The sequence below is a fragment of the Asticcacaulis sp. AC460 genome (assembly GCF_000495795.1).
In the GTDB taxonomy this organism is placed as follows: Bacteria; Pseudomonadota; Alphaproteobacteria; order Caulobacterales; family Caulobacteraceae; genus Asticcacaulis.
On sequence record NZ_AWGD01000010.1, the window covers coordinates 55,684 to 113,354 of the forward strand.

The window sequence follows — 57,671 nt, forward strand, 5'->3', positions numbered from 1 at the left end:
CCATAGGCGAAGTCGGCCAGGCGGACCTCGCTGCGGGCACCGTGAATCACGCTGGCCAAAACGACACCGGTGTCACCGGCGGGCGTCTGTGCCATCGCCGTTTCCAGAGCGGTCAGCCGCGCGCGCGCTGCCTGGCGCCTTTCCTGGACGGATTCGACGCCGGCTGAGTTGGTGGGATCCTTTGCCAGGGCTTCCAGGTCCGGTGCCACGGCGGCGCGGGCAGTACCCGCCACCGCCAGGGCGGCAGCACCGGTCAGAACGGTTCGGCGATCAACGGGGCTCATCATGGAGTCTCTATACCACCGACGTCAGGCCGCCATCGATATAGATGATCTGGCCGTTGACAAAATCCGAGGCCGGCGACGCCAGGAAGACGGCGGCGCCGTGCAGGTCCTCCATCCTGCCCCACCGGCCGGCCGGTGTGCGTTTGCGCAGCCATTCGTCGAACACCGGATCCTCGTACAGGGCCTTGTTCAGCGGCGTGGCGTAATAGCCCGGACCGATGGCGTTGATCTGCAGGCCGTATTTCGCCCAGTCGGCGCACATGCCCCGTGTCAGGGTCAGCACGGCCCCCTTGGAGGCGGTGTAGGGCGCGATGGTCTGGCGGGCCAGGTGGGCATTGACGCTGGCGATATTGATGATCTTGCCGTGGCCGCGTTCGATCATGTGCCGGGCCACGGCCTGGCTGACATAGAAGACGCTGTCGAGATTGGCGCGCATGACCTCGTGCCAGGTTTCCACCGGAAACTCCTCCAGCGGCCGGCGGCGCTGGATGCCGGCATTGTTGACCACGATGTCGATGGCCGTGCCGTGGCTTTCCAGGTGGTCGATGGCGGTCCTGACCGCGTCGGCGTCGGTGACGTCGAAGGCCGACAGGACGACGTCGGCGCCGTGGCCGCGCAGGGTCGCGGCGGCGGCTTCCAGACGGGCCTCGGTGCGGCCGTTGAGGATGATCCGCGCCCCGGCATTGGCCAGGGCGGTGGCGATGGCCAGACCGATCCCCTGGCCTGAGCCGGTAATCAGGGCCGTGCGCCCGGAAAGGTCGAACAAGGCCATGGTGGTATCTCCTCCTGTTGTGCAGGTTGTCTTTCCTGGCAAGCCTACCCGATTCGCCGCGCGATGCCGCAAAAGGATGCGGTCTACTCCGACGCCACCGGCACCGCCTGCCCGCGCCGGGCATCCTGCCGGGCCTGACGCGCGGCGATGGTGCCGATCAGCAGGGCCAGAAGACCACCCCAGCCGAGCGCCGTAACCAATGACAGATAGATCCGGTTGCTCAGCCCCAGGTCCAGCAGCACCACACAGTGCAGACCAATGCTGACCACCTGGCACAGTATGGCCCATTTTGACCAGGGGTGCGGGGATTTCCAGGCAACGACGCATAGCCCTTGCAGGATCAGCGTGTCGGTGACCAGCATGTACAGGGCCGTATAGTTGCTGGAGATATATTTGGCCAGGTAAGGCAGATCGCTGTCCAGCGAGATCAGGCCGAAGCCGAGCGTCAGGGCATAGGCGGCGACATAGATGACCGCGCCGAAACGTTCGCGCCAGCTTCCGGCGATCAGGGCGTAACCGCAAATGACCAGCAGGGCCACGGCGCTGAGCTGCGTGATCCAGGATTGCAACATACCGGTCCGTCCCCTGATGCCCGACGATTCGATGCAGGCCGATAAAACAGGGAAAGGACCGGCATGGCAAGCCGACCGCCGTTATTTCAGGCGCCCGCCGTACCGGACGGGGCGTCAAGTCGCGAATTGGTCACACCGCCGCCGCCTCCACCGCCACCGCCACCACCGCCACCACCTTCCGGCTCCTTGTCGTAGGGGTGGACACCGGCCACCGGTTCCAGACGGAACTGTTTCTGAAGCCGGGTCAGCTCGCGATGGGCGTCGGCCATATGCGCCTGGGCGTCCTGAAGCGCCTGCATCGCCTTGATGGTGCTGTCATTGACCTTTGTACCGACCATGGTCGACATGCGGATCGTCCGGCGCGAGGTGATGCAGGTTTCAAGCAAGGTGGCGGCCTCGGTCAAAGCGCTGTCAATGGCCTCTTCGGTAATGTGGAGCTGGCTCGTCACCGTGCCGGTGACGTTAAGACGTGTCTCTCTGGACATACGGTATTCCTTATGGCTTTACACAAAAGTCCCGGAACGCTGGACCGTGGGCCAAGTGTTGCCAGCGAAATAATTGCAAACCGTGAAAATACACTCTTAACGTGATCTTAACCACAATGAAACACTTCCTGCTATTCTACGATTTCGTCGACGACTATCTGGAACGCCGGGCCGAGTTCCGCGGCGTACACCTGAACCTGGCCTGGGCGGCGGCCGATCGCGGCGAACTGGTGCTGGGCGGGGCGCTGGCCGGCCCGGCCGATGGCGGGGTTCTGCTGTTCCTGGGGGCCGATGCGTCGGTCGCCGAAAGCTTCGCGCAAGCCGATCCTTATGTGGTGAACGGCCTGGTCAAGAGCTGGAAGGTCCGCGAGTGGAGCACAGTGGTCGGCGACGGTGCCGCCACGCCGGTGCGGCCCTGACTGGGTTTTTATCGCGGGACTCGTCTTTTTGATCGGGACCGGACACAAACGCGCTTTTGTCCCACCGAAACCTTACGCGACAGAATTTATCATGCGTCTCACCTTGTTTCACGTGAGTGACTGCCATGATGTCCGCTTCTCAAACCTGGACCGATCAGGTCGATTTCCGTCCCGCTCCGTATGCGCCAGATCCGTTGCGCCACCTGATGAAGGCCAGCCTGATCACCGGGGGCATAAGCCTGGCCCTGGGCTTCTTCATCATCGGTGGCAAGCTGGCCAGCCTGCCCGATATCGATCCTATGGCCGATCCGGGCCTGGTCGTCGACTATGCCGCCCAGCCGCCGGCCGACCGCGGGCTTCTGGCGGTGAACCCGGACATGCCGGCCGATGCCCGCTATGCCCTGGCCAGCATGCCCGCGCCTGCAGTCCGGGTACGCCAGGTGAAGGCCGAGGTCTACATCCCCGACATGCCGGAAATGCCGGCCTATACCGCCGGCGATATCGCCGCGCCGGAGGTGGTGGCGGTGGCCATGCCGGAACCGGTCAAGGTCGAAAGCGGCCCGCGTCCGTACTACTCCCTGGCCAGAGGCGACTAACCGCGATAGTCGTGCGTGCCGATCTCGCGCAGCATCTTCAGCCCGCCATCGGCTTCGCGCCGCCATAGCCTTATGCCGCCACCGGTGACCGTGCCGCCGGCCGTCCCGGCCCGCCAGTCGACGTGGAAGCGAAAGTATTCCAGTACATAACCGTTTCCCAGGTCCTCAAACCCTTCGTTCCACACCTCGACCTTGTCGAAGGTCGCGCCTCGGCCGTTGTTAACGTATTCGGTCAGGAACGGCCGGATTTCCGCCATACCGGTTTTCGCCGCCATGCTGTGCGGCATGATCACCGCATCGTCGGTATAGAAGCTCAGGCGCTTTTCGAGATCGTGCTCACGCACACCTTCCGCATTGCCGGCGTTCAGGGCCGCCAGTTCGCGGCTGAGAACTGAGTCCGCCATCGCGGGCGCTTGCGCCTCCGGCATGGCGACAAAAAAATCTTCCGGTTTTTTCAGAGGCGCCGTCCAGTTGCGGACATCGGACTTCAGACGCAACGATCCATCCGGTTCGCGTCCCCAGACATGGAGATACTTGCCCTCGGCGGCATCCGTCTCCCAGGCGATCGAAAAGCCGCCGAATTCCATCACGGTGTCGCCGAAGTCGAAGACCTCACGGACCACCGGTTTATAGGCGGTCACCCGGCGGCGTTTCGTCACCTCTTTCTGCCACGTCCGGATCTGATCCTTGCCGATCAGGCGCGGCTGGCCGTCGGGCAGGCTGCGGGCATCGTCACGGTACAGTTCCAGTATACGCGAAGTGTCATTGGCCGTCATGGCTCGGGCCAGTTCGCCGTGGGCGCGGAGCACCGCGCCGCCGGACGGGTGCGCCCCTTCCCAAGACGTGTTGGGAGGCATCAGGACGCGAAGGGACGCCCCGTCCGGCAACGCTTCACCCGAAAAGGACATGGCCGGATATGCGGCCCACACACACAAAGCTCCGATCAGGCCGCGCCGGTTCATGCCCTTGTCCTCCGGGGTTGCGCAACGAACCTGACCTGACGTAAGCCCTTAGGCCAGCCGGTTTTCGCCGGACGGGAGGCGGTTACCGCCGAACGGGATGGGCCGGAGCGGTCCAATATGCTAATAGATACAGATACAACGGGGAGCCAGGATGCAGGAGACCAAGACGCGGCCGCTTTTGCGCGCCGCCACTATTTTCGGCATCTGGATGATCGTCGCCGCGCTGACCGCCGGCCAGTGGTACGTGTATGACCTGACCTATGGCTCGCTCAAGCCCTGGCACCACTATGTCGGCCCGGCCATTCTCGCCAATGTCCTCTGGTCCTGCCTGACCCCCGGCGTCGTCTTCATCGCCGGCCGCATCACCTTCGACCCGCGCCGCAAGGTCCGCTTCGTCCTGACCCATTTCGCCATCGGCCTGCTGGTCAGCGTCTGCCACAGCCTGATCTTTGTCCCCCTGCTGGGGCTGCTGGTCGGCAACTGGCAGAACATGCTGTGGCAAAAGCTGGCCGGCAGCCTGCAGGTCAATGTGCTGATCTATGCCGTGATGGTGGCCATCGTCACCGCCGGCCGCGCCTTGCGCCACCTGGGTGACCGCGAACTGCAGTCCGCCCAGCTCGAAACCCAACTGGCCGAGGCCGAAACCGCCTCCCTGCGCGCCCAGCTCCAGCCGCACTTCCTCTTCAACGCGCTCAACGCCATCTCGGCCCTGGTGCGCAGCGAGCCGGTCAAGGCCGAGCGCATGATCGCCCGGCTGGGCGAATTGCTGCGGCTGTCGATCGACGGCCATCGCGGCCAGGAAAGCAGCCTCGGCGACGAGCTCGACTTCACCGAGGCCTACCTGGCCATCGAAGAAGCGCGGCTGGGCGACCGGCTGACCGTGATCCGCAACATCGCCCCCGAAGCCCTGACCGCCACTGTGCCGTCCCTGCTGCTCCAGCCCCTGGTCGAAAACGCCATCCGCCACGGCATCGCCGGCCTGCCGCAAGGTGGCACAGTGACCATTACGGCCGCCATAACGGACGCCTGCCTGCATATCACCGTGTCCGATGACGGCGCCGGCGCCGCTTCGGTGACCGAAGGCGTCGGCATGGCCAATACCCGACGGCGGTTGACACGCCTCTATGGCGAACGCCAGTCGCTGACCATCGACACGGCGCCCGGCCAGGGCTTCCGCGTCAAGGTCAAGGTGCCGTTATGTACCGCACCCTGATCGTCGACGACGAGCCCCTGGCGCGATTGCGCCTGCGCACTCTTCTGGAACCGGAAGCCGATTTCGACCTGATCGGCGAGGCCCATCACGGCGAAATGGCGGTGGCCATGATCGAGGCCCAGCGGCCGGACGTGGTCTTCCTGGATGTCCAGATGCCGGCCATGACCGGGTTCGAGGTCATCGAGGCCATCGGCTTCCGCGCCATGCCGACCACGGTTTTCTGCACCGCCTATGACGAATTCGCCGTCAAGGCGTTTGAGGTCCAGGCCCTGGACTACCTGCTGAAACCGTTCGACGATATCCGCTTCGGCCAGGTGCTGGAACGGGTGCGCAAGGCCCAGCCCCAGGCCAAACGCCTGCAACAGGTGATGGAGATCATCCAGCCTCCGCCCCGGCTGATCGCCCGCTCGCGCGGCGTCGTCCGCATCATCGGCTATGACGATATCGACTGGGTGGCGGCGGCCGGCGACTATGCCGAGGTCCATACCGGCGGCCGCGCCTGGCTGGTCAACGATTCCATTACCGCCTTGACGGCCCGCCTGCCGGAGGCGGACTTCGCCCGCATCCATCGCGCCGCCATCGTGCGGCTGGACCGCATCGCCGAGATCCGCCCCGGCAGCCATGGCGACGGCGTGGTGCGATTGACGACCGGCAGCGAACTCCGGTTCAGCCGGCGCTACCGCGTAGCACTGGACGCCTGGCTCGTGCGTTGACAGCCGGGCCCGGGCAGGCCAAGTTACGGCACCCAATTGCGAGATCAGTATGAGACGTCATTTCCTCATCGGTTCCCTGGCCGCCACGGCGGCGACCCTGGTGGGTTGCGAAAAACCGCAACCGCCGGCGCCACCGCCTCCCCCGCCCGCACCGCCGCCTACCCCGCCTGAGGCTTCGGCCTCGGCGTCAGTCGACCCGGAGCGGATCGACTGGATGGCCAAGATCACGCCGGACAATATTCCGGCGACGTCACGGGTCAGCGTCAAGACCGACAAGGGCACCTTCATCCTGGAACTGAACGGCAAGGCGGCACCGATCACGGTCGCCAACTTCCTGCGCTATGTCGAGTCGGGCAAGCTGACGGGCGCCGACTTCTGGCGCTCGGCCAACTACAACGGCACCGGCTTCGTCCAGTGTTCCATGAGCGGCACACCGTTTCCGGCGATCCCGCACGAGCCCACCAGCAAGACGGGCCTGTCGCACACCGACGGCGCCATTTCGATGTCGCGCTTCGAGCCCGGTACGGCGCGGGCGGATTTCGTCATCTGCTGCGGCGACCAGACATCGATGGACGCCGGCCGCGAAGGTTCGAACGACAAGCTGGGCTATGCCGTTTTCGGCCGCGTGGTGAAAGGGATGTCTGTGGTTCGCGCCATCCTGAACGGGCGGATCAGCAAGGCGAAAGCGAAGCCCGGCCAATGGGACGGCCAGATGCTGGCCAACCCGGTGATCGTCACCGAAGGCAAGCTGGTCGGCTAAATTTACTCTTCGCTGAACAGCAGGTCGGCGATCGCGTCCATCAGAACCGCCGGGGTAAACGGCTTGGCGACGTGGCCGTCCATGCCGGCGCGGCCACACTGGGCGACTTCGGCCTTTGAGGCGTTCGCCGTCAGGGCCAGGATCGGCACATTGGCGCAGGGGCCTTCGGACAGGCGGATGCGACGTGTGGCTTCGAAACCGCTCATCACCGGCATGTTCATGTCCATCAGGATGATGTCGAATTCCTGGGTTTCCGCCATGGCCAGGGCCTGGGCGCCGTCGATCACCGTCGTCAGAACGACCTTTTCACGCGAGAGCAGGATGGTCAGCAGGTCGCGAACCATCTCGACGTCTTCGGCGACCAGAACGCGCAATCCCGCCAACGACGGACGGTGACGCTGGCGGGCCTGGCGCTTCGCCAGATCGTTTTGGCCTAAGGAATTCGGATTGGTCATCGAGGTACCACGAACAGATTAGGTTCGCAGCCTACCCCAAAATGGTTACATAGTGGTTTGCGAGTTCAACTGTCACGATCACGTTCGCGGCGCGCCTGTTCCTGGCGCTTCCAGAACTGCCAGTCGCGTTTGTGCTGCTGAGCGACCGCGACGCGCGGCGGCGGCCCCTGATAGTCGCGTTCACGCCATTGACGATACGCCCAAGAGGCCTGCTGACGGCGTTCGCGCTCGGCCCCCAGTTCGCGCCGGTGCTGCGCATCCTGGCGATCCTGATAGGCGCGCCAGGCGGCGACACGCTGACGATCCTGCACCCAGGCCTGACGGTCCTGCTCGATGCGCTGCTGGCGGCGGGCCCAGTTGGCGGCGGCAATCTGCTCGCGGTCGTCGCGCTTCGCCGCCTGTCTCAGCGCGCGGGCGCGGCTGTAATAGCGGCTGGCCCAGTCGGCGCGGCGCTCGGCTTCGTAATAGTCCAAAACCCGGCCGCTGCGGTCGAAGACATTGACCAGCCGGCCGTCGTCATAGGCGTAGGCAAAGTCACGGTCCCGGACCAGGTAAGGATCGTCCTGACCCGGTTCGTAGAAATAGTAGCGCTCACCGTAGGCGGTCGGCTCGACCATGCGCCAGGCGTCACCGGCGGTGCGCCACACCCAGGGCTGGACACCGCCATAGTCGAAGCCATAGTCGGGCGGGGCGTCGCCAAAGGCTTCGTCCATTTCATAGGCGTCCTCGACATAGCGATAGACCGGCTGGGACGGCGCGGCGTGGGTCACGGTCACGCGCTTCTGCGCTGTCGGAAGAGCCTCGACGGCCGGCGCCAGGGTCACGGACGCGGCTTCACCGGCGACGATCGGGGTGAAAGGCACCTCCGCCATCCGGGCGGAGTCGTCGCGACAGGCGGACACGCTGGTCACCGCCAGGGCGGCAAGGGTCAGCGCCGCGGCGGATCGGTAGAATCTATGGGCGGGCATTGGCGCACCTCCTTTGGCGCCTGTCCTCAGACGCCGCTGCAGTGAACCCCGTAAACAACCCGGATCAGGTCCCGAAACGCCATAAGACCACAATCACGATGAACCGGGCATGAAGCGAAAGGTCATAAAGACCTGACCTCGCACATGATTGGTTTGACCTCTCTCGTTATCGGCATTAACCTTTGCCAAAAAACAGAGAGAGGATACCCAATGATCGACCGCCGCCGCTTTTTGCTGGCCGCCGGGAGCCTGCCCCTGCTCGGTTCCGCCGCGAACGCTGCCACACCGCAGGCCGCCGGCCAGCCCCTGCTGGGCAACCCGAAACTGCCCCAGCCGGACAAGACTACGCGCTGGGCCATTGTCGGCCTCGGGACCTTCGCCACCGGCCAGATGATGCCGGCCTTCCGCAGCGCGTCCAACAGCCGCGTTACCGCGCTGGTTTCGGGCAATCCGCAGAAGGCGCGCGATCTCGGCGCCGCCTACGGCGTCTCCAAATTCTATGACTACGGCAATTTCGACACCATCGCCGCCAATAAGGACATCGACTGCGTCTACATCGCCCTGCCGCCGGGCCTGCACGCCGAATACACCATCCGCGCCCTGAAGGCCGGCAAGCATGTGCTGTGCGAAAAGCCCATGGCCTCGACGGTGGCCGAATGCGAGGCCATGATCGCCGCCGCGAAGGCCGCCGGCAAGCAGTTGGGTGTCGCCTATCGCTGCCATTTCGAGCCCAACAATGCCGACGCCGTCCGCCGCCTGCAGGCCGGCGAGATCGGCAAGCTGCGCCATGTCTCGGGCGATGCCGGCTTCGATCTGACGCCACAGCAGTGGCCGCCGCACAAGTGGCGCGCCGAACAGGCCCTGGCCGGCGGCGGCTCGATGTACGACATCGGCATCTACGCCCTGAACGCCGCCCTGTGGGCCGCCGGCGAGGATCCGGTATCGGTGACCGCCGTCTATTCCTACCCCAAGGACGATCCGCGTTTCGCCGAGGTCGAGGGCGGGGTCGAATGGCGCCTGCGTTTCGCCTCTGGCATCAGCGCCCAGGGCTCGTCCTCCTACTGCTACACCTACAGCAGCCGCCACCAGTTGTTCGGTAGCGAAGGCAATATCCTGCTGTCGCCGTCGATGGACTACGGCAATATCCCGATGACCCTGACGAAGAACTTCGTGTCGTCCAGCCCGCGCGCCGGCAGTGCCTCCAGCCAGTTCGCCAATCAGATCGAAGCCTTCTCCGAAGCCGTCCTGGCCAACCGCCCCCACGCCACCGGCGGCGAGATGGGGCTGCGCGACGTGAAGATCATCCAGGCCATGTACCAGAGCGCCGCCAATAACGGCGCCGAGGTGAAGCTATGAGGGCGCTTCTGGCGCTGGCCCTGCTGGCCGCCACGCCCGTCATGGCCGAGCCCACACGCCCGCCGATCACCGGGGTGTCGCATATCGCCGTCTATGCCGATGACCTCGCCAAGACCAACACCTTCTACACCCGCGACCTGGGCGGGGTGAAAAAGCCCGACGCCGAGAACCCGGCGGGGGCGCGCTACCACTTCGCGCCGGCCCAGTTCGTCGAGGTCCTGCCGCTACCCGCCGGCGAAGGCATCAACCGGCTGGACCATGTCGCCTTCGTGACCACAGACGCCGAAGCTTTACGCGCCTATCTGGCCTTCAAGAAGGTCACCGTGCCGGCCAAGGTCAGTACGGGCACGGACGGCAGCCTGTATTTCTCGGTCACCGATCCGGAAGGCAATGTCGTCGAGTTCGTCCAGCCGCCCAAGGCCCTGCCCGACATCCCGGTCAATCCGCTGTCGCACCGCATGATGCATGTCGGCTTCATCATCCATAACCGGGCGAAGCAGGACACGTTTTACCGCGATATCCTGGAGTTCAAGCCCTACTGGGCCGGCGGTTTCCAGGAGGATGTCCACACCTGGATCTCGATCCAGGTGCCGGAAGGCCGCGACTGGCTGGAATATATGCTGGTCAGCGGGCCGGAGACCGAAGGCATTCCGCCGAACATGAGCCAGAAGATCGCCGGCATCCTCAACCACTTCGCTTTGGGCGTACCCGATGTCCGCGACAGCTACACCCTGTTGTGGAACGAGAACCGGCTGACCGGCCAGGAGGAGCTGCCCAAGATCGGTCGCGACGCCAAGTGGCAGTTGAACCTGTTCGACCCCGACGGCACCCGCGCCGAGGTGATGGAGTTCAAGGCCATCGGGAAGCCGTGCTGTTCGCCGTTCACAGCCGAGGATCCGGAGCCCTAGACGGGTGCCAGTCCGGCCTGGACCTTTTTCGACAAAGCCGCCCGGATCAGCCGGTAGGACGCCAGGACCCTCTCGCGGATTTCATCTTCGGGCAGGTCCCACGACAGGTTGACCCATGACCGGTGCATATAGGCGGCCTTGCGCGCCGCCCCGGCCTCGATCAGCATCTCGGCGGTTTCGACGTCGGGCGTCTTGACCGAGACGCCCTCGGAGATGGCCCCCATGACGGCGAACATCTTGCCGCCGACCTTCCAGCAGTCGTGACCGCCGCCCCACGGGTCGGAGTTTTCCGCCCCCGGCAGGGCGCCACAGATGGCATTGACGGTTTCACGTGACATGACGGGAAGGGTACCAGCCCATTTCCGCCTTCACAAGTCCTACCACACCATGTGGGCCAGCACGTCCGCCTGGCTGGCGTTCAGCACTGTCACGGTATTCCCGCCGCCCAGATTGACCAGGACATTGGCCCCCGCCTGCGTCACCATGGCCGCATTGGCTGCGCCCGCTGTATAGGCGTTGACATTGATGGTGTCGTTCTGAACGCCTGAGAAGTCGCTGACGGTATCCTTGCCGCTGGCCGCTGTGAACAGGAAGATGTCCGCGCCCAGCCCGCCGGTCAGCATGTCGTTGCCGGTGCCACCGTCCAGAGTGTTGGCGCCAGCGTTGCCGGTCAGGACGTTGGCCAGCGAATTGCCGGTCGCGTTGAGATTGCCCGTTCCCGTCAGTACAAGGGTTTCCACCGCCCGGCCGAACAGCGAGTAACTGACCGATGAAATGACGGTGTCGTTGCCCTGCCAATGCGTTTCGGCGACATTGTCCTGGACGTGGTCAACATAATAGGTGTCGTCGCCGAGGCCACCGGTCATCTTGTCGGCGCCCGTCCCGCCATCCAGCAGGTTGTTGCCGCTGGTGCCGGTCAGGGTGTTGTTGAGCGAATTGCCGGTCGCATTCAGGTTCCCCCCGCCGGTCAGGATCAGGGTTTCCACCGCGCGGCCGAACAGCGAATAGCTGACGCTTGAACAGACGGTGTCATTGCCTTCGCCGTGCTTCTCCTCGACGCTGTCGCCGGCATTCTGGATGTAATAGGTGTCGTCGCCCAGGCCGCCGGACAGGATGTTGTTGCCGGCATTGCCTGTCAGGACGTTGTTGAGACCGTTGCCCGTGCCGCTCAGGTTCGCGCCGCCCAGCAGGACCAGGTTTTCGACGTTGGCCGCCAGCGTCAGGCTGACCACGGTCCGCACCGTATCAGTGCCTTCGCCGCTCAGTTCGTCGACGGTTTCGCCGGCCGAGTTGACCACGAAGGTGTCGTCGCCCAGGCCGCCGTGATAAGCGTCGATGCCGGAACCGCCGTCCAGCCAGTCATTGCCGTCATCGCCATACAGGGCATCGATGCCGCCGCTGCCGCTCAGGGTATCGGCGCCACTAAGGCCATGGATGGTGTCGGCGCCGCCCAGGCCGTCGATATTGTCGGCGTTCGCGTCGCCTTCCAGGTCGTTGGCATTCTCGTCCGGAAAGGGGACGGTGATCTGGAACTGGCGTGTCATGAGGGCCGGGTGGTCCGCAGCGTCACGATAGTTCCACACCACGAACAATGTGTCGCCATCCGAGGTGATCTTCGGGCCGGACTGGCTGCCTATGGTTTCGTCGGCAATTTGGATTTCGCCACCGATCAGGTGACCACTGCTGTCGATCAGTTGCAGGTAGGCGCCGTTGCCGTCGCCATCCTGAGGGTTGCTGGTCCACACCACGGCGAACTTGCCATTGTCGAGCGCCGTGATCTCGGGTGTGCTCTGCGATCCGGAAGTCGTGGTGTTGACACGGAATTCGCTGCCGACCTTTTGGCTGCTGCCGTCGAAAACCTGTCCGTAGACGCCCAGCAGGGAGCCGTCCTGGAGGGTGCTTTGCCAAACAACGATATAGCCACCCGTCTCCGTGGCGACGACCGAAGGCGAACTCTGGCTGCGTGTCGTATAGGTATTGACCTTGACGCGCCCGCCGACAGCCGCGCCGGAGGCGTCGAAGGCCTGGCTGAAAACGTCGAAGCTGGTGCGGCCGCCAACGCTGCTTTCCCAGTCCTGAGCGGCATACACCAGCACGACCTTGTCCCCGAGCGTAAGAATCTCCGGCTGGATCGCTTCCGCTACCGCATGGAAGACGGTGCCGGTGATCTCTCCGGCGTCATCGACGAAGGTCAGTTGAAACCCTTCGGAGCCATTGGAACTGGTTTGCCAGGCCAGGACGAAACTGCCGTCGTCCTTCATGGCGATCAGGGGTTCAAGCCCATCCGCCGACAGGACGACCTCGCCGGTATCGCCGTCCGGATCAGCCAGCAGGTTCACCCGCAGGCCGGCCGCATCGTAGCGTTGCGCCATGATGGTCGACGACTGGATGATGAACTCTTCGGAAACAATCGATTCCGGCACATAGGTAATGCTTGTCCACAGGATGACGAAACCACCGTCGCCCAGGGCAATCGCCCGCGGCTGGCCCTGGTCCTGTTCCGTGGTCGTATTGACCAGGAACTCGCCGCCCAACCTATTGCCGTCGGCGTCGAACATCTGGGCGTGAACATCTTCCCACCACTGACCGACGCCCTCGCCATAGTAGGTGCCGGCCCGCCAGGTCACGACATAGTTGCCGTTGGTGAGAAGGGTTATGGTCTGGCCCGTGATCAGGTCGCTGTTCTCGGTATTGACCTGCGATTCGGCTTCAGCTTCGACGTGCAACATTCCGGAAATCCCCCGCAATCCCTCCGGCGTGCCCCCTTGGCCACCGTCCGGTCACGCAGACCATAATGCGGCGGCCGCCGCCTGTACAGACCCTGTGCGGCGCAGGGGAAAAAGACGAAGGCGGGCGCCTGGAAAGGCGCCCGCCCCGGAGATTATCGCAGGACAATCCATCCGCCCCTCGAATTACCAGACCATGTGGGCCAGGACGTCGGCCTGGCCGGCGTTGAGTACGGTGACCGTGTTGCCGCCGCCAAGGTTGATCAGGACATTCGCCCCGGCCTGTGTGACCATGGCCGCATTGGCTGTGCCGGCCGTGTAGGCGTTGACATTGATGCTGTCGTTTTGGCTTCCGGAGAAGTCGGTGATCGTATCCTTGCCGCTGGCCGCCAGGAAGACGAAGACGTCCGCGCCCAGACCGCCGCTGAAGGTGTCGTTGCCCACGCCGGCTTCCAGACGGTTGGCGCCCGAGTTGCCGGTGAGGATGTTGTTCAGGCTGTTGCCCGTGGCGTTGAGGTTCTCCGTCCCCTGCAGGATCATGTTCTCCACCGCCCGCCCGAACAGGCTGTAGGTCACCGTCGAATAGATGACGTCCGTACCCTGGAAGTGCTGCTCCACGACGAAGTCGTTGACATTCTGGACATAGTAGGTGTCGTCGCCCAACCCACCCGTCAGGATGTTGTTGCCAATATTGCCTGTCAGCACATTGTTCAGGGCATTGCCGGTCAGGTTAAAGTGCTGGTTGCCGGTCAGGGTGGCGTTTTCGGTATTGTCGCCCAGGGTCCAGGTCACGGTCGTAACCACCGTGTCGATGCCCTCATTGGCGTTTTCGATCACGCTGTCGCCGGCATTCTGGACATAGTAGGTGTCGTTGCCGCCGGCGCCGCTCAGCACATTATTGCCGGTATTGCCGGTCAGGGCATTGGCCAGGCTGTTGCCGGTGGCATTGAGGTTGTCGGTTCCCATCAGGAACAGGTTCTCGATCGCCCGCCCGAACAGCGAATAGGCCACCGTCGTATAGACCGTGTCGGTGCCTTCCCAATGTTGTTCGACAACGAAGTCGTTGACGTTCTGGATGTAGTAGGTGTCGTCACCCAGCCCGCCGGTCAGGATGTTATTGCCGACATTGCCGATCAGCACATTGTTGCCAGCGTTACCGGTGGCGTTGACGTGGTTGTTGCCGATCAGGGTCAGGTTCTCAACATTGGCCCCCAGCGTAAAGGTGACGTTCGACAGCACGGCATCCGTGCCCTCGCCCACGCCCTCGGCCACAGTGTCCGTGGTGTTCTGGACATTGTAGGTGTCGTTACCCAGACCGCCGCTCAGGACGTTGACGCCTGAGTTGCCCGTCAGGATATTGTTCAGTTCGTTGCCGGTGCCGTTGTTCGCCGCGGTTCCGGTCAGCAGCAGGATCTCGACATTGGCGCCCAGGGTCCAGCTGACACTGGAGCGGACCGTATCCGTCCCGGCGCCTTCGGCTTCGGTGGTGACGTCGCCCGCGGCATCGACGACATAGGTGTCACTGCCCAGACCGCCCACAAGCGTATCATTCCCGGCCGCGCCGTCCAGCCAGTTGACCGCGTCATTGCCCGTCAGGGTGTTGTTGAGGGCATTGCCCGTCCCGGTGTTGGCGCCGGCACCGGTCAGGACCAGGTTCTCGATGCTATTGCCCAGGGTGTAGGTGCGGGCGGACAGAACTGTGTCCGTCCCCTGCCCGTCCAGTTCGGTGACGAGATCGCCGTCGGAATTGACGATGAAGGTGTCGTCGCCCAGTCCACCGGCCATGGTGTCGTTGCTGGCTCCGCCATCCAGCAGGTTATTGCCGTCGTTGCCCGTCAGGCGGTTGGCCGCGAGGTTACCCGTGCCGGTCAGGTTTTCCGACCCCGTAAGGGTGAGGTTTTCGAAATTGGTCAAGAGCGTGTAACTGAACGCCGTCACCACCGTATCCGTACCGCCGCCGGCCTGTTCGACCAACGTATCGCCCAGTTGATCGAGATAGTAGGTATCGTTGCCGGCAAGGCCGCTCAGGATATTGACACCCGCATTGCCCCGCAGCGCGTTGTTCAGCCCGTTGCCCGTGCCGTTGATCGCGGCCTCCCCGGTCAGGGTCAGGTTTTCAACATTGGCGGTCAGGGTGTAGGTCCGGCCGGACAGGACCGTGTCCGTACCCTGGCCGGCCTGTTCGCTGACCACATCGATCGCCGCCTCAACCACGAAAGTGTCGTCGCCCAGCCCGCCCATCATGGTGTCGAACCCGGCGCCGCCGTCGAGATAGTCGTTGCCGTCGCCGCCGGAAAGAAGGTCCTGGCCGACACCGCTCTTCAGCGTATCGTTGCCGCCACCCCCGCTCAGATTGCGCTGCAGCACCGTGGTCGTGGCGCTGGCGTCATAGCCGTCATCGTGGACGCCGCCCTTGAAGGCTTCGATATCGTCCTCGCCGCTCAACACCCACTTGATACCCACGCTGGCTTGGGTCATGTCGATGGTGTCATAGCCGGCGCCGCCATAGAGCTCGACGAGGTTGCCGTCCTGACGGCTCCAAATGACGAAGACGTCGTCGCCGTCCTCACCGAAGGCAAGATCGTTGCCGAAGATCTGGAAGGTGTCGTTGCCGATACCGCCGATCAGGGTATCGACGCCGCTGCCGCCGAAGCCGCTCAGGTTGTCGTCGCCGGCGCCGCCCTGGATGCGGTTGGCTTCGTAATTGCCGTGCAGGGTGTCGTTACCGGTGCCGCCGATCAGGTTTTCGATGCCGGAATAGGTAACAATGCCGGAACCGATGATATCCCAGGGCTGGTTCAGGATGATGTTCACGCCGTTGACCAACTTGGTGAAGTCCATGGTGTCGATGCCGTCGCCGCCCTGGATGGTGTCATTGCCGTCACCGATCACATCCACCGGCGCGGTCGACCCCCAGAAGAAGGTATCGTCGCCGGCGCCGCCGACCAGGGTCTCGTCCTGGAAGCTGGTGTTATAGATCACGTCATTGCCGTCGCCGCCGTCCATGTAGTTGGTGCCGCTGCCGCCGGACAGGAAGTCGTTACCGCCCATGCCGTAGAAGGTGTCACCGCCGCCGGCGCCATCGGCCGGAGCCAGGTCGAACAGACGGTCGCTGCCGGCCGTGCCGCTGATGCTGTCGGCATAGACCGAGCCGAAGACGCCGATTTCCTCGAAATTGGCGTAAGACCCGCCAGACGCCGCGGCCAGGGTAGCAAAGGCATCGCCCGTCGACAGATCCAGGTTCAGGGCAGAGCCGCGGCCGAAGAAGGACACGAAGATGCGGTCGATGACATTGACCGGCTGGCCACCGCCGTCGGCGCTGTCGCCCAGGCCGACATAGAAGGTGTCGCCGCCCATGCCACCGATGAGGGTGTCGGCGGCATTGTCTTCCACCGCCAGGCCGGCCGTCTCATTGGCCGCATGCCACACAACGCTGCCGCCCGTGCCGACATTGATGGTGTCCGCGCCGCTGCCGCCCCATACGCGGTCGAAACCGTTGCCGGTATTGATGACGTCATTGCCGTCCAGACCGTGGACAATATCGTTGTTGTTGCCCGTGGTGATCGTCAGTGCCTCGATGTTGGCGGCGGTCAGGCCCGCACCGGTCCAGGTGATGCTGTAACCGCCACCGGCGTTTTTGTCAGCGGTCACCACCGTCAGCTTGTCACTGAGATCGATCACCAGCCTGTCCGAACCCGCGCCGCCGTCGACGCTGTCGCCCTGACCGCCGTTCAGCACGTCGTCGCCGTCACCGCCGTTCAGCGTATCATTGCCGTCGCCACCGGTCAGGGTGTCGTTGCCGCCCAGGCCATCGATCGAGTCGTCACCGGCCAGGCCGTCAATGGTGTTGGGGGCGGCATCGCCTTGCAATGTGTCGCTACCGGCCGACGGGATGGCGGCATTGGACATTGTGAATTGACGGGTGAAGATACTGGGATGACCTTCAGCGTCCGGTCCGGACCAGGTAACGACGATGGTATCGCCATCGGACGCGACCTTAACGCCGCGTTGAGACCCCACCGTCTCGTCGGCGATGCGGATCTCCTCGCCAATCAGGTTGCCGAGGCTGTCGGTGATTTGCATATAGACGCCCCAGCTGGAGCCGTCCTGAGCGTTGCTTTGCCACACCACCGCGAAATAACCGCCATCCAGCGCGGTAACATCCGGAACGGTCTGCGAGCCGGTCGTATAGGTGTTGACCCTGAATTCGGACTGGACGCGGTTGCCATTTGAATCGAAGACCTGGCCATAGATTCCGTAGGACGACCCGTCCTGGTTCTGGCTGGCCCAGACCGCGACAAAACCGCCGTCGTCGGTCGCCGCAACATCCACCAGGTACTGATGCCCCGGCGTGTAGGTATTGATCAGGACAGGCGTCCCCACCGCCGTGCCCGTGGTATCGAACTTCTGGCCGTAAATATTCATACCGGCCCCGGCGACGAAGACGGCATAGAGCAGCATGGCGCCGCCCGCGCCCGCGTTGTCGAGGAAGGCGAGTTGCGGCGTTACGTCCTCATGGGCCACCGCGTGGAAGGTGCTGACGGCGACATCACCTGCCTCATCGACGTAGCTGAGCTGGAAACCCGCAACGCCTCCGATCTCCGTCTGCCAGGCCATCAGGAAGCCACCATCTTCCGCCACGGCCACTGTCGGCGCCCACCCGTTCGGTGCCAGGACCACTTCACCGACGTCGCCGCCGGCTTCGTTGTACAGGTTGACGCGGGCGCCGGAAGCGTCGAAGCGCTGCGCCAGGATCGACGTGCCGGTGACGATATAGGTCTTGTCCAGGATGCTGGCCGGATCGTAGAACGTCGTCTGGTAAAGGACGATAAAGCCGCCGTCGGCCATGGGGACGACGCTGGCCAGGGCCTGATCCTGGTCGGTCGCGGTATTGACCATGAACTGGCTTCCAACCTTGTTCCCTGCGGCATCGAAAATCTGGGCATGGATGTCGGCCCAGTACCACTCCGTGTTTTCCGGCGTAAGATTCCCGCCATTCCAGGTAATGACATAACCACCATCCGCCAGGTAGGTAACGGTTTCGGCGGACATCTGGTCGAAGTCGAGGCCGTTGACTTCGGATTCGACGCCGTTTTGGAGTTGCAGCATATGGAAAGTCCCCTGTAGGCGCGGCGCATACGTTTCGGCCGCCTGATGCGGCCGCCCCCACGGCGCCGCTTTTGTGACATTAGAAATCATCGATAGGGCTTCAAGCGCATACCCAATATTGGGTAGGAAACGGCGAAAAGACCGGTCGCAAAGCGTCCCAGGCGAATTCGAACGCAACCGGTACGCGATTTACAAGTAACTGAGTTATTTGAAGTTTCTTTACATGATGGCCGTTCCGTCATTAACTCTCCGCACGATGAGACCTCGCTGCACGAGGTTCAGGGGAATGACGTGTCAATCAGCGAAGCCGCGGTCGCGGCAACGATCGAGTCCTTCCAGTCCGCCGCCCTGGGCGGATCGTGGATGTCCGCGTTGGAAAACCTGGCAGCGGCCACGCATTCCCATGCCGGCCAATTGATCGGACTGGGCGACAACGCCGCCGTGCCGTTCAACTGGCTGAGCGGCCTGCCGCCGCAAGCCATCCCCGAATTCGTCCTGGCCGGTGGTGGCGATGTCCGCGTCAATTCGCGCGTCCGCATCGGCAGCCGGGCGGCGGAACTCCAGGTTCTCAACGAGGACGCCTTTACCACGGCCGAGGATTGCCGGCGCAACCCTGACTTTGGGGCGTGGATCAAGACGTACGAGGTCGAGATCACCTGCCTCAGCCCGTTGCTGCGTCAGGACGACATGCTGGTCGGCATGGCGGTCGGCCGCAGCGAAAGCCTGGGGCTCTACGACGATGAAGAAAAGCGCGCCTACGCCGCCATCGCCGCCCATGCACGCGCCGCCGTGCGCACTCAGATGGCGATCGAAGGACAGAGCTTGGGCCTAGTCCACAGCCTGCTGGACGCCATGGCGGCGGCGGCCTTTGTCTGCGACGCCTCGGGCCGCATCCGCGCCATGTCACCGCGCGGCGAGGCCTTGCTGGCCGCTGGCCGCTGGCTGAAGGTGGCGCGCGGGCGGCTGACCACGCGCAACGACGCCTATGGCCGCCGCTTCGACTACGCCCTGGCCAGTGTTTCAGGCATGGACCTGACGGCGCCGCACCGGCCGCCCGACGCCATGGTGCTGCGCGACGACACGGGTGGCGACTATCTCCATCTCGAATTCACCGCCATTCCGGGCGAGCACCGCCGCTTCGGTTTGTCGGCCATGGTTATCGCCCGCACCATGCGCCATGAGATCCGCCGCACGGCCGAACTGGCGCGGCAGTTGTTCAATCTGACTCCGGCCGAGGCCATGGTCGCCGCCCACCTGGCGGCCGGCCGCGGCCCCCAATCGATTGCCGACGAAACGGGCAAGTCGATCGGTACGATCCGGACGCAGATCCGCAGCATTTTCGACAAGGCCGGGGTGCAGTCACAGCTGGAACTGGTGGCAGCCTTGACGCTGGACTAGTTGCAATTGCAACACACTGTGTGGCGCCGATGTGTGACATGAAATTTTTCTGTTGCGTCATGCAACGATTTTAATTATCTCCCCCGCTTGTCGCGGCTTCGGCCGGGACGCGCCGCAGTGGCGCAGACAGCGATTACATCGTTAACCCATAGGTCGCCGGTTCGAATCCGGCCGGGGTCCGCCCCGTAGCTCAGACTGGTAGAGCAATGGAGAATATCGCTGCCGACCTATTCCCTGCGGCGAGCCTTCGGTGGCGCAGATATCGCTTACTTCGTCTTGAAAACGCCCAGTGCGATATCGTCTTTTCCCCGAATGCACATCCCGTGGGGGGATCAGTTTTCCGTGGTGGTGGCCGCGATTACTTCGTAGCACAAACCCAGACAGTCCTTGCCTTTGCAATGGTGGCAAAACGGCATGTGTGCAGCGATATGAACAATCGCCTTGGCTGTAAGAAGTGTGGCCGGGAGTTCCCGGAAGATTGAAAAAATTTGTTGCACTACGCAACAAGTTTCTGTAGTAACTTATAACTTCGGACAGGCCCGATCAGGGAACCATCCGGAAACCTTAAGATCCAGGTGGCGCAGGAGTCGGTTACTTCGCCTGTCACGCGGAAGAAGCGGGTTCAAATCCCGCCACGGTTTCGACCGTGTAGCTTAATCGGTTAAAGCGCCTTCCGTCTCCGTCCATACCCCTGGATCTGCCTAACCGGCAGCAGCGTGACGCGTTCCTAGTCACGCCCGGCGCCTTTATCTCCACTGCCCTGGCCGGAAAGTTCCGCCGCCAGCGCCCCAGCCCATATTTTCACGCGTGATGCCGCCGGACATGGGTCCGGGGACCGGATCGTCACGCCCAGATGCCAGAAGAGGTGCAACCATGCGGTTGAACATTTTCCAAAAACGCCCCGGCATCACGCATGAGGGCGCCCCCGCGCGGGAACTGACGGCGGCACAAAAGCTGCGCCGTTCGGTCCTGTCCTGCCTGTTGTGGGAAAACGAATTCTACGAAGACGGTCAGTCCATCGCCGACCGTATCCTGAGCCTGGCCGTCGAGGCCGGCCCCCAGACCGTTGCCGCCCTGGCCATCGAGGCGCGCGAACAGATGAAGCTGCGCCATGCGCCGCTTTTGCTGCTCGTCGCCCTGATCCAGGCCGGTGGCCTCCTGGTGGCGCCGACCATTGAACGCGTCATCCAGCGCGCCGACGAGCTGACCGAACTGGTCGCGCTCTATTGGCGTAACGGCAAGCGTCCGCTGTCGAAGCAGATGAAGCTGGGCCTGGCCCGCGCCTTCGTCAAGTTCGACGCCTACGCCCTGGCCAAGTATGACCGTGATGGCCCGGTACGTCTGCGCGACGTGCTGTTCCTCAGCCACGCCAAGCCGAAAGACGAGGCGCAGGCCGCGATCTGGAAGCAGCTGGCGGACCGCACCCTGGCGTCCCCGGACACCTGGGAGGTCGCGCTGTCGGGCGGGGCGGACAAAGGTGAAACCTTCACCCGCCTGTTGGCCGAGCGCAAGCTGGGTTACCTGGCCCTGTTGCGTAACCTGCGCAACATGGACCAGGCGGGTGTCGACGAAGCCCTGGTCACCGAAGCCATCCTGGCGCGTCGCGGCGCGGAACGGGTTCTGCCCTTCCGTTACGTGGCGGCGGCCCGGGCGGCGCCGCGCTTCGAACGCTGGCTGGACGAGGCCCTGATGGAAACCGTCCTGGAACAGCCGGTATTTGCCGGCCGGACCATCGTGCTGGTCGACGTCTCCCCGTCCATGAACGTGCCTTTATCGGCGCGTTCGGACCTGACGCGGATGGTGGCGGCCGCGACCCTGGGCGCGATCATACCGGGTGATCTGCGCGTCTTCTCCTTCTCGAACGAGGTGGTGGAAGTGCCGGCGCGCCGCGGCATGGCCGGTGTCGATGCGATCCTGCGGTCGCAGCCCTACAACGGTACGCTGCTGGGCAAGGCGATGACCAGGATCAACGCGATCCCCCACGATCGCCTGATCGTCATCACCGACGAACAGTCGCAGGACCCCGTGCCCGATCCGGTCGCGGCCAAGGCGTACATGATCAACGTCGCTTCCAATCGGAACGGCGTCGGTTATGGCCGCTGGACGCACATCGACGGTTTTTCCGAGAATGTGCTGAGCTATATTCGCGAACATGAGTCGTTTGATTGTGTGAACGAAGAAAGGGTCTGACGGCATGAGCGCCGAGGAACTGAGGCAGGCGGCCATCCTCTTGTTCGGCGAACGCGGCTGGATGTCGCGTTTGTCCGAAGCCTTGGGGGTGGACCGCTCCTCGGTGTCTCGGTGGTTCGCCGGGCTGCCGGTCCCCGGACCGGTGGCCGCCGCCGTCGCGGCCTGGCTCAAACTGTATGAACTTACGGGCGAAACTCCCTATGAGATCGAAGGTCTGATCGATCCGAAAGAATAGTATAGATCGATCATGCTCCTGACTCTCTCCACCACGCACCAACCGGCCACCGATCTCGGCTTCCTGCTGCACAAGCATCCCGAGCGCCTGCACAGCCAGGAATTTTCGTTCGGCGAAGGCCATGTCTTCTATCCCGACGTGCGCGACGACCTGTGCACGGCGGCGCTGGTGCTGGACATCGATCCGGTCGGCCTGATCCGCAAAAAGGGTCCGGCCAATGACGGCTTTGCGCTGGACCAGTATGTCAACGACCGACCCTATGCCGCCTCGTCCTTCCTGAGCGTCGCCATCGGCCAGTTCTTCCGTACCGCCATGACCGGCCGGTCGAAGGACCGTCAGGACCTGGCCGACGCCGAACTCCTTTACGAAGTCCGCATTCCCGTCCTGCCGTGCCGCGGCGGAGAAATCACCCTACGCCGGCTGTTCGAGCCGCTGGGCTACACGGTCGCGGCCACGCGCCTGGCGCGCGACGAAGCCTTTCCGGCCTGGGGCGACAGCGCCTATTACGACGTCACCCTGACCGTCACCGCCCGCCTGGCGATGGTGTTGAAGCACCTCTATGTCCTGATCCCGGTGCTGGACGACGACAAGCATTACTGGGTCGGCGACGACGAGGTCGACAAGCTGCTGCGCCAGGGCGAGGGCTGGCTGGACGGCCATCCCGACAAGGACCTGATCGCCCGGCGCTACCTCAAAAACATGAGGAGCCTGACCGAGCAGGCCCTGGAACGGCTGTCCGATGGCGAGCCCGAAGCCGAGCCGGCCGTCGAAGACCCGCAGGAGGAAAAGCTCGAAAAGAAGATCAACCTGAACCAGCAGCGCCTGGACTGGGTGGTCGCCACCCTGAAGGCGCGCGAGGCGAAAACCGTGGTCGATATGGGCTGCGGCGAAGGTCGCCTGGTCGGTATGCTGTCCAAGGACCTGGCGTTCGAAAAGATCACCGGCTGCGACGTGTCGCTGCGGGCGCTGGAGATCGCGCGGGCCCGGCTGAACTTCGGGCGCATGCCGGAGTTCCAGCTCAAGCGCATCCAGTTGCTGCAGACCTCGCTGGTCTATCGCGACAAGCGCCTGGCCGGCTACGACGCCGCCACCGTGATAGAGGTGATCGAGCATCTGGAGCCCGAACGGCTGGAGGCGTTTACGCGCTCGATCTTCAAGGATGCAGCACCCGGCCTGGTCATCCTGACCACGCCCAATGCCGAGTATAACGCCCTGTTCGAAAACCTGCCGCCGGGCAAGTTCCGCCACCACGACCACCGGTTCGAATGGACGCGGGCGGAATTCGAAACCTGGGCCCACACGACGGCGGGGCGTTACAGCTACACCGTCGAATTCGCCGCCATCGGCGATCACCATGAAACCCTCGGTGCTCCGACCCAGGCCGGGATTTTTTGGAAGTCATGAACACCTTACGCAAGGCGCTGTTTCGGGCGCTGGAAAAATCCGACCTGAACATGCTGCGCGCCGTCCTGGCGCAGGGTGTATCGCTGGCCTACGAGGCAGGTGACCCCGATCCCGTGTGTTTCGCCGCGGCGCATACGGTCTCGGACCTGGCGATGCTGCAATGCCTGCATGACGCCGGCGCCGACGTGAAGGCGCGCGAACCCCAGTACCAGGACAGCCTGCTGCACTGGGCGGTTAAAGCTGAGGACGACCGGATTCTGCCGTGGCTGATCGAACAGGGCCTGGATGTCAACGCCGTGAATGCGCGCAGCAGAACGCCGCTGTTCTTCGCTGTTCCAGCAATGGCGGTGTATGCAGAGCCCGATGAGCTGATCGTTTCGGTGCGTGATATCCAGGTACTGCTGGCGGCGGGCGCGTCGGTCAACGTCATCGACGCCGACACTTCGACACCGCTGCGGCAGGCGGCTATCGCCGGCGCTGCGGAGGTTGTCGCGGTGTTGCTTTCCCACGGCGCTGACGTTCATGCGCGCCGTGCCGACGGCTGTACCGCCCTCCACCTGATCGGGTTGCTGGCACCGGACGATATACGCGACAGTCACCTTGCCGTCATTGACCAACTGCTGGCGACCGGTGCCGACCTGGAAGCGCGGGACGAAGACGGCTGGACACCGCTGATCGCCGCCGCCGCCCACAACAATCTGCCTGTTTTCGAGCACCTGCTGCAACGCGGCGCCGATCCGGAGGCCGGCGATGGCAATGTGCTGCGCCTGCTGATGATTGAAGGGAGCGACCCATTGCTCGACAGATTGTTGGGAGAGGACGTTGCCATTGACAGGCCGTTCGGGGACGAAGTTCTGAGACCACTCGGCGTCGCAGCGCATAACGGTTATCTCTACGGCGTCCAGACATTGCTGGATCGTGGCGCCGACATCGAAGCCGAGACGATCGACGGCGAAACCGCCTTGCTGATGGCCGTGCGCAAGCGCGAGCACGACGTCGTGGCGCATCTCCTCAGCCGCGGCGCCAATCGTCATCACGCCGACCACTACAACAACACGCCCCTGAGTTGGGCCCAACGGCGCGGCGATGCCCGCCTGATCGAACTGTTATCCGCATGACCGATATTACCCTTCCCGACCTGTCCCTGGTGGTGCTGATCGGCGCCTCGGGCTCCGGCAAGTCGTCCTTTGCCCGCAAGCATTTCCTCCCGACCGAGGTCATCTCCTCGGACTATTGCCGCGGCCTGGTCAGCGACGACGAGAACAACCAGGCGGCCAGCAAGGACGCCTTCGAGGTGCTGCACTTCATCGCCGGCAAGCGCCTGGCCGCCGGCCGGCTGACGGTGGTCGACGCCACCAGCGTCCAGCCGGAGTCGCGTAAGGGGCTGGTCGACCTGGCACGGCGTTACCATGTCATCCCGGTGGCCATAGTGCTCAACCTGCCGCGCGAGGTCTGCCATGCCCGCAACCAGTCCCGGCCCGACCGCGACTTCGGCAAGGGCGTGGTCTGGGGTCAGACAGATTCGCTGCGCCGGTCGCTGAAGGGCCTGAAAAAGGAAGGCTTCAGCCAGGTGACCGTCCTCGATTCCGTCGAGGCGATCGACGCCGTGCGCATCGAGCGCCGCCCGCTGTGGCCCGACAAGAAGATCGAGACCGGCCCCTTCGATATCATCGGTGATGTCCATGGCTGCTTCGACGAACTGCACGCCCTGATGCTGAAGCTGGGCTATGTCGTCAAAGGCCGCGAACCCTACTGCGTGTCCCATCCCGAAGGCCGCCAGCTGATCCTGGCCGGCGACCTGGTCGATCGCGGGCCGAAAACGCCCGAGGTGCTGCGCATCGTCATGGACATGGTCGAATCCGGCGTGGCCTACTGCGTCAACGGCAACCACGACGAAAAGCTGAAAAAGGCGCTGAGCGGCCGCGACGTCAAGGTCGCCCATGGCCTGGCGGAATCCCTGGAACAGCTGGCGCTGGAAACCCCGGAGTTTCGCAAGCGGGTGGTCGATTTCCTCGACGGCGTGGTCAGCCACTATGTCTTCGATGGCGGGCGTCTGGCCGTATCCCACGCCGGTCTGAAGGAACATTATATCGGACGCGGATCGCCGCGCATCCGCAGCTTCGCCATGTTCGGCGAGACCACGGGCGAGACCGATGAGTTCGGCCTGCCGGTGCGCTACAACTGGGCGCGGGATTATCGCGGCTCTACCATGCTGGTCTATGGCCATACGCCGGTGCCCGAGCCCGAATGGCTGAACCGCACGATCAACATCGACACCGGCTGCGTTTTCGGCGGCAAGCTGACGGCGCTGCGCTATCCTGAAAAGGAGATCGTGCAGGTCGACGCGGCGCAGGTCTATTGCGAACCCGTGCGGCCGATCGGCCATGGCCGCGACGAACGCGAACCCGACATGATCGATATCGAGGATGTCACCGGCAAGCGCGTGGTCGAAACCGCGCTGACCCGCAACATCGTCATCCGCGACGAGAACGCCATGGCGGCGCTGGAAGTTATGAGCCGCTTCGCCGTCGATCCGCGCCTGCTTGTCTATCTGCCGCCGACCATGTCGCCGCCGGAGACCTCAAAGCTGGACGGCTGGCTGGAGCATCCGATCGAAGCCTTCGACTATTATCGCCAGAACGGCGTGACCCAGGTCATCGCCCAGGAAAAGCATATGGGTTCACGCGCCGTGGTGGTGCTGGGGCGCACGGCGGCGGCTGTCGAACAGCGGTTCGGCATTTCGGCCGGCCTGGGCACGGTCTATACACGGACGGGACGCGCCTTCTTCAACGATCGCGCGCTGGAACAGGCGTTTCTCGCCCGCCTTGGCGAGGCCGTGACCAAGGCCGGCCTGTGGGATGACCTGGCCAGCGACTGGCTGTGCCTGGACGCCGAGATCCTGCCATGGTCGGCCAAGGCCATGGCGCTGCTGGAGCAGCAATATGCTCCCGTCGGCGCCGCCGCGACCCATGTGTTGCCGGTGGCGGCGGAACTGCTGGCGCGCGCCGGTCAGGCCGAGCTGGCGGCGAAGATGACGGCCCGCGCCGATATGGCCGGCGCCTATCGCGAGGCCTACCGGCATTATTGCTGGGAGGTCGGGGGACTCGACGACTACCGCATCGCGCCCTTCCATGTCCTGGCGCATGAGGGGTCGTGCAATATGGACCGCGATCACCTGTGGCATATGGAGGTCATCGACCGGCTGTGCGCGGTTGATCCCTTCGTTAAGGCGACCGAGCGCAAGGTCATCGACCTGGCCGACGACGCCCAGGTGGCTGAAGCCACCGCCTGGTGGGAAGCGCAAACCGCGGCCGGCATGGAGGGCATGGTGGTCAAGCCTCTGGCCTTCACCGTGAAGGGGCCGAAGGGCCTGGTCCAGCCGGGCGTGAAGTGTCGCGGGCGGGAATATCTGCGCATCATCTACGGCCCGGAATATACGGCGCCGGAGCACCTCAAGCGGCTGAAGGCGCGCAATGTCGGCGGCAAGCGGGCTTTGGCCGGGCGCGAATATGCCCTGGGTTATGAGGCGCTGACCCGCTTCGTGGCAAGGGAGCCGCTGTATCGCGTCCACGAAGCGGTGTTCGGCGTACTGGCGCTGGAAAGCGAACCGGTCGATCCGCGGCTATGATGCAAGCGGGCCGTTCTTGACCGGCTCGCCGAAGTCGGGCGTGCCGTCGGCCTTGTACGTGACCAACTGCATCCGCGTATGGCGGTTGGGATCGTGCAGCGGCTCGCCGTCGATCTTCTGGTAATCGCGCGCATGATAGACCAACACGTCGCGGCCCTTTTCGTCGACCGTAAAGCTGTTGTGACCCGGGCCCCAGACATTGTTGGCGGGTGAACTTTTGAACACCGGCACCGGCGACTTGGTCCACGATGCCGGGTTCATCAGGTCGGCATCCTCCGATGCCGTCAGCATGCCCATGCAGTAGTTCTCGTCCGTGGCGCTGGCCGAATAGGTCAGGAAGATCCGGCCCGTATGAACCAGGAAGGCCGGGCCTTCATTGACCTTGTAGCCGATGATTTCCCAGTCGAGGGTCGGTACGGTCAGGCGCGCCGGCGCGGCGGCCAGCTTGATCGGCGAGGCCAGCGGCGCCAGGTAGATGTTGCTGTTGGTGTGGATGCCCGGCTCGGATTGCGCCCAGCACAAGTAGCGCGTGCCGCGGTGCTCGAACAGGGTGGCGTCCAGCGTAAAGGTGTCCCATGGCGTCTCGACCTTGCCCAGCAGGCTCCAGTTCAGGTTCAGCGGATTGGCGTCGGTATTGGTCAGGACGTAGGTGCGCACCCGGAAGACATCGCCCTTGTCGCCGGCGCCGAAATAGATGTGCCACTTACCGTCGAAATAATGGATTTCCGGCGCCCAGATATAGCCGCCCATCTTGCCTTCGGTCGGCCGGCGCCACAATACCACCTCTTCGGCATCCGCCAGACCCGCCAGGGTCTTGGAGCGGCGTCCGACCAGGCAGTCGAAGTCCGGCGCCGTCGCCATCAGATAGTAATAGCCGTCCGTGTGCTTGTAGACCTGCGGGTCGGCGCGCTGCAGCACCAGCGGATTGACGATCGCGTGGGCCTCTCCGGCCAAGGCAGAGGTGGCGGCCAAACTTGCTGAGGTAAGGCCGGCGGCGGCCGAGGCGGTCAGGACAGTACGGCGGGTCATGTGGGGCATAGCTGGCTCTTGGAGGGCAATTACACCCTATATATGTCGGACAAATAAAGAAGGCCAGCGCAAACTTGCGTGACCAATTGGTCACATAATTCGTCACATTTGCAACAGACTCTTTCCCCGCACCCACGCCTGTGTTATTGGCGCACTCGGCAAGAGCGGCGGCTTCCCCCTTCATCCTTAAGCAGTCTCCTCACCTGTCCTGTCGGACCGGACGGCGGTTTGCGGCCATCATTCAACATACAAAATATGAGAAACGAGGTTTTCCCATGGAAGCCGCGCACATCCTGACTCCGTCATCCCTGGCGCCGTTCCTGCTCAACATCGCTCCGGTCATGCCCGTCTTCATCTGGGGCCCGCCGGGCATCGGCAAGTCCGCCCTCGTCCGCCAGTTCGCCGACGACGTCGGGCTGCCGTGCGTGTCGCTGCTGGGATCGCAACTGGCGCCGGAAGACATTATCGGCGTGCCACAGATCGTCGACGGCCGCTCGCGTTTCTGCCCGCCGACCCTGATCGCGCGGGACGAACCCTACTGCCTGTTCCTCGACGAACTGAACGCCTGTTCTCATGAAGTCCAGAAAGCCTTCTATTCGCTGATCCTGGACCGCCGCGTCGGCGAGTTCGAGATGCCCAGGGGCAGCATCATCATCGGCGCCGGCAACCGCGCCGAGGACGCCGCCATCACCCGGCCCCTGTCGTCGGCCTTGATCAACCGGCTGATGCACATCCAGCTGAAGGCGTCGGCGCGCGACTGGATCGACTGGGCTGGCCAGGCCGGTATCCATGAACGCGTGCTGACCTATGTCATGCAGCGGTCGGATCACCTGTGGTCCAAGCCGCCCAAGCACGAGGAGCCGTTTTCGACGCCGCGCGCCTGGGACATGCTGTCGACCGCGCTGAAAGCCTATGGCGAGAAGGTCACGCTGGACGACATCACCGTCCTGGCGTCCGGATTGCTGACACCGGCCCATGCGCGCCAGTTCGTCGCCTTCTGCAAGCTGCAGGAACGCGCCCGCGACCTGGCCGCCATCCTGAAGGGCGACCGCGGCTGGCCCGACAAGCCGGAAGAGCGCGATATCCTGTACTTCCAGGTGCAGCAACTGCGCGACCGTTTGATCAAGGAACTGCCGGACGATCCGGACAAGGCCGGGCGCGATGCCAAGGCCTTGGCGGCGCGCGGCAAGGATTTGATTGTGTCGCTGGCGCGGATATCGACCGAACTGGCGCAGCTGGTGGTCACTGAAACGGAAAGCGGAGCAACCCTGCCGTCCTGGTACACGGTCGAACTGGCCAAGGCCTTGCCGCGCCTGGCGGCGCAACGGAAGTGATGTCATGGCCAAGAAGCTAAAAGGACCGCCGGACGACAACATGCGGGCGATCAGCGCCGGCTACGACCTGCTGTCCGGGCATCCTCTGTTCGCCCGGCTGGAGTGGGTCTATGTCATTCAGACCACCGGCGAGAGCCTGACGGGTGAAGCCTTCGCGCGCCTGCGCAGCGCCGCCGACAAGCACAGTTGGACCGCGTGGTCGGAAGGCGAGGTTTATTACACGGTCGAGGTCAATCCGTGGAAACGCCTGACGCCGGCGGAATGGGCCAATGTCATGGCCCAGGCCGTGCTGCACCACTATTTCTGTCACGCGGCTTCCTCGCGCACCGGTTCGGTGCACGACCTGGCCTGCGCGGTCATGGCCTACGATTTCCTGTGCGCCATCGGCGTCGGACAACGTCCCCAGGCCCTGACACCTCCGGAGGCGCCGCGCCTGGGGCACGACCTGACCACCGTGACGCAACGCCTACGTGACGGCGGAGCGGACCTGGTGGCGCGTTATGCTTGTCTCGGCATCAATGGCCGCGGCAACAGCCCGTTTTATTTTGTGGGCGCCGTTCCGGCCGTGACGGCCCAGGTGCGCAGGCAGCGCGAGGACGCCTTGGCGATCTCGATCCGCGCCAGCGTGGTCAAGGCCATCGACGACGCCGGGGAAACCGTCCGTGGGCCGGCGACGAAGACGCGCAACCCCAACTCGCTGGCCGAGCGCGCCCGGTCGTGGTTCGTCGCCAATTTTCCGCTGCTGGCGGCTCTCGCCTCGGGTTTCGAGATCGTCGAGGACGAAGAGCTGTGCCAGAGCCTGGACATCGCGATCGCCGCCGTCGATGCCGAACTGGGGCGGGTCTATATCAATCCGAAGCGGCCGTGGAGCTATGAGGGCATGAAGTTCGTCATCGCCCACGAACTGCTGCATGTCGGTCTGCGTCACGAACCGCGCCGCCAGGGCCGCGATCCCTGGCTGTGGAACGTGGCCTGCGACTATGTCATCAACGGCTGGCTGGTCGAGATGGGTGTCGGCGAGATGCCCGACGACGGCCTGCTGCTGGATCCAGAGCTGATGTTCGAAAAGGAGTCGGCCGAGGCCATCTACGACCGCATCACGCGCGACCTGCGCCTGGTGCGGCGGCTGGCCAAGACCGCCACCTTCCGTGGCCGTGGCGTGCCGGACATGATCGGGTCGCGGCCGCCAGCGTGGTGGAACGGGCCGGGCTGCGACCTGGACGACTTTTACCGCCGTGCGTTAAGCCAGGGGCTGGATCTGCACCTGGCCCATGGTGAGCGCGGCCTGTTGCCCGGCGATATGGTCGAAGAAATCCGCGCCCTGCAACAGAAGCCGATTCCTTGGGATGTGCGCCTGGGCCAGTGGCTGGATGCCTTCTTTCCGCCGCCGGAAGCCAGGCGGTCGTTTGCCCGGGCTAGTCGCCGCCAGGCTTCGACGCCCGATATCGCCCGGCCGGTATGGATGCGGCCGGACGACCTGATGGCGTCGCGAACCTTTGGTGTTGTGCTCGATACGTCGGGGTCAATGTCGGCGCGGGTGTTGGCCAAGGCGCTGGGGGCGATCGCCAGCTATGCCCTGAGCCGCGAAGTATTGCGGGTGCGGGTAATTGAGTGCGACGGCGGTATCCACGACATGGGCTATGTCGCCCCGGAAAGCCTGCTGGGCCGAGTCGAGGTGCGTGGCCGCGGCGGCACGGTGCTGCAGCCGGGGATTACGCGACTGGAAATGGATCGGGATTTCCCGAAGGATGCGCCTGTGCTGGTCATCACGGATGGCTATTGCGATGCCTTAAGCCTCAAGCGCGAACACGCCTTCCTGATGCCGGAAGGCGCGCGAGTGCCGTTCAGCAACCGCGCGCCCCGGTTTGCGTTTGAGAGGGAGTAGGGTTTACCGCCGCCACGCCAGGCCGACATAAAAACGCCGGCCGGCGTCGTATTGCACTGTGCCATCGCCACCGCGGGCGATCTGGATGTCGCTGTCGAAGGCATTAGCCACCCGCCCCGACAGGGTCAGATGGTCGTTCAGGGCATAGTCGGCGCGCAGATCCAGCCGTTGGGACGGTTCCAGAACGAGGGAATTGAGGTCGTCCTCGAAGGCTTCGCCGTCGAACACGATATCGGCGATCAGCCGCAGGCGCGCGAAGTCGGCGTCCATGCCGATGGCGGCGCTATATTCGGGGGCTTGAGCCGGGCGGCGGCCATCGTCCGTGCGGGTATGGGTCCAGGTGGCCGAACCGGTCAGCGATACGTGCTCGGTGACGGGATAATCGCCGCGCAGTTCGGCGCCATAGGCGGTGATCTCGCCGCCGTTACGGCGCTGGCGCAGGACACCGCCCGCCGGGATAAAGCCCGCCGCTGGAAAAACCCCGGGACCGACGCCGATCGTGACGTTGGTCACCGGGTCTTTCAGGATATTGTAAAACAGGCCGAGATCGACATGGTAGCCGCGCACCCCGACCTCGACGCCGCTGAGGGTTTCGGGCTTCAGTTCGGCATTGGCCTCGGTGACGTCATTGCCGACACGGAACGGCCGGTACAGTTCGTTCAGCGACGGCGGCCGGAAGCCGTTATAGGCAGCAGCGCGCAAGCCCCGGCCTTCAGCGATCTGCCAGGTCGCGCCAAGGCGGGCCGAGACCACGGTGTAGGTGCGACTGTCGGGACGCAGGTTCAGCACCGACGCGCCATTGCTCAGGTCGGTTTCGCTACGGTGGCCGTCATGGCTTTGCCACTGGTCCAGGCGGACGGCGCCGGTCAGGCTGATGGCGCCGTAGTCTTTGGTGGCCTCGCCGTAGAGGCCGGCCAGGGAGGTTTCGCCGCCGGCCACGCGGAACCGCGTCGGCGCGCCGCCCATGTAGCGGTAATATTCCTCCGACTGGCCGTCATTGAGGCGGGCATCGAGGCCGATCTCCCATTCCAGATCCGGGCTTTGGTGGCGTATGGCGGCCAGGACCCCGGTGCCCGAGGCCGGGGTCGCCACCTGGTCGTTGGCCAGGGCGGTGGTCGCCCTGCCCGCCCCGACCGAGACCGAGCGGTTGGCGAGGTCGGAGGTGCGGCGCCAGACCTGGAGGCGGAAACCGTTGTGCTCGGCGGTGGCCGGGCGGGTGAAGCTGGCCGACAGGCTGTTGCCTTCCGAATTGGCGATGGCGCCGTCCAGGCCGGTGTCACGGCGGCTGTCGTAATGGCCGGCCAGCAGGTCGAGTTGGCCACAGACGCCTGGGCAGATTTCGCGGCGATAGTTGGCGAGATATGCTGTATCCTCGCCAAAGGTCGGCCGATCAGCGGCGCCACGTTGCGGTGCGTGCACCGCCGGATCGCCGTTCAGGATCCGGGTGACGTAATGCAGGCTGAGGTCACTGATGGCGCCGCCCAGGGCGACTTCATGACTGCCGCGTTCGCCGGCTTCGAGGCGGACATAGTCGTTTTGACCGCGCGGTGAGGTCAGGCCCAGATCGATGACACCGGTGAGCGCTCCGGCGCCATAGGCGCCGCCGCCGGCCCCGCGCACGACATGGGCGCCGTTGAGCGCGTCCTGCGGCAGGCCGGCCCAGATCACCCAGCCGCCGAACGGGTCGTTCTGCGGAATGCCGTCCAATGTCACCAACGCCCGGCCGGCGCCGGACGGGGCAATCGCACGCAGGCCGATACCCTGCACGGTCGGATTGGCGGTCAGCGAGGACGAACGGCGGAACAGGGCCGCCTGGGCTGTGCGTTTCAGGCTGAGATCGATCGCCGGCGACCGCGCGACATCGTCACGGTTCAGATCAATGGCGGAAAAGGCAGCGTCACCGCGAAAGACAGCGAAGCGGTTGGCCTGGATGACGACTTCGGGCGGTTCCGGTGCGGTTTGGGCCTGGGCCGCCATCGGAAACAGGGCTGTGGTCAGCAGCAGGTAACGCATGGACGGCTCCAACGGAATTTGTTGGATTGCGTGCACGGAAAGCCGTAGGATTTCAAGCGTGATTCCGGGGTCTCGCATGGCAACTATTCAAGATGTGGCAACAATGGCAGGGGTATCGACCGCGACCGTGTCGCGCGTGCTCTCCGGCTATGCCCACGTCTCGCCCTCGGTGCGCGACCGCGTCACCGGCGCCGTCGAAAAGCTGGGCTATGAGCCCAACTATGCCGCCAAGTCGCTGCGGACCTTGAAGACCTCGCGGCTGATCGTGACCGTGCCGGATATCACCAACATCTTCTTCGCCAACATTATCCGCGGCGCCGAGGAAGCCGCCCATGCCGCCGGCTATGCGGTGCTGCTGGGCGACACCGGTACCAATACCGACAGCGAAGAAGCCTATGCCGGCATGCTCAAGCGCAAGGAGGCCGACGGGCTGATCTTCCTGGGCGAGGCCCTGCCGCCGGCCCTGGCCGGATTGGTGGAACGTCCGGGCGCGCCGGTCGTCAATGGCTGCGAATTTAGCGAGGATCTGACGGTCAGTTCCGTCCATATCGATAACCGCGCCGCTGCAGCCGAGGCGATGGATCACCTGTATGGGTTGGGCCATCGCCGGATTACGGTTATCACCGGCGCGGTCGACCGGCCGATCAGCCGCCAACGCCTGGAGGGAGTTTTTGCTTCGGCGGAACGGCATGGGGCAGAGGTCCAGGTGCTGACCGGGGACTTCTCTATCGAAAGCGGCGTAGCGGCGACGGTCAAGGCCTTGAAAGGCGCGCGGCCGACGGCCTTCTTCTGTTTCAGCGACGAGATGGCGATCGGGGCGTTGTCGGCTTTACGCCAGGCGGGTTTGCGTTGCCCGGAGGATGTGTCCGTCGTGGGGTTCGACGACATCCATATGGCGCCCTACACGTCGCCGGCTTTGACGACCGTGCGCCAGCCGATGCACGAGATCGGCCAGCAAACGGTGGACCTTTTGATCGGGATCATTGAAGGGCGGGTGAGCGAGCGGGTCAACCTGACCCTGCCGCATCAACTGGTGGTGCGCGATAGCACGGCGGCGCCAAAGTAGGTTACTTCCCGTCGAAGTCGCCGACATAGAGGTAAGCCGCCGTCTCTATCACGACATAGCGCAACAGACGCTTGGACGAAGCCGAGCTGAACGAGAACTGGATGAAGTCGGGGTTGCCCGCGGCATCCATATAGACGTCCTTGATTCGGAACTTGCTGGTGTCAGCGCCCTCGCCGCCATAGGTCCCCGTCAGCGCCACAGGACCGGTCAAGGGCGAATCTGCTTCCCCCGTAATGGCGCAGGTCGCTGCGTCGATCGTGAGCGACCAGTTGCCGCTGACATAGTCCGGCCGGCCGCTGTTGGCGGCGTCCTCACGCTTGTCGACATTGAAGCGGCCACCATGTTTGCCCGCGACTTTTTCACAGGCGGCAAAGGCGGGTGTGGCAAGGCAGAGGGCAAGAGCGACGCCCAGTGTGTTGAGTAAAGGTCTCATGTTTCCATCTCCGAATTTTCGGAGACGATGCCATGCGCTCAATTCCGCGACAACGCAGCCCGGCCTAATGGTAACGTATTCATTTTATACGGATATATTCAGCACGCGACCGGGCTCTACCGCTTGGGCGGAGGTCGCCGACGCGGCGGACGATGCACCTTCGAGGCCGCTTAGCCTGCCGCCGAACCTCACAGCCTGGTTGCGCGTCGGATCGGTGTCGGCATTGACGTCGAATGGGCCGGACTTCGGATGCGCGGGATCGATATGCTTCTTGGCATTCTCGACGTCGGTGCAGTTCTTGCAACTGAACCCGTTGACGTAGACCGGTTGAGGATAGTCGCCGCTGATGGCCATGCTGTTCGCCCGTATTGCCCATAGGGTAATACGTCAGTGTCAACAAAACGGTTACAGCGTTACGGCAGACTGTAGACGATAATCTCGCCGCCCGGCTTGACCTTGGGGTTCTTGCCGCCGCCGGCCGCGACCGCGACATACTGCTTGCCGCCGACAGAATAAGTCGCCGGCGTCGCGATGCTCGAGGTCGGCATGACGGTCTCCCACAACAGCTTACCCGTCTTCTTGTCGAAGGCACGGAATTTGTTGTCGTAGATGGTCGCGCCGATGAACAACAACCCACCCCGGGTCACCACGGCGCCACCGTAGTTTTCGCTGCCGGTCGTCTTGTCGGCCAGTTCGGGATATTCGCCGAACGGAATCCGCCACAGGTAATTGCCTGTGTTCAGGTCCAGCGCGTTCAAGGTGCCCCACGGCGGGGCGACCGCCGGATAGCCGTCCGGATCGAGGAAGCGGTGATAGCCGTCGAAGGCATAGTCATCCGCGGCCGTCGACGGATACTCCGGCGCCGGTTTCGCCGAGTCGTCGCTGATATAGGCAACCACGGCTTTCAGTTCGTCCGGGCTCAAGGCGGCGCCAAAGGCCGGCATCCGACCGGCGCCGTCACGCACCTGTTTGGTGATCTGATCGGCGCTCAGGCGCTTCGATACGCCGAACAGAGCCGGGAATTCCGGCGGACTGCCCTTACGGTCGTCGCCATGGCAGGAGGCGCAGACATTGGCATAGACCGCCGCACCCGAGACCTGGCCGTCCGCCGTTTTCACGCGCGGTTTCAGCTTCATGGTCCAGGCCATTTCGTTGGCGTTGATGTACAGCACGCCGGTGTCCGGATCCCAGGCTGCGCCGCCATATTCGCCGCCGCCATCCATGCCCGGAAACAGGATCGTCCCCTGGAGCGAAGGCGGATCGAACGGACCACGATTGCTGGATTTTGCCAGGTGAGCCCGCGCCGCAGCATTGGCCGCCGGGGTTCGTTGGGTCAGCATGTCTTCAGTCAGGCGTTGCCGCGCGAACGGTTCCGGCGCGGCCGGCAGACGTTGGGTCGTGGAAATCTGCTCTCCGGGCACGGTCGACGCGAAGACCGGCACCTCGGTCACGGGGAACAGGCTTTCGCCCGTCGTGCGGTCCAGCACCCAGACGACGCCGGCCTTGGTGATCTGGGCGAGGGCCGGGATATCCTTGCCGTCGCGGCGGACGGTGACCAGGGTGGGTGGGGTCGGCGGATCGCGGTCCCAAAGGTCGTGCTTGACCAGCTGGAAATGCCACAGCCGCTTGCCGGTTTTCGCATCCAGCGCGACGATCGAGGTGCCGAACAGGTTGTCGCCATGACGGTCGGCGCCGTAGAAGTCCTTGTCGCCCATGCCGGCCGAGGCCAGGGGCAGATAGACGATGCCGCGCTCCGGATCCAATGTGAAACCCGACCAGGCATTGGCGCCCATGGCGGTCTTCCAGGCGTCTTCCGGCCAGGTGTCGTAGCCATACTCGCCCGGATGCGGGATGGTGCGGAAGGTCCACTTCAGCTTGCCGGTGCGCACGTCATAGGCGCGGACATGGCCCGGCGTATTGCCGGTGCTGCCGATGATGATCGTGTCCTTGTAGACCACGCCCGGCGAAACCACATTGACCGAAACGCTGCTGGGATCACGGTCCAGGTCTTGGCGCAGGTCGACGGCGCCCTTGTCGCCGAAACCGGCGATCGTCTTCCCCGTAGCGGCATCGACGGCGATCAGTTGGTTGCGGAAGGTGAAGAGGATGCGTTCCTGGCGGCCGTCGCTCCAGTAGGCCAGGCCGCGCAGGCGGGCGCGGGTGACGGGTTCGCCATAGGCGGGGTTGAACACCCAGGTTTGTTTCCCCGTCGCAGCATCCAGGCAGAACAGGCGGCCCTTGGGCGAGACGAAATATAGCCGCCCGCCCACGATCATCGGGTTGCCTTCCATGTCGCCGCCCTGAAAGCCGTCACCGGAATCAAAGCGCCACGCGACCTTCAGATCCTTGACGTTCTCGGCGTTGATCTGGTCCAGGGTCGAATAGTGGGTGCCGTGGGGATTGCCATGATAGAACGGCCAGTCGGCACCGGAACGATCCGCCGACAGGTCCAGTTTTGGCGACTGGCACGACACCAGGGCCGCGCAGACAAGTAAGGCGGCCAGCTTTTTCATCCTGACTTTCCTTCGCCACTTAGGCCTTCGCGGCGCAGGAAAGCCGCCAGAAGCTGCGGCCACAGGTGCCAAGGCTGGTCCAGTTCCGGCTTCATGCCGAAGCCGTGGCCGCCGCGGGCGAACAGGTGGGTTTCGACCGGGATGTTCTTCGCCTTAAGGGCGTCGCGGAACACGATGCTGTTGCCCACGGGGACGGTCGTGTCGTCTTCGGCATGGCACAGGAAGGTCGGTGGCGTGCGTGCATCGACGTTCAGTTCCGGGCTGTGACGAGCGACCTGTTCGGGGGGTGCGGGACCGCCAAACAGCGAACCGAACACACCTTCATAAGCGACCTTGGGATCCAGGGTCAGCACCGGATAGATGGGCGCCGATGCGAATGGGCGGGCGTCGAGGTTATCGGCGGCATCGACGGCGGGATAGAGATTCTGGGCATGGCGTGTGGCCAGGGAAGCGGTGATGAAGCCGCCGGCGCTGAAGCCCGCAACGCCAACACGGACCGGGTCCAGTTTGAATGTCGTGGCATGATGGCGGATGACCCGCATAGCGCGTTGGGCATCGATCAGGCCGACCTCGGCGCGATTATCCCAGCCGTCATTGGCCAGGCGGTAGAACAGCACGAAGCAGGTGAAACCCTGGCCGTTGAGATAGTCGGCGAGTTGATAGCCTTCGTGGTCGAAATAGTTCCACGAAAAGCCGCCGCCCGGGATGATCAGCATGGCGCCGCCGTTGGGCTTTTTCGCCGGAAAGACAGCCAGGCGCGGGGTCGAGATGCCCTGGACCCGGCGCAGGCGGATATTGGGGTCTGTGGAGACCTCTTCGACGGTTTCCGTGAGCTTCGGGCCTTTCGGCGGGGTGGGCCACAGGTCGAGGGTCAGGGTCGGCGTCGGCCAGGCCACTGTCTTGGGTTGGGCGACTTCGGGCGCGGCGGTCTGGGCCCTGGCCGCATCGGCGGTCAGGATCAGGGGCGACAAAAGCAGGGAACGGCGCAAAGTGTCCATGGGCAACCTCTTATCCTCCACCGCTTGCGGGGGAGGTGGCGAGCAAGCGAGGCCCCCTATGGGCCGAAGTGTTGCCTGCCGGCGAGGCTCGAGACGGAGGGGGCGTTCCGAGCTCCCGGCTCCCCCTCCGCCGCCATGCGGCGGCACCTCCCCCGCACGCGGGGGAGGATAAGTGAGTCTACTCCTTCAACCCCAGCACACGCAGGTTGAAGTCTCCCGACTTCTTGCCACCGGCGAAGTCGTCGAAAGCCTTTTCGGTGACGTGGATAATGTGATCGCGGATAAAGGACGCGCCTTCACGCGCGCCGTCTTCCGGATGCTTCAAACAGCATTCCCACTCCAGCACCGCCCAGCCGTCATAGCCATAGCCCGCCAGCTTGGAGAAGATCTCCTTGAACTTCACCTGGCCGTCGCCCAGCGAACGGAACCGGCCGGGACGTTCGACCCAGCCCTGGTAGCCGCCATAGACGCCCGAACGGCCGTTCGGTGTGAACTCGGCATCCTTGACGTGGAACATCTTGATGCGGTCGTGATAGATGTCGATGTAGCTCAGGTAATCGAGCTGCTGCAGCACGAAGTGGCTGGGATCGAACAGGATATTGGCGCGTGGGTGGTTGCTGACCTCGGCCAGGAAGCGCTCGAAGGTCGCCCCGTCGTGCAGGTCTTCGCCCGGATGGATTTCATAGCAGCAGTCGACGCCGGCGGCATCGAACGCATTCAGGATCGGGCGCCAGCGCCGGCCAAGTTCGGCAAAGGCTTCCTCGACCAGGCCCGCCGGGCGTTGCGGCCACGGATAAAAATACGGCCAGGCCAGGGCGCCCGAGAACGTCGCGTGGGCCTTCAGACCCAGGCGCTGCGAAGCCTTGGCTGCCAGTTTCAGCTGCTCGACCGCCCAGGCCTGGCGCTCCTTCGGCTTGCCCTGGTAGGCCAGGGGCGCGAACCCGTCGAACAAAAGGTCATAGGCCGGGTGAACCGCCACCAACTGGCCTTGCAGGTGGGTCGACAGCTCGGTCGGCTCCAGGCCGTACGAAGCCAGCATGCCCTTGACGTCGTCGCAATAGGTCTGCGACACCGCCGCCTGTTCCAGGTCGAAGATGTGCGGCGTCGAGGTCGGGATCTGCAGGCCTTTATAGCCATAGGCGGAGGCCCACTTGGCCATGCCTTCCAGGCTGTTGAACGGGGCAGCATCGCCGATGAACTGGGCCAGGAAGATGGCCGGTCCCTTGAGGTTGGTCAGCTTGGTCATATCAGGTCTTTCAGGGCCAGCCATTGCCGGCGGTCGCTCGATTGCACCGCGGCGGTGACGAAGGCCATGCCGCGGACGCCGTCCTCGATGCCCGGGACCAGGGTGCCCTGGCCGGTTTCGATCTGATCGGCGAAATCCTTGTAGAGATTGGCGAAGGCTTCGACATAGCCTTCGGGATGACCGGCCGGCAGGCGGGTGCCCGCCTGCGCCACCGGCAGCAGATAAGAAGAGCCGGCATGACGGACCTCGGTGGGTCCGTCATGCCGGTTAAGCGTCAGGGTGTTGGGCAGCTCCTGACGCCAATCGAGACCGCCTTTTTCGCCGTAGACACGCAGGCGCAAGCCATTACGGTCGCCGGCGGCGATCTGGGAGGCAATAAGCACCCCGCGTGCGCCGTTGTCGTAGCGCAGCAGGATGTTGCAATCATCGTCGAGCGCCCGGCCCGGCACGACACGGCCAAGGTCGGCATAGAGCTCAGTGGCGGTCAGGCCCGAGACGAACTCGGCCAGTTGAAAAGCATGGGTGCCGATATCGCCGGAACAGCCGCCCAGGCCCGACCGCGACGGATCGGTGCGCCAGTCGGCCTGTTTGTTCGACACGGCTTCGGTCAGCCAGCCCTGGCTGTATTCGACCACGATCTTGCGGACCTTGCCCAGCACACCGTCGGCGACCAGTTGGCGCGCCTCGCGGACCAGCGGATAGCCGGTATAGGTGTGGGTCAGGCCGTATTGTTTGCCGGTGGCGCGCACGACGTCGCGCAACGACTTGGCCTCGGCTAGGGTCAGGGTCGCCGGCTTGTCGCTCATGACGTGGACGCCCGACGTCAAGGCCTTCTGGGCGATGGCGAAGTGCGAATCGTTGGGCGTGGCGACGCAGACAAAGTCGACCTCGCCCGAACTGAGCATGGCGTCGATACTGGTCCAGGCCTTGACACCGTAATGGGCTCCGCCCTCGGCCGACTTCACCGGATCGCGACTGAACACGCCGCCCGCCAGGACGATACGGCGGTCCAACTGCGCCGCCATGACATGGACAGCGCCGATGAACGAGCCGGGACCGCCCCCGGCAAGACCCATTCTGAGTGGCTTAGTCATTCTTGCCCTTGCCTTCAGTCGTCTCTTGGCCCAGCACGACGGGACGATAACCGCCGCGGCTGCGGAACCAGAAGATCAGGCCCAGATAGACCAGCAGGGTGATGACCGGCAGCAGGGCCATTTCCTTCAGCGCATCCTTCTTGGCGGTGACCGCCAGCTCGGTGAACACGGCCTTGTCGGCCTCCGGCGCAGCAGCGACGGCGGCCTCGTCCAGAGCGGGGTAGCGGCCGAAGATGCTGACCTTTTCCTGGGTCAGGTAGGTCGCGGTCAGGGCCGTGCCCTGGGCTTCGTCGTGGCGCTTCAGGCCTTCGCGGGTCGAGGCGTCCTGGGTGGCGCCCAGCAGGACGGTGCCCAGGATACCGGCGGCCAGCATGCCGGCGCCGCCGAACATGTTGATGCCGATGGCGCCGGCTTTCGGGAACTGTTCCGAAGCGACCGCCATGGAGGTGCCCCAGAAGAAGCTCTTGCCGATACCGTAAAGGGTGGCGGCGGCCAGGATGGCCGGACCGGCCGCGCCGGCCATCAGGAAGATGCCGACGGCGGCCACGCCTGACGCCATAGCCAGCACGCCCAGAGGCTTGAACTTTTCGATCAGCGTGCCGGCGAAGATGCGGATCACGAAGACGATCAGGTTGGTGTAGATCAGCACCCAGCCTGCCGCTAGGCCGATCTTCTGCATTTCCGGCCCCATCAGCTCGGAGATCCAGCTGTCGGTGGCCAGTTCGGTGACAGCCAGAGGCATCATCAGCACCAGCAGGAGGATGTACAGTGGGCGCCCGGGCGAACCGGCGAAGAAGGCATAGACCACGGCGGCCACGGCGGCGATCGTCAGGGCGACGGCCGGCAGGGACATGCCCATGAAGGCGACGGTCGGCAGGGAGAAGACCCGGCCGATTTCCAGCATGATCAGGGCCGCCAGGATGAAGGCCGAGATGAAGCCGGCTTCGCCCAGCATGGTCTTGTACGACACGCCGTGAGCGACGCGTTCGGAGACCGGGAACTTCTGCTTCAGCAGCAGGAAGGTGTAGACCAGGACCGGGATAATCATCAGGCCGACGGTGACACGCCAGCCGGCTTCCGGGGCGAAATAGCCCAGGCCCATGGCCAGCAGGCCGCCCAGGATCATGCCGCCCGGCCAGCCGGCATGCAGCCGGTTCAGCCATTTCGGCTTGTCGTGGCTGTAGGCCGTGGCGATCAGCGGGTTGGCGGCGGCTTCGACCGCGCCATTGCCGAGCGCCATGATGAAGGTGCCGATATAGAGCATCCAGTAGCCATTGGCCATGAACAGCAGGGCCAGACCGACAACATGGCAGATGGCGGCGAACCAGTAGGTCAGCTTGAAGCCGACCTTGTCGATGACCAGCGAGATCAGGACGATGGAGATGGCGAAGGGCCACAGGCCGACCCCGGCCAGCTCGCCCTTTTGCGTTTCGCTGAGGGCGAATTCGGTGCCCCAGTGGCCGATGACCAGGGCCCGCAGGATAAAGCAGAAGGACGTCGCCGTGATGGCAGCGAAGGACATGGCGAATAAACCGCCATTACCTTTGGTTTCAGATGTCATGGTTCCCTCCCGAGGAGCCGCCGCTTGTGCGGATTTGACTCGGGAGGTAAGCATAAAGTGTAATCGATTACAAATGGAAATGCTGACAAAACAAGCGTTTCGGCGGTGCGGCAGAAAAGACAGAGGCCACGATCTATCCACTTACCCAGCGTTCGGCGATGGGTTTCCATGCCGGCAAAAAATAGATCCAGGCGGACAATATCTGGACAGCCGTCATGAAAGCGGCGCCCCATACAAGGGCCGGCACAAGACGGCGCAGATGGATCAGATCGCGCACGCCGATCACAAGGGTCAGCACGATCGGTGCCGCATTGAAGGCCATCCAGAACGTCAGGAAATTCAGCGACAAACCGGCATCTTCCATCACGCCGAGGATCGGACGGGTCAGCCATCGGCCATAGCCGGCCGTCGTGATCGAAATCAACGCCAACATCATAAGGCGTTTGTGCGCCTCGGCCTGGTTGCGCAACAGGATACTGGCCGAGGCCAGGGCACCGAACATGACCACACCCGCCATGGCGATCACCATGAAGGCCGTCTTGGCGTCGGCTGTGCCCAGGGTGCGGCGCTCGAAATCTAATTCCGCCCATGGTCCGACAATCAGCATGAAGATCAGCAGCAGGACGCCGAAAGCGCCCAGGCGTTTATGCAGGCTGTTGTTTCCGGCGCGAATCAGCAGGATCTGGAGTGTCTGCAACACCATCCACCCGACATAGGCGGCGGCATGGACATGGACGATCACCGGGTAGTGAAGCCCCTGCATTTTTTCGTATTTTTTGGCGATGTCCCCGCCGAAGCCGGCGAACATGCCGATCCAGATGACGACCATGAGGAACAGAAAAAAGTAACTGTCCCGGCTTTTTGGGGGTGCCGACATGTCCGAACCTTTGCGACGATTGATCGACGCAGCTTACACGGGGCCGGCCTCTGCCCGGTGGTACAGAACGGACAGAACTAATCTTCTCGAAAGCCGAATTGCCGTTCTGGTGACGCGGCTTCGACGGTGCGAAAATCGTTCGGCGCCATGTCACAGAATTCGCGAAAGTCGCGCCGCAGATGGTGATAATCATAATAGCCGGCCTCAATGGCCAAACTGAGCCAGTCATGCGTCGGATGGCGGTTGCTGAGCCGGACCAGCGTGTCGAAGCGGGCGATGCGGGCAAACAGCTTGGGCGATACGCCGATGCGTTCTTGGAAGGCGCGGCGCAATTGTCGTACGCCGATGTCGTGGCGACGGGCCAGCCGATCAATCTCCATTGACGGCTGTTGCAGCAGGCGGTCCGCTATGGCCTCCGCGGCCGCTGTCGGACGTTGCCTGCGTTGATAGTGGCGTTGAAGCCAGGTTTCGCAAGCCCGAATCCTGTGCCCGGAGTCCTCGGTATCTTCGACCTCCCGGATCAGGCAGGCGAAGTCCGGCGGAAAGACGGCCTCGGCGTCGATATCACCGTCGGTCAATTCGCTCAAGGCGAGGCCGGTGAGTGCGTACAGAGCGCCAGGCTGAAACTCGACCTGGTAAACGCTGAAATCCCGACCGCCCTCACGCAGAGTGGTCCGCGTGGGCTGGCCGATCAAGACCGCCCGCGGCTTTCGCCTTGACTGGGAGGCGCCGAGAGGCCGGATCCATTCCGGATCACGGCTGTAAAAGGCCAGAGACGACGACGGGCGTGGCCAATAGGGCTTAAGCGGGACGCAGTCCGACGCCGCAAAGCTAAGTCGGATAATCTGATGTTGACGGATGAGGTGAGCCAGGGCGGGACTGGGTGGCAGAAACTCAAACCGGACGGACATGTCGAAGCCCAAAAAAACTGCGTCGTCCATCCTAAACCGGATTACGCATCAATGGGTGAGAAAAGATTACCCCCGCCCCGGCGCGTAGGGGAAGACGCGCTTGCGGTATTGCTCGACGGTGATGCCCGGGAGCGTATAGCCCGCCGGCAAGGGGCGTTTCGACACCGACTGGAAATATGTCAGGCAGGCGTCGCGCCACCATTGCGCTTCGCGTTCCTGGATGGCCAGGTTGGCGGCCACCGCGTTGAAGCGCTCCGAATCGATATCGCCTTCAAGAGTGGCCCAGGTTTTCCGCATGGCCGAGACCTCGTCGACACCCTGGCTGTAGGTGACGACCAGTTCGTCCCACAGGGGGCGACCGGACTTCATCTTGAAGTCCCACGGCACGTGGTGGAACCACAATAGGAAACGCTCATCGGTCTTTTTGGCCTCGAGCCATGGTTTGGCGGCCTGGGGCGTATATTGACCCAGGGCGTTGGAGCCGGTCTTGGTCCGGTCGAAGCCGATGCCGTTCAGATCGGCCTTGTGGTAATAGGCCGGGTTCCATTCCGGCCGGCCCAACTCCGACACCCAAGGCCCTGGGCCGTAATGGTGGCCGGTATCCATCAGGTGGGCCAGGCCCAGCGGCGTCATATAGTGCACCACGGCTTCGCGTGAGCCCATCATCATCGGAACGATGGTCGAGACAACCTTGGGGTCGTTGCTCCAGGTCATGCGCGTCCAGTCCTCGGCGATCTCGGCTGATTTCGTGTCAGGATTCCAGGCAAAGCGGCCGAAGGCGTACCAGTTGGCCTGGTCGAAGTCCGAACCCGACCAGTTGCGGTCATCACCGATATTGGCCACCCCGGCCATGCCCGTCAGCGTATGGCCGTCGAGGCTGCCGTCGATAACCTTGGCCACGGTCGAGCCCTTGCCCTTGGCGAAGGTATCGGCTTGCAGGACCTCCTCCCACATCGGGGCCAAGTAGGCGAGATGGGTGGAAAAGCCGAGATATTCCTTGGTGATCTGGAACTCCATCATCTGCTGGGTCCTCGGCATGGCGCCGAACAGCGGATGAAAGGGCTCGCGCGGCTGGAAGTCGATGGCGCCGTTCTTGATCTGGACCAGAACATTGTCGGCAAACTGGCCGTCAGTCGGCTGGAACTCCAGGTAGGCTTGCTTGGCGCGGTCGGTGGCGTCATGTTCGGAGTAGACAAAGGCCCGCCACATGACGATGCCACCGTGGGGTTTCAACGCCTTGGCCAACATATTGGCGCCCTGGGCGTGGGTGCGTTTGTAGTCGCCGGGGCCGGGCTGGCCTTCGGAATTGGCCTTGACCAGGAAGCCGCCGAAGTCGGGGATAATGGTATAGATTTCGTCAGCCTTGGCCTGCCACCAGGCGGCGACGTCCGGATCTTCCGGGTCGGCGGTCTTGAGCCCGCCCAGGTCGATCGGGGCCGAAAACCGCGCCGACAGATAGACCTTGATGCCGTAGGGCCGCAGGACATTTGCGATGGCAGCCGCCTTGCGCAGGTAGGGCTCGGTCAGCGAATCGGCCTTGGCGTTGACATTGTTGAGCACGGCACCATTGATGCCGATCGAGGCATTTGCGGCGGCATAGTCGTCATAGCGCGCATCGACCCGGTCGGGCAGCCGCCACCAGTCCCACAGCGACGTACCGGCATAGCCGCGCTCGACATGGCCGTCGAGATTGTCCCAGTGATCGAGCACACGCAGGTCCAGTTTCGGGGCGTCCTGAATGTCGAGGCCGGCGGTCGATTTCTGCGTCTGGATCAGGCTGAGATAGCGGAAGGCGCCGTAGAGGACGCCGATATCGCTGCCGCCGGCAATGACGGTGACGGGATGGCCGTCCAGGGTGGTGGACCGGATGACGAAGCCTTCGCGATCGAGGCCTACGGGGATGGCGAAGCCACGGCTGTCAGCGGGCGTGGCCAGGACGATAGCGCCGTCTGCGATGGTGTTGCTGGTCATCGGCGCGGCCGCGAGGAGGCCACCTAAGCCACGCTGCAGTTCGCGTTTGGCGACATCCAGGGTCGGGGTGCTGCCCGTGACGATGGCCGTGGCGCGGGTTTTGTAATCAGCGCCCTGCGAGGCTTCGACCGGCTTGTAACGCAGCCAGAGGTCATAGCCATCTTCGGCATTGGCAGCGGTCGCGGCTGAAAACAGCAGGCAGAAGGCAATCAGCAGTCGGCGAAGCATCGGCATTTCCTCAATCTGCGGAGTTGACCTCCGACGTTCGTATTGCCCCACCACCCCACTTCGCCTTCGCTTTGCTACGGCTTCGTGCGGTCCCCCTCCCCAACACGTGGGGAGGAGAAGGTAAGAACGACTTATCTTTTCTTTTCCTCCCCACGTGTTGGGGAGGGGGACCGCGCTAGCGAAGGCCAAAGGCCGTAGCGACGCGTGGTGGTGGGGTTTCTTTCTTGAACCCTACCAGTCGAACATCGTCCCGTCACGCAGGCGATTCACCGGCAGGTAGGCGCGTTTATAGGGATACCTGGCCGCCTTGGCCTCGTCGATGTCCACGCCCAGGCCCGGCGCGTCGCTGACATCCATATAGCCCTGGCTTAAACTATAGCCGTGCGGGAAGACCTCGTAGGTCGCATCCGTATGCCGCATGAATTCCTGAATGCCGAAGTTCGGAATCGACAGGTCGAAATGCAGCGCCGCCGCCATGGTCACCGGCGACAGGTCCGTCGCACCGTGACAGCCCGTCTTGACCCCGAAGACATCGGCGAACTGAGCAATCTTGCGCAGGTGACTGATTCCGCCAGCATGAACCACCGTCGCCCGGATATAATCGATCAACTGGTTCTGGATCAGGTCCTTGCAGTCCCAAAGGGTATTGAAGATTTCCCCCACGGCCAGGGGGGTCGTCGTATGCTGGCGGATCAGACGGAAGGCCTCCTGGTTCTCGGCCGGCGTCGCGTCTTCGATCCAGAACGGGCGGTACGGCTCCAGGTCCCGACCCAACCGGCCGGCCTCGATCGGCGTCAGGCGATGATGGACGTCGTGCAATAGGTGAACATCCCAGCCCAGGGCCTCGCGTCCCGCCTTGAACAACTCGGGCACGATGCGCAGATAGGCCGCCGTATCCCACAGATTTTCCGTTGGCAACTCGTTGTCGGCGGGCTCATAGAACAGCTTGTCCTTCGACACGCCATAGGTCGAGGCCAGGCCCGGCACGCCGCACTGCAGCCGGATCGCCTTGTAGCCGGCGGCCTTGTAGTCCTGGGCCACCTCCAGCGTATCCTCGATCGAGGTGCCGTTGGCATGGCAATAGACCATGACGCCATCGCGGCAGCGGCCGCCCAGAAGCTGATAAACCGGCAAGCCGGCCAGCTTGCCCTTGATGTCCCACAGCGCCGTATCGACCGCAGCAATGGCCGACATGGTCACCGGACCGCGGCGCCAATAGGCGCCCTTGTACAGATATTGCCAGATGTCCTCGATGCGGTGAGCGTCACGGCCGATCAGGACCGGAATGACGTGCTCTTCCAGATAGGCAACGACGGCCTTTTCGCGGCCGTTCAGGGTGGCGTCACCCAGACCATAGACGCCCTGGTCGGTTTCGATCTTCAGGGTGACCAGGTTGCGGCCGGGACAAGTGACAATCACCCGCGCCGAGCGGATGGTCACCGGGCCGAAGGTGTCACGCGCCACCTCGGGGCTGGACACCGCTACGGTCTTTTCGGGGGCACGGCTGGAATCCGGCATGCACGCTTACCTCGTCTTTCCGCCCTCGAACCCTGCTGCGGCGCCCCTTCCAAGGCCCCCCGACACGCCCCGAACACAGATATTCAGGAACGCACACCAGCATTGGTCTTACCAATATCTCACTTTGATCCGATCCAGCCGTCAATTGCAAGCTTTTTTGTCGGACATCGCGCTTTTGGATGACGGAATACATGTAAACGCTTACGCACGCTCATAAATTTGGTCTGCACATGGTCAGATCAAATTCCGCAGATGCGAAGGCTTTCCGGCACAGAACATCGTTTCAAAAATGACACATCAGACCATTAATTCTTCCCACGATCAGACAAACAAAAAGGTCAAGCCATGAATTTATTATTCATTTAATTCAATTATTTATCACCTATAAAAATACACACCTCAGCGCTTTTGCAACGCGTTTGAACGGAAAGCGCTGTCAATCTCCGACCATCATCCCGCATATTGGTCAGGCCTTTATTGACAAAACAGGACAGGCCAACTACCACTGCGCCCATGAGAACCGGCGCCAAAGCCGGCTCCTATAAGAACACGACACCGTGCACACCCTGAACAGGGAGAGGAAAATCATGGCTTTCACATCGGGGAACTCCCGTAATTTCAAACTGGCGCTGCTGGGCGCCACGCTGCTGACCGGCCTGTCGGGCCTCGGTGTATCCGCAGCCAACGCCCAGACCGCCGCCCCGGCCGGCGAAGACTCCGTCGTCGTCGTTACGGGCTACCGCGGCTCGCTGCAGAACTCGACGGCCGCCAAGAAGCGTGCGGTCGGTTTCGAAGACGCCATCTACGCCGAAGACATGGGCAAGTTCCCGGACACCAACCTGGCGGAATCGTTCAACCGCATCCCGGGCATCACTATCGCCCGCGAAATCACCGGTGAAGGCACCACCATCGCCATCCGCGGCCTGGGCTCGTCCTTCACCCGCGTGCTGCTGAACGGCGCACCGGTGTCGGTGGCCTCGACCGGCGACGTCAATACCAGCAACTCCAACCGCGAAGTCGACCTCGACATCTTCCCGCCGGAGCTGTTCACCCAACTGACCGTCACCAAGTCGCCCAGCGCCAGCCTGGTCGAAGGCGGCGCCACCGGCGCGGTCAATATGCGCCAGGCCCGTCCGTTCGACGTCAAGGGCGACAAGATCCAGTATTCCTTCTCGGGCATCAAGAACAGCCTGGCCGACGACATGGGCTACAAGGGTTCGTTCCTCGTCTCCAAGAAGTGGGGCAATTTCGGCGTCCTGGCCGGTATCGCCCACCAGAAGACCCAGATCTCGGTCGAGGGTTATGAATCGATCGGCTGGACCAATGCCAACCTGAACGCGGCCATGAACCCGGCTTCGAGCCGCAACAATACCGGCGGCGGCAACTGGACCATCCCGGCCACGGTTCCAGCGAATGCCGGCAACGGCCTGATCACCGGCACCACCATCGACCAGGCCCTCCTGCTCGCCAAAAACCCCGGCCTGACCATCCAGCAGATCGACAACGGCCTGATTCCGCGCCTGTCGCGTCCGATGCACTATTACGGCACGCGCGAACGGACCTCGGCTGTCCTCAGCTTCGAATGGCGTCCGAACGAAGACATGCGCTTCTGGCTGGACACCATGGCCACGGAAAAGAAGAACGACCAGGAACGCACCGACATGAACCTGGTCGGCCGTAACGGCTCGGCCATTCCGCTGAACATGATGGTCGACCGCAGCGACTGCAGCAACGGCTGTATCGTCACCGAAGCGACCCTGGCCAATGCCCAGTTCTTCCTGGAATACCGGCCGTTCGACGAAAAGAACACCTTCCAGTCGTTCAATCCCGGCTTCACCTGGCAGATCGCCGACGACCTGAAGTGGACGTTCGACGCCAACTACACCAAGGGCGAATTCCGCCGCGACTCGCCGACCTTCCTGGTCGTGACCCCGGCGTCGTCGGGCGTGACGGCGACCCTGAAGAACACCGACGGCCATCCGACGGTCACCGCCAATATCGACCTGAACGATCCGAAGAACTTCACCTGGAACGGCGGGCGCGTGAACCTGCAGTCGGAAGAACGCGAAACCCAGACCCGCGGCTTCCACACCGACCTGATGTGGGGTACGCCGGACTTCAATATCCGCTTCGGCTATGCCTATGACGACATGCAGCGCAAGATCACGCCGTATGACAATTCCCAGGCGTGGCAGAACGCGGCCTGCGGCAACAACCCCAGCCTCTTCCTGCCCGGTCCCAACTCGCAGCCGGCCTGTAAGGGCGAAGTCATCACCGACCGCACGGCCGCCCTGGCCGCCGGCTATCCGGCCTATCCCGGTTACGGCACCTTCTACACCGCCGGCGCCACCGGCACGGTCAATTACCGCGGCTCGCTGATCCCGCAAACCGCCCTGGCCAGCTACATGATGCCCGGACCGTTCGGCTATGTGAACGTCGACTGGGACCGCTTCGCCAAGGATTCGAAGTATTATGAATTCCTGGCCAGTGCCCCGGCCGCCGGCGGCTCGAACATCAGCTCGCCGCGCTCCTTCATCAAGGAAAAGGTCGAAGGTGCCTACATCCAGGTGACCGGCGACCGTGACATCTTTGGTCACCGCCTGCGCTACGACTTCGGTATCCGCGCCGTGACGACCGACCAGACCATTGCCGGACAGCTGTCCTTCGCCGATCCGCGCAATACCCCGGTCACAGGTCCCGCCCCGGCGGACGGCGGCCGTTATCCGGCGATCGTCAACTTCGTCTACACCACGGCCAAGTACAAGAACTACCTGCCGTCGGTGAACCTGGCCTTCAACGTGAAGGACAATCTGCTCGCCCGCTTCGCGATGTCGCAGACCATGACGCGTCCGAACCCCAGCAGCATGCTGCCGGGCCTGAGCTTCGGCAGCCCGTCGGCCGATATCGGCTCGGTCGGCAATCCGTCGCTGACGCCCTACCTGGCCGACAACCTGGACTTCGGCCTGGAATGGTACACCGGTGCGGAAGGCTATGTCTCCGTGACCGCCTTCAACAAGAAGGTCACCGGCTTTACCGCCAACCAGAACAACACCTATGCCTTCTCGTACCTGAACAACTACGGCGTCAACTACGATACGCTGAACCCGACCCAGCAGCAGGCCCTGCGCACGCGCTGCGGCTGTACCGACCTGGCGACCATCAACAACCTCCCGATCATCCTGACCCAACAGGTCAATGCTTCGGGTGAACTGACCATCGACGGCCTGGAATTCGCCTGGGTGCAGCCGCTGGATCAGTGGTTCGAGTCGCTGGATGGCTTCGGCTACAGCGCCAACTACACCTCCATCAAGCAGAAGGGTACAGGCGCCGCGCCGGCCATCGCCCTGGGCGTGCCGGAAACGACCTGGAACTTCACGGCGTTCTACGAAAAGCACGGCTACTCCGTGCGCCTGTCGAACACCTATCGTGACGGTTCCCAGGCTTCAGGCGCCAACCAGAACGGCATCACCAACGCCGCCCTGTTCAACGAAAGCTACGAGCAGTTGGACCTGTCGGCCAGCGTCAACCTGAAGGAAGCCTTCGGCCTGGGCGTCGACCTGGACCTGACCCTGGACGCGACCAACCTGACCGACTCGACCCTGACGCAGAACTTCCAATATGACGGCGCGCCCATGTGGTACTACACCCCGGGCAAGACGGTCATGTTCGGTGTTCGCGGCCGGTTCTAAAAAACAGCTGTAAAAAGTGTAACCTGGTCTTCCCTGAGCAACGGCCAGCCTTCCATGGCTGGCCGATTTTTTCGTTGAAAGCGAAGGTGATAAAGGTCATACCTTTTTAAGAATCACCGTTACAGCGCCGATGTCCGAAACCAAGAAACTCTATCGTCAAATCGCCGATTCCATAGCTGCCGAAATCGAGTCCGGACGTTACAAGCCCGGCGACCGGCTTCCGACCGAGCGTGACCTGGCGGTTCAGTTCGGCGTCTCGCGCCCCACCCTGCGTGAAGCTTTGATCGCCCTGGAAATCCTGGGCATGATCGAGGCCAAACACGGCCACGGCATTCTGGTCGTCGAAAACAAGGGCAAGGCCGCGCCAATCAGCGACTCCGAAATCGGCGCCTTTGAGCTGATCGAGGCCCGGCGGCTGTTCGAGGGCGAGGTCGCGGCCATGGCGGCGACCCTGGTCCATGATGATCAGATCGAGGAACTGGAGCGTCTGGTCCGGTCGATGGACGACCCCGACCCGGCCAAGGCCGAGGCCGCCGACCGCGAATTCCACATCAGCATCGCCAACATCACCGGCAATGGCGCCATGGTCGCCTGTGTCGAGAACCTGTGGGACTGGCGTTACCGCTCTCCCCTGGCCAAGACCATCCTGGCCCGGGCGGCGGATCTGGGCATGAAGCAGCGCATCGACGAACATACCGGCATCATGAATGCCTTGAAGGCGCGTTCGGCGGTCCAGGCGCGTCAGGCCATGCATGACCATATGGACCGGGTGATTGAGCACCTGCTGAACGCCACCGAGGTTCTGGCGGTCGAGAATGCGAAGCAAGCCAGCCACGAGCGCCGCAAAGCGATGAGCCACCGTTTCAAGGCCCTGTCGACCGGCGGGTAATTGCTACTTGTGTCAGACCGCTCAGGGCACCAGGATCGTGGCGCCCGTCGTTTGCCGTCCTTCCAGAGCCTCATGCGCCGCGCGGGCGTCCTTCAGGTCGAAGCGCTGGCGGATATCGACCGTGATGATGCCGCTCTCGATCAGCTCGAACAGTTCCGCTGCCGCTGCCAGCAAGGTCTCACGATCGGGGTTATAGGCCCACAAACTCGGCCGGGTCATGAACAGCGAGCCCTTGGCATTCAGGATACCGATGTCAAACGGCGGGATCGGCCCGGACGACTGGCCGAACGACACGAACATTCCCAGCGGCCGCAACACATCCAGCGAGCCCGGAAACGTATCCGTGCCGACGGAATCATAAACGACATCGACCTTGCGGCCGTGGTTTAGTTCCACGGCCCGCGCCACGAAATCCTCATCGCGGTAGTTGATGACGTGGTCGTAGCCGTGCTTCAGCGCCAGTTCGACCTTCTCTGCCGAACCGGCCGTCCCGATCACCGTGGCGCGCAGATGCTTGGCCCACTGCCCGAAGATCAGCCCGACCCCGCCGGCAGCGGCATGGAACAGCACCGTATGTTCGGCCGACACCTTGAAGGTCCGCCGCAGCAGGTATTGCGCCGTCAGGCCTTTCAGCATGACCGCGGCGGCGGTTTCGTCGCTGATGCCGTCGGGCAGGGGGATCAGCTTGTCGGCCTTGACCAGCCGCGCCTGCGCATAGGTGCCGGGGCCGTCGAGATAGGCGACCCGGTCGCCGACCGCCACCTCGGTCACGCCATCGCCGATGGCCTCGACCACGCCGGCGGCTTCATTGCCGGGGATCAGGGGCAGGGCGGCCTTGTACAGGCCGCTGCGGAAATAGGTGTCGATGAAGTTGACGCCGATGGCGGTGTGACGCACCCGCGCCTGGCCCGGACCCGGCTGACCAACCTCGATGTCTTCGAGCGCCATGACCTCCGGCCCGCCGGTAGTGTGTACCCGTATCGCCTTGACCATCATGAACCTCCGTCAGAGGTCCTTAAGGTAGGCGCCGCAGCCGCTCAAACAAGAGGTCGTAGAAGCCCACGGCCTCGGCATCGTGGATGAAGTTGACATTGGCGGGGCGGTCGGTGGCCTTGAACCAATCGACCACGGTCATGCCTAAGGTCAGTGGGCTCTGGGTTTCGACCGAGACATTGACCGCACGGCCGGTGAACAGTTCCGGTTTCAACAGATAAGCGATGGTGCACGGGTCGTGCAGCGGCGCCCCTGCCCAGCCATATTTTTTGATGTCGAAGCGTTCGGAGGCTTTGAGCATGATCGCCGCCTTCGGTCCGGTGACATTGCCCATATCGCGCAACACCTGCAGCCGGTCCTGGGTCGACAGCACCTTGTGCGTGGCGTCCAGCGGCAAAAGCGTCAGGGGCGCACCGCTGTTGAGCACCATATCGACGGCATCCGGATCGACATAGGCGTTGAACTCGGCGGTCGGGGTGACATTGCCCAGTTCGCGCCAGGCACCCAGCATCATGACCACTTCGCGAACCCGGGAAGCGATGTCCGGCGCCTGCTGGAACGCCCGGCCGAGGTCGGTCAGCGGCCCGAGCGTGACCACCGTGACGTCATCGATTGCGCGCAATGTTTCGACGATAAAGTCGACGCCGGACTGCGCTTCGACCGGATAGGTCGGATCGGGCAGGTCGGGACCGTCCAGCCCGGTTTCGCCATGGACATGTTCGGCCGTGACCAGGGTTTGCCGCAACGGCCGATCGGAACCGGCAAACAGCTTGACATCGGTCCGGCCCGACAGTTCCAGGATCTTGCGGGCATTGTTCAGCGTGTGGCGCAGCGGCGCATTGCCGGCGACCGCCACGACGCCCAGGATATCGAGCTCCTCCGGCGAGGCCAGGGCCAGCAGCAGCGCCAGGGCATCGTCCTGGCCCGGATCGGTATCGATGATGATCTTACGCGGCATCGACTTTCAGGTGCTGGCGGGTTTTCATCAACGGCTGGATCTTGGTGCCGAAGTCGTCCATGCCCTTGACGAAATCATCGAAGGTCAACAGCACGCCGCCGGTGCCCGGAACCTCGGCCATCTCATCCAGCATGGCCGCGACCTTGGCGTAGGAGCCGACCAGCGTGCCCATATTGATGTTCACCGCCGACACGGTGTCGGACAGCTGCACCGTATTGGTGGTCTTGTTGACGGCATTGGGCGCCGACTGCGCTTTCAGCCACTTGACCGCGTCCTCATCGACCCCGTCGCGATAGGACTGCCACTTGGCCTCGGCCGCGGCGTCGGTCTCGTCGGCAATGACCATCATCAGCACAAAAGTCGAGACATCGCGACCGGTCTTGTCGGTGGCGGCTTTCAGGCGGACATTGTTCTTCTCGAACGCCTTGGGCGTATTGACCCCGACGCCGAGACAGAAGGCGTAGTCGGCATATTGCGCCGAAAAGGCCAGGCCTTCGTCGGACGACCCGGCACAGATGATCTTGGGCGCCACCGCCGGCTTCGGGCTGACCTTGCAGTCGGTCATCTCGAAATACTGGCCCTTGAAATCCGACACGCCGGTGTCGAACAGGTCGCGCAGGATCTGGGCGTATTCGCTCAGCATGTCGTAGCGCTTGAGGTAGTGCTGCTCGCCCGGCCACAGCCCCATCTGATCGTACTCGGCCTTTTGCCAGCCGGTGACCAGGTTGATGCCGAACCGTCCGGGCGCGATCGAATCGATGGTCGAGGCCATCCGCGCCACGATCGCCGGCGGCAGGGTCAGGGTCGCCGAGGTGGCAAAGATCTTGATCTTCGACGTCACCGCCGCCAGCCCGGCCATCAGGGTGAAGCTTTCGAGATTGTGCTCCCAGAACTCGGTCTTGCCGCCGAACCCGCGCAGCTTGATCATGCTGAGCGCGAAGTCGAGGCCATAGCTCTCGGCCTTCTGCACGATGGTCTTGTTCAGCTCGAAGCTGGGCATGTACTGCGGCGCGTTCTCGGAGATGAGCCAGCCATTGTTGCCGATGGGGATGAAGACGCCGATTTCCATGGTTAGCCCTGGTCCTGTTGCGAAACGACTTTGAGAAATTCTGTCAGGTATCCGTTAAAATCTTCCGGCACGGTGACGTTGCAGGCATGCCCGCCCCACGGCAGTCCGACGAACTGCGAATCCGGCAACCCGTCCGACAACGCCACCGACGACCGCACCGGCACCAGCATGTCGTCCAAAGCGGCGATGACCAGGGTCGGCGTCTGTATCTCTTCCAGTTTTTGCGAAATGTCGAACTCGGCCAAGGCGCGGATGCGGGCGCGCAAGGTCGCCTCGCTCTGGAACCCCGCTGCATGGTGGGCGGCCTGCGCATCCAGTTCGTCGAGATGGGCCGAAATCCATTCCGCCGGAAACAGGAAGATCGGCTGGGCGCGCAGATAGGCTTCCGGCCCGCCGGCCTCGTAAATGCCCAGACGGATATCGAAACAGCGCTTGAAATGGCGGTCGGCCTTGGCCCAGCCGTTGACGACGGTCAGCGATTTGACGACCTGGGGCCGGTCCAGCGCCAGCTGCAGCCCGGCAATCCCCCCGGCGGCGTGGCCGACGACGTGAGCGCTGTCCAGATCCAGCCCGGTGATGATGCGGTACAGGTCGTCGGCCAAGTCAGCAGCGCTGTAGTCGTCCCCGATGTCGCGCGCGCTCTCGCCCGTGCCGCGGTGGTCGTACAGGACGACTTGATAGCCTGACAGCGCCGAGAGTTGCGGCCGCCAGTAGGCGCCCAAACCGCCCAGGCCCGCCGACATGATCACCGGTTCGCCCGAGCCATAGACCGTCACTGCCAGCCCGTTGATGAACTGGAATTCGCCGTCTGAAACAGGGGCCAACTCAGCGACCGACATGGGCGACGGAGGCGATTTCGACCACCAGGCCGGGCTTGACCAGACCGCATTGGATACAGAAACGCGCCGGCTTCTCGCCCGGGAAATACTCAGCATAGACCGCGTTCATGGCGGCATAGTGCGCCCAGTCGGTCAGGAAGATGTGGTTGAAGGTGACGTCGTCCATGGTGCCGCCGCCGGCCTCGACCACCTTCTTGATCGTTTCGAGGATATGGCGGGTCTGGGCCGAAGCATCGTCCGGGGCATGGATCGACCCATCCGGATCGATCGCCAGGGTGCCGGAAACATAGACCACACCGTCGGCCTTGGTGCCGGATGAATAAGGCGCCAACGGCTTGGGGAAGCCCGGCGGATTGATGGATGTCTTGGGCATGGGAACCTCCTACGTGACTGTTTGTAAATGGGTGATGCTGGCCTGCAAAGCGCCGCTTTCTGTGCTTCCGGTGCTCACGTACTGAAGTACGCTCCGCTCCGGTTCTCGAAATCAGCCCTTTTCGGCTCAGCCTGACCCATTTCCATAACAGTCACTATGTGATGGCGTTGACGAAATCATCGACCGTGGCGACCCAGCCGAAGAAGGTTTCGATGTTGTAGACCGTCGCCTGCTGGATGAAGGCCGGCCCCAGCTGGTGCGTGGCGTCTTCCAGCATGACGCCGAAATATTCGAGATGGAAGCCGTCGCGCAGGGTGCTTTCGACGCAGACATTGGTGGCGATGCCGACGAAGATCAGGTTGCGGATGCCACGCGACCGCAGGATGCTGTCGAGCTGCGAGTTAAAGAAAGCGGAATAGCGCGTCTTGGCGACCTTGATGTCGCCGGGCTGGGGCTGGAGGTCGTCGATGATGTCATAGTCCCAGCCGCCGCGCGCCAGCAGCTTACCCTGGAGATTGGGGTTGCGGCGCATGGTTTTCAGGGCGTTGGATTTGTGCCAGTTGGGCGAGAGCGGCGTGCCGGCCTCGACATAGTCGGGGTCCCAGCCGTTTTGCAAATAGACGACCTGGATGCCGGCTTCACGGGCGGCCGTAAGCGTGCGTTTGATATTGGCGATGGTCGATTGCGCGCCGGAAATATCGAAGCCCGCCAGATCGACATAACCGCCCAGCGAGGCATAGGCGTTTTGCATGTCGATGACGATGACGGCGGTCTCAAGCGCCTTGAGCGAGAGCGCTTCCGGCCGTGCGGGCAGGTCGAACGGGGCCGTTTCTGCACTCATGAAACCCTTGCTCCTTATCGGCTGGAGGCTTCCAGTCTGATCAGCTAATCAGAGAATTTCGGCCATGGCAAGCGCGTTTTTCTGGCAGTGCAGCAGGCTCAAATCGCCAAGCCGCGCAGGATGATTTCGGAAATCGATTCCTCCGCGGCTTCGAAATGCGCCTTGGTCAGTTTCGGCACGTCCATAATCA

48 protein-coding genes (2 of these 48 only partly in view) are annotated in these 57,671 nt (G+C 63.5%); 18 read left to right on the forward strand and 30 right to left on the reverse strand.

Annotation, left to right across the window (positions count from 1 at the left end; translation table 11 throughout):
• From ABAC460_RS48175 to ABAC460_RS50355, 4 genes are all read right to left on the reverse strand, one after another.
• Positions 1-284 carry the 5' end (the start) of a DUF885 family protein gene (locus ABAC460_RS48175; protein WP_023452521.1) on the reverse strand. Its footprint begins 1,234 nt before the window's first position, so the window shows 284 of its 1,518 coding nt (coding positions 1-284); the start codon lies at positions 282-284; its stop codon lies beyond the left edge, outside the window.
• Positions 285-294: 10 nt separating this feature from the next.
• Positions 295-1,056: a glucose 1-dehydrogenase gene (locus ABAC460_RS31040; protein ID WP_023452522.1), complete on the reverse strand. Its 762-nt coding sequence runs from the start codon at positions 1,054-1,056 to the stop codon at positions 295-297.
• Between the two features lie 83 nt (positions 1,057-1,139).
• Positions 1,140-1,628 carry a hypothetical protein gene (locus tag ABAC460_RS31045; RefSeq protein WP_023452523.1) on the reverse strand — a complete coding sequence of 163 codons (489 nt, stop codon included), beginning with the start codon at positions 1,626-1,628 and terminating at the stop codon, positions 1,140-1,142.
• A gap of 86 nt (positions 1,629-1,714) precedes the next feature.
• Positions 1,715-2,113 carry a hypothetical protein gene (locus ABAC460_RS50355; protein ID WP_023452524.1) on the reverse strand — a complete coding sequence of 133 codons (399 nt, stop codon included), beginning with the start codon at positions 2,111-2,113 and terminating at the stop codon, positions 1,715-1,717.
• Between the two features lie 116 nt (positions 2,114-2,229).
• Between ABAC460_RS50355 and ABAC460_RS31055 the strand changes: the two genes are divergently transcribed.
• Together ABAC460_RS31055 and ABAC460_RS31060 are read left to right on the forward strand one after the other, a co-directional pair.
• A complete protein-coding gene (locus ABAC460_RS31055) occupies positions 2,230-2,532 on the forward strand; it encodes a YciI-like protein (protein WP_023452525.1) in 303 nt (100 codons plus the stop codon).
• A 125-nt stretch (positions 2,533-2,657) separates the two neighbouring features.
• Positions 2,658-3,128, forward strand: a complete 471-nt coding sequence (locus ABAC460_RS31060) for a hypothetical protein (RefSeq protein WP_023452526.1) — start codon at positions 2,658-2,660, stop codon at positions 3,126-3,128.
• On the opposite strand, the gene ABAC460_RS31065 is transcribed toward ABAC460_RS31060, so the two are convergent.
• Positions 3,125-4,090: a YybH family protein gene (locus tag ABAC460_RS31065; RefSeq protein ID WP_023452527.1), complete on the reverse strand. Its 966-nt coding sequence runs from the start codon at positions 4,088-4,090 to the stop codon at positions 3,125-3,127. The two genes, ABAC460_RS31060 and ABAC460_RS31065, sit on opposite strands and share 4 nt — an antisense overlap.
• Positions 4,091-4,241: 151 nt before the next feature.
• Here ABAC460_RS31065 and ABAC460_RS31070 point away from each other — a divergent pair, with 151 nt between their 5' ends.
• From ABAC460_RS31070 to ABAC460_RS0124290, 3 genes are read left to right on the forward strand one after another with little or no spacing between them, the layout of a single operon-like run.
• Positions 4,242-5,303 carry a sensor histidine kinase gene (locus ABAC460_RS31070; RefSeq protein ID WP_023452528.1) on the forward strand — a complete coding sequence of 354 codons (1,062 nt, stop codon included), beginning with the start codon at positions 4,242-4,244 and terminating at the stop codon, positions 5,301-5,303.
• Positions 5,288-6,016 (forward strand): LytR/AlgR family response regulator transcription factor, encoded by a 729-nt coding sequence (locus ABAC460_RS31075; RefSeq protein ID WP_023452529.1) that lies wholly within the window; start codon positions 5,288-5,290, stop codon positions 6,014-6,016. The genes ABAC460_RS31070 and ABAC460_RS31075 overlap by 16 nt, the downstream gene beginning before the upstream one ends.
• A 49-nt stretch (positions 6,017-6,065) precedes the next feature.
• Positions 6,066-6,776, forward strand: a complete 711-nt coding sequence (locus tag ABAC460_RS0124290; protein ID WP_081716467.1) for a peptidylprolyl isomerase — start codon at positions 6,066-6,068, stop codon at positions 6,774-6,776.
• A 2-nt stretch (positions 6,777-6,778) separates the two neighbouring features.
• Here ABAC460_RS0124290 and ABAC460_RS31080 read toward each other — a convergent pair whose 3' ends face one another.
• Both ABAC460_RS31080 and ABAC460_RS31085 read right to left on the reverse strand, forming a co-directional pair.
• Positions 6,779-7,231, reverse strand: a complete 453-nt coding sequence (locus ABAC460_RS31080; RefSeq protein ID WP_023452531.1) for a response regulator — start codon at positions 7,229-7,231, stop codon at positions 6,779-6,781.
• Between the two features lie 65 nt (positions 7,232-7,296).
• On the reverse strand, positions 7,297-8,199 hold the full coding sequence (locus ABAC460_RS31085) for a hypothetical protein (protein WP_023452532.1): 903 nt from the start codon (positions 8,197-8,199) through the stop codon (positions 7,297-7,299).
• 210 nt (positions 8,200-8,409) lie between these two features.
• Here ABAC460_RS31085 and ABAC460_RS31090 point away from each other — a divergent pair, with 210 nt between their 5' ends.
• A complete protein-coding gene (locus tag ABAC460_RS31090; protein ID WP_023452533.1) occupies positions 8,410-9,555 on the forward strand; it encodes a Gfo/Idh/MocA family protein in 1,146 nt (381 codons plus the stop codon).
• Entirely contained in the window at positions 9,552-10,463 is a 912-nt protein-coding gene (locus tag ABAC460_RS31095) for a VOC family protein (protein ID WP_023452534.1), read from the forward strand. The genes ABAC460_RS31090 and ABAC460_RS31095 overlap by 4 nt, the downstream gene beginning before the upstream one ends.
• On the opposite strand, the gene ABAC460_RS31100 is transcribed toward ABAC460_RS31095, so the two are convergent.
• The 3 genes from ABAC460_RS31100 to ABAC460_RS48185 all read right to left on the reverse strand — a co-directional run bounded on the left by ABAC460_RS31100 (position 10,460) and on the right by ABAC460_RS48185 (position 18,298).
• On the reverse strand, positions 10,460-10,801 hold the full coding sequence (locus ABAC460_RS31100) for an MmcQ/YjbR family DNA-binding protein (RefSeq protein ID WP_023452535.1): 342 nt from the start codon (positions 10,799-10,801) through the stop codon (positions 10,460-10,462). The genes ABAC460_RS31095 and ABAC460_RS31100 overlap by 4 nt on opposite strands.
• A 39-nt stretch (positions 10,802-10,840) precedes the next feature.
• Complete coding sequence (locus ABAC460_RS50730; protein ID WP_023452536.1) at positions 10,841-13,192, reverse strand: calcium-binding protein; 2,352 nt, start codon at positions 13,190-13,192, stop codon at positions 10,841-10,843.
• A 183-nt stretch (positions 13,193-13,375) separates the two neighbouring features.
• Complete coding sequence (locus tag ABAC460_RS48185) at positions 13,376-18,298, reverse strand: beta strand repeat-containing protein (protein WP_023452537.1); 4,923 nt, start codon at positions 18,296-18,298, stop codon at positions 13,376-13,378.
• A gap of 291 nt (positions 18,299-18,589) precedes the next feature.
• On the opposite strand from ABAC460_RS48185, the gene ABAC460_RS31105 reads away from it, so the two are divergent.
• From ABAC460_RS31105 to ABAC460_RS31130, 6 genes are all read left to right on the forward strand, one after another.
• Positions 18,590-19,696, forward strand: a complete 1,107-nt coding sequence (locus tag ABAC460_RS31105) for a helix-turn-helix transcriptional regulator (protein ID WP_023452538.1) — start codon at positions 18,590-18,592, stop codon at positions 19,694-19,696.
• A gap of 873 nt (positions 19,697-20,569) precedes the next feature.
• Complete coding sequence (locus ABAC460_RS31110) at positions 20,570-21,886, forward strand: TROVE domain-containing protein (protein WP_023452539.1); 1,317 nt, start codon at positions 20,570-20,572, stop codon at positions 21,884-21,886.
• A gap of 4 nt (positions 21,887-21,890) precedes the next feature.
• Positions 21,891-22,121 (forward strand): hypothetical protein, encoded by a 231-nt coding sequence (locus ABAC460_RS31115; protein WP_006273682.1) that lies wholly within the window; start codon positions 21,891-21,893, stop codon positions 22,119-22,121.
• Between the two features lie 12 nt (positions 22,122-22,133).
• Positions 22,134-23,525 carry a 3' terminal RNA ribose 2'-O-methyltransferase Hen1 gene (locus tag ABAC460_RS31120; protein ID WP_023452540.1) on the forward strand — a complete coding sequence of 464 codons (1,392 nt, stop codon included), beginning with the start codon at positions 22,134-22,136 and terminating at the stop codon, positions 23,523-23,525.
• Positions 23,522-24,643, forward strand: coding sequence for an ankyrin repeat domain-containing protein (locus ABAC460_RS31125; RefSeq protein WP_023452541.1), 1,122 nt, complete (start codon positions 23,522-23,524; stop codon positions 24,641-24,643). The genes ABAC460_RS31120 and ABAC460_RS31125 overlap by 4 nt, the downstream gene beginning before the upstream one ends.
• A complete protein-coding gene (locus tag ABAC460_RS31130) occupies positions 24,640-27,153 on the forward strand; it encodes a polynucleotide kinase-phosphatase (protein WP_023452542.1) in 2,514 nt (837 codons plus the stop codon). The genes ABAC460_RS31125 and ABAC460_RS31130 overlap by 4 nt, the downstream gene beginning before the upstream one ends.
• Here the strand turns inward: ABAC460_RS31130 and ABAC460_RS31135 are convergent.
• Positions 27,148-28,191, reverse strand: coding sequence for a glycoside hydrolase family 43 protein (locus ABAC460_RS31135; protein WP_023452543.1), 1,044 nt, complete (start codon positions 28,189-28,191; stop codon positions 27,148-27,150). The genes ABAC460_RS31130 and ABAC460_RS31135 overlap by 6 nt on opposite strands.
• Before the next feature lie 266 nt (positions 28,192-28,457).
• On the opposite strand from ABAC460_RS31135, the gene ABAC460_RS31140 reads away from it, so the two are divergent.
• Positions 28,458-29,516, forward strand: coding sequence for an ATP-binding protein (locus ABAC460_RS31140; protein WP_023452544.1), 1,059 nt, complete (start codon positions 28,458-28,460; stop codon positions 29,514-29,516).
• 4 nt (positions 29,517-29,520) lie between these two features.
• On the forward strand, positions 29,521-31,401 hold the full coding sequence (locus ABAC460_RS31145; protein ID WP_023452545.1) for a vWA domain-containing protein: 1,881 nt from the start codon (positions 29,521-29,523) through the stop codon (positions 31,399-31,401).
• Positions 31,402-31,404: 3 nt separating this feature from the next.
• Here the strand turns inward: ABAC460_RS31145 and ABAC460_RS31150 are convergent, their stop codons facing one another.
• Positions 31,405-33,414 carry a TonB-dependent receptor gene (locus ABAC460_RS31150; RefSeq protein WP_023452546.1) on the reverse strand — a complete coding sequence of 670 codons (2,010 nt, stop codon included), beginning with the start codon at positions 33,412-33,414 and terminating at the stop codon, positions 31,405-31,407.
• Positions 33,415-33,490: 76 nt separating this feature from the next.
• On the opposite strand from ABAC460_RS31150, the gene ABAC460_RS31155 reads away from it, so the two are divergent.
• Positions 33,491-34,480 (forward strand): LacI family DNA-binding transcriptional regulator, encoded by a 990-nt coding sequence (locus ABAC460_RS31155; protein WP_031236502.1) that lies wholly within the window; start codon positions 33,491-33,493, stop codon positions 34,478-34,480.
• 1 nt (position 34,481) lies between these two features.
• Here the strand turns inward: ABAC460_RS31155 and ABAC460_RS31160 are convergent, their stop codons facing one another.
• The 11 genes from ABAC460_RS31160 to manD form a co-directional block, all read right to left on the reverse strand.
• On the reverse strand, positions 34,482-34,913 hold the full coding sequence (locus ABAC460_RS31160) for a hypothetical protein (protein WP_023452548.1): 432 nt from the start codon (positions 34,911-34,913) through the stop codon (positions 34,482-34,484).
• 84 nt (positions 34,914-34,997) lie between these two features.
• Positions 34,998-35,267, reverse strand: a complete 270-nt coding sequence (locus ABAC460_RS31165; protein WP_023452549.1) for a hypothetical protein — start codon at positions 35,265-35,267, stop codon at positions 34,998-35,000.
• A gap of 59 nt (positions 35,268-35,326) precedes the next feature.
• A complete protein-coding gene (locus ABAC460_RS31170; protein WP_023452550.1) occupies positions 35,327-37,426 on the reverse strand; it encodes an outer membrane protein assembly factor BamB family protein in 2,100 nt (699 codons plus the stop codon).
• Positions 37,423-38,424, reverse strand: a complete 1,002-nt coding sequence (locus tag ABAC460_RS31175; RefSeq protein WP_023452551.1) for an alpha/beta hydrolase — start codon at positions 38,422-38,424, stop codon at positions 37,423-37,425. The genes ABAC460_RS31170 and ABAC460_RS31175 overlap by 4 nt, the downstream gene beginning before the upstream one ends.
• Before the next feature lie 178 nt (positions 38,425-38,602).
• On the reverse strand, positions 38,603-39,661 hold the full coding sequence (locus ABAC460_RS31180) for a sugar phosphate isomerase/epimerase family protein (protein ID WP_155914599.1): 1,059 nt from the start codon (positions 39,659-39,661) through the stop codon (positions 38,603-38,605).
• Positions 39,662-39,666: 5 nt separating this feature from the next.
• Positions 39,667-40,764, reverse strand: coding sequence for a Gfo/Idh/MocA family protein (locus tag ABAC460_RS31185; RefSeq protein WP_031236504.1), 1,098 nt, complete (start codon positions 40,762-40,764; stop codon positions 39,667-39,669).
• On the reverse strand, positions 40,757-42,325 hold the full coding sequence (locus ABAC460_RS31190; protein ID WP_023452554.1) for an MFS transporter: 1,569 nt from the start codon (positions 42,323-42,325) through the stop codon (positions 40,757-40,759). Before ABAC460_RS31190 ends, ABAC460_RS31185 begins: the two co-directional genes overlap by 8 nt.
• A gap of 133 nt (positions 42,326-42,458) precedes the next feature.
• Complete coding sequence (locus ABAC460_RS31195) at positions 42,459-43,202, reverse strand: hypothetical protein (RefSeq protein WP_235075770.1); 744 nt, start codon at positions 43,200-43,202, stop codon at positions 42,459-42,461.
• Positions 43,203-43,279: 77 nt separating this feature from the next.
• Positions 43,280-44,143, reverse strand: a complete 864-nt coding sequence (locus ABAC460_RS0124310) for an AraC family transcriptional regulator (protein ID WP_369794082.1) — start codon at positions 44,141-44,143, stop codon at positions 43,280-43,282.
• A gap of 36 nt (positions 44,144-44,179) precedes the next feature.
• Complete coding sequence (locus ABAC460_RS31200) at positions 44,180-46,312, reverse strand: alpha-glucuronidase family glycosyl hydrolase (protein WP_023452557.1); 2,133 nt, start codon at positions 46,310-46,312, stop codon at positions 44,180-44,182.
• A gap of 231 nt (positions 46,313-46,543) precedes the next feature.
• Positions 46,544-47,752 (reverse strand): D-mannonate dehydratase ManD, encoded by a 1,209-nt coding sequence (manD, locus tag ABAC460_RS31205; protein ID WP_031236506.1) that lies wholly within the window; start codon positions 47,750-47,752, stop codon positions 46,544-46,546.
• 665 nt (positions 47,753-48,417) lie between these two features.
• Here manD and ABAC460_RS31210 point away from each other — a divergent pair.
• The gene (locus ABAC460_RS31210) at positions 48,418-51,519 is read left to right on the forward strand and encodes a TonB-dependent receptor (protein WP_023452559.1); all 3,102 of its coding nucleotides are present in this window, start codon (positions 48,418-48,420) and stop codon (positions 51,517-51,519) included.
• Between the two features lie 130 nt (positions 51,520-51,649).
• Positions 51,650-52,408, forward strand: a complete 759-nt coding sequence (locus ABAC460_RS31215; RefSeq protein ID WP_023452560.1) for a FadR/GntR family transcriptional regulator — start codon at positions 51,650-51,652, stop codon at positions 52,406-52,408.
• Positions 52,409-52,429: 21 nt separating this feature from the next.
• On the opposite strand, the gene ABAC460_RS31220 is transcribed toward ABAC460_RS31215, so the two are convergent.
• From ABAC460_RS31220 to ABAC460_RS31250, 7 genes are all read right to left on the reverse strand, one after another.
• Positions 52,430-53,401 carry a quinone oxidoreductase family protein gene (locus ABAC460_RS31220; protein WP_023452561.1) on the reverse strand — a complete coding sequence of 324 codons (972 nt, stop codon included), beginning with the start codon at positions 53,399-53,401 and terminating at the stop codon, positions 52,430-52,432.
• 22 nt (positions 53,402-53,423) lie between these two features.
• Positions 53,424-54,359: a nucleoside hydrolase gene (locus ABAC460_RS31225; protein ID WP_023452562.1), complete on the reverse strand. Its 936-nt coding sequence runs from the start codon at positions 54,357-54,359 to the stop codon at positions 53,424-53,426.
• Positions 54,349-55,428, reverse strand: a complete 1,080-nt coding sequence (rutA, locus tag ABAC460_RS31230; RefSeq protein ID WP_023452563.1) for a pyrimidine utilization protein A — start codon at positions 55,426-55,428, stop codon at positions 54,349-54,351. Before rutA ends, ABAC460_RS31225 begins: the two co-directional genes overlap by 11 nt.
• A 2-nt stretch (positions 55,429-55,430) precedes the next feature.
• A complete protein-coding gene (gene rutD, locus ABAC460_RS31235) occupies positions 55,431-56,252 on the reverse strand; it encodes a pyrimidine utilization protein D (RefSeq protein WP_200863658.1) in 822 nt (273 codons plus the stop codon).
• 1 nt (position 56,253) lies between these two features.
• Positions 56,254-56,640 carry a pyrimidine utilization protein C gene (gene rutC / locus ABAC460_RS31240; protein WP_023452565.1) on the reverse strand — a complete coding sequence of 129 codons (387 nt, stop codon included), beginning with the start codon at positions 56,638-56,640 and terminating at the stop codon, positions 56,254-56,256.
• A 154-nt stretch (positions 56,641-56,794) separates the two neighbouring features.
• A complete protein-coding gene (gene rutB / locus ABAC460_RS31245) occupies positions 56,795-57,481 on the reverse strand; it encodes a pyrimidine utilization protein B (protein WP_023452566.1) in 687 nt (228 codons plus the stop codon).
• 98 nt (positions 57,482-57,579) lie between these two features.
• Positions 57,580-57,671 carry the 3' portion of a TetR family transcriptional regulator C-terminal domain-containing protein gene (locus ABAC460_RS31250; protein ID WP_023452567.1) on the reverse strand. 526 nt of this gene lie beyond the right edge of the window, so the window shows 92 of its 618 coding nt (coding positions 527-618); its start codon lies beyond the right edge, outside the window; the stop codon is at positions 57,580-57,582.

Coding starts and splice junctions, on each gene's coding strand:
- ABAC460_RS31210 (WP_023452559.1), top strand. CDS start 48,418: ATGGCTTTCACATCGGGGAACTCCCGTAATTTCAAACTGGCGCTGCTG.
- ABAC460_RS31125 (WP_023452541.1), top strand. CDS start 23,522: ATGAACACCTTACGCAAGGCGCTGTTTCGGGCGCTGGAAAAATCCGAC.
- ABAC460_RS31110 (WP_023452539.1), top strand. CDS start 20,570: ATGCGGTTGAACATTTTCCAAAAACGCCCCGGCATCACGCATGAGGGC.
- ABAC460_RS31085 (WP_023452532.1), bottom strand. CDS start 8,199: ATGCCCGCCCATAGATTCTACCGATCCGCCGCGGCGCTGACCCTTGCC.
- ABAC460_RS31080 (WP_023452531.1), bottom strand. CDS start 7,231: ATGACCAATCCGAATTCCTTAGGCCAAAACGATCTGGCGAAGCGCCAG.
- rutC (WP_023452565.1), bottom strand. CDS start 56,640: ATGCCCAAGACATCCATCAATCCGCCGGGCTTCCCCAAGCCGTTGGCG.
- ABAC460_RS31040 (WP_023452522.1), bottom strand. CDS start 1,056: ATGGCCTTGTTCGACCTTTCCGGGCGCACGGCCCTGATTACCGGCTCA.
- ABAC460_RS31090 (WP_023452533.1), top strand. CDS start 8,410: ATGATCGACCGCCGCCGCTTTTTGCTGGCCGCCGGGAGCCTGCCCCTG.
- ABAC460_RS31220 (WP_023452561.1), bottom strand. CDS start 53,401: ATGGTCAAGGCGATACGGGTACACACTACCGGCGGGCCGGAGGTCATG.
- ABAC460_RS31195 (WP_235075770.1), bottom strand. CDS start 43,202: ATGTCGGCACCCCCAAAAAGCCGGGACAGTTACTTTTTTCTGTTCCTC.
- ABAC460_RS31130 (WP_023452542.1), top strand. CDS start 24,640: ATGACCGATATTACCCTTCCCGACCTGTCCCTGGTGGTGCTGATCGGC.
- ABAC460_RS31060 (WP_023452526.1), top strand. CDS start 2,658: ATGATGTCCGCTTCTCAAACCTGGACCGATCAGGTCGATTTCCGTCCC.
- rutA (WP_023452563.1), bottom strand. CDS start 55,428: ATGGAAATCGGCGTCTTCATCCCCATCGGCAACAATGGCTGGCTCATC.
- ABAC460_RS50355 (WP_023452524.1), bottom strand. CDS start 2,113: ATGTCCAGAGAGACACGTCTTAACGTCACCGGCACGGTGACGAGCCAG.
- ABAC460_RS31225 (WP_023452562.1), bottom strand. CDS start 54,359: ATGCCGCGTAAGATCATCATCGATACCGATCCGGGCCAGGACGATGCC.
- ABAC460_RS31175 (WP_023452551.1), bottom strand. CDS start 38,424: ATGGACACTTTGCGCCGTTCCCTGCTTTTGTCGCCCCTGATCCTGACC.
- ABAC460_RS31045 (WP_023452523.1), bottom strand. CDS start 1,628: ATGTTGCAATCCTGGATCACGCAGCTCAGCGCCGTGGCCCTGCTGGTC.
- ABAC460_RS31140 (WP_023452544.1), top strand. CDS start 28,458: ATGGAAGCCGCGCACATCCTGACTCCGTCATCCCTGGCGCCGTTCCTG.
- ABAC460_RS31120 (WP_023452540.1), top strand. CDS start 22,134: ATGCTCCTGACTCTCTCCACCACGCACCAACCGGCCACCGATCTCGGC.
- ABAC460_RS31055 (WP_023452525.1), top strand. CDS start 2,230: ATGAAACACTTCCTGCTATTCTACGATTTCGTCGACGACTATCTGGAA.
- ABAC460_RS31170 (WP_023452550.1), bottom strand. CDS start 37,426: ATGAAAAAGCTGGCCGCCTTACTTGTCTGCGCGGCCCTGGTGTCGTGC.
- ABAC460_RS31160 (WP_023452548.1), bottom strand. CDS start 34,913: ATGAGACCTTTACTCAACACACTGGGCGTCGCTCTTGCCCTCTGCCTT.
- ABAC460_RS31070 (WP_023452528.1), top strand. CDS start 4,242: ATGCAGGAGACCAAGACGCGGCCGCTTTTGCGCGCCGCCACTATTTTC.
- ABAC460_RS31215 (WP_023452560.1), top strand. CDS start 51,650: ATGTCCGAAACCAAGAAACTCTATCGTCAAATCGCCGATTCCATAGCT.
- ABAC460_RS0124310 (WP_369794082.1), bottom strand. CDS start 44,143: ATGGACGACGCAGTTTTTTTGGGCTTCGACATGTCCGTCCGGTTTGAG.
- ABAC460_RS31190 (WP_023452554.1), bottom strand. CDS start 42,325: ATGACATCTGAAACCAAAGGTAATGGCGGTTTATTCGCCATGTCCTTC.
- rutB (WP_023452566.1), bottom strand. CDS start 57,481: ATGAGTGCAGAAACGGCCCCGTTCGACCTGCCCGCACGGCCGGAAGCG.
- ABAC460_RS31145 (WP_023452545.1), top strand. CDS start 29,521: ATGGCCAAGAAGCTAAAAGGACCGCCGGACGACAACATGCGGGCGATC.
- ABAC460_RS31150 (WP_023452546.1), bottom strand. CDS start 33,414: ATGCGTTACCTGCTGCTGACCACAGCCCTGTTTCCGATGGCGGCCCAG.
- ABAC460_RS0124290 (WP_081716467.1), top strand. CDS start 6,066: ATGAGACGTCATTTCCTCATCGGTTCCCTGGCCGCCACGGCGGCGACC.
- ABAC460_RS31115 (WP_006273682.1), top strand. CDS start 21,891: ATGAGCGCCGAGGAACTGAGGCAGGCGGCCATCCTCTTGTTCGGCGAA.
- ABAC460_RS31155 (WP_031236502.1), top strand. CDS start 33,491: ATGGCAACTATTCAAGATGTGGCAACAATGGCAGGGGTATCGACCGCG.
- ABAC460_RS31075 (WP_023452529.1), top strand. CDS start 5,288: ATGTACCGCACCCTGATCGTCGACGACGAGCCCCTGGCGCGATTGCGC.
- ABAC460_RS31095 (WP_023452534.1), top strand. CDS start 9,552: ATGAGGGCGCTTCTGGCGCTGGCCCTGCTGGCCGCCACGCCCGTCATG.
- ABAC460_RS31100 (WP_023452535.1), bottom strand. CDS start 10,801: ATGTCACGTGAAACCGTCAATGCCATCTGTGGCGCCCTGCCGGGGGCG.
- ABAC460_RS31065 (WP_023452527.1), bottom strand. CDS start 4,090: ATGAACCGGCGCGGCCTGATCGGAGCTTTGTGTGTGTGGGCCGCATAT.
- ABAC460_RS31165 (WP_023452549.1), bottom strand. CDS start 35,267: ATGGCCATCAGCGGCGACTATCCTCAACCGGTCTACGTCAACGGGTTC.
- ABAC460_RS31135 (WP_023452543.1), bottom strand. CDS start 28,191: ATGCCCCACATGACCCGCCGTACTGTCCTGACCGCCTCGGCCGCCGCC.
- ABAC460_RS31200 (WP_023452557.1), bottom strand. CDS start 46,312: ATGCTTCGCCGACTGCTGATTGCCTTCTGCCTGCTGTTTTCAGCCGCG.
- ABAC460_RS31185 (WP_031236504.1), bottom strand. CDS start 40,764: ATGACTAAGCCACTCAGAATGGGTCTTGCCGGGGGCGGTCCCGGCTCG.
- ABAC460_RS48185 (WP_023452537.1), bottom strand. CDS start 18,298: ATGCTGCAACTCCAAAACGGCGTCGAATCCGAAGTCAACGGCCTCGAC.
- ABAC460_RS50730 (WP_023452536.1), bottom strand. CDS start 13,192: ATGTTGCACGTCGAAGCTGAAGCCGAATCGCAGGTCAATACCGAGAAC.